This is a genomic window from Brevibacillus halotolerans (assembly GCF_026891775.1).
Lineage (GTDB): Bacteria > Bacillota > Bacilli > Brevibacillales > Brevibacillaceae > Brevibacillus_B > Brevibacillus_B halotolerans.
The window spans coordinates 230,685-287,031 of the sequence record NZ_JAPTNK010000006.1; the positions used below are offsets into that span (position 1 = coordinate 230,685).

The 56,347-nt window shown below is 41.2% G+C and carries 33 protein-coding genes and 1 riboswitch (1 of these 34 running past the window's edge); of the genes, 12 read left to right on the forward strand and 21 right to left on the reverse strand.

Going from position 1 to position 56,347, the window contains the following annotated elements; translation table 11 throughout:
- The 7 genes from O0550_RS10925 to O0550_RS10955 form a co-directional block, all read right to left on the reverse strand.
- Positions 1-6,964, reverse strand: partial view of an SDR family NAD(P)-dependent oxidoreductase gene (locus O0550_RS10925; protein ID WP_258426301.1) — the 5' portion only. Its footprint begins 3,374 nt before the window's first position; only the first 6,964 of its 10,338 coding nucleotides appear in the window; it begins with the start codon at positions 6,962-6,964; its stop codon lies off the left edge, out of view.
- A gap of 66 nt (positions 6,965-7,030) precedes the next feature.
- Positions 7,031-13,030: an SDR family NAD(P)-dependent oxidoreductase gene (locus tag O0550_RS10930; protein ID WP_258426302.1), complete on the reverse strand. Its 6,000-nt coding sequence runs from the start codon at positions 13,028-13,030 to the stop codon at positions 7,031-7,033.
- Positions 13,031-13,073: 43 nt separating this feature from the next.
- Positions 13,074-19,793, reverse strand: a complete 6,720-nt coding sequence (locus tag O0550_RS10935; protein WP_258426303.1) for an SDR family NAD(P)-dependent oxidoreductase — start codon at positions 19,791-19,793, stop codon at positions 13,074-13,076.
- A 39-nt stretch (positions 19,794-19,832) separates the two neighbouring features.
- Positions 19,833-23,126, reverse strand: coding sequence for an ACP S-malonyltransferase (gene fabD / locus O0550_RS10940; RefSeq protein ID WP_258426304.1), 3,294 nt, complete (start codon positions 23,124-23,126; stop codon positions 19,833-19,835).
- Between the two features lie 73 nt (positions 23,127-23,199).
- Positions 23,200-25,074: an asparagine synthase (glutamine-hydrolyzing) gene (asnB, locus tag O0550_RS10945; protein WP_003344905.1), complete on the reverse strand. Its 1,875-nt coding sequence runs from the start codon at positions 25,072-25,074 to the stop codon at positions 23,200-23,202.
- Between the two features lie 15 nt (positions 25,075-25,089).
- Positions 25,090-25,365, reverse strand: a complete 276-nt coding sequence (locus O0550_RS10950) for an acyl carrier protein (RefSeq protein ID WP_096887533.1) — start codon at positions 25,363-25,365, stop codon at positions 25,090-25,092.
- A gap of 25 nt (positions 25,366-25,390) precedes the next feature.
- The gene (locus tag O0550_RS10955) at positions 25,391-26,857 is read right to left on the reverse strand and encodes a class I adenylate-forming enzyme family protein (RefSeq protein ID WP_121474845.1); all 1,467 of its coding nucleotides are present in this window, start codon (positions 26,855-26,857) and stop codon (positions 25,391-25,393) included.
- 874 nt (positions 26,858-27,731) lie between these two features.
- Between O0550_RS10955 and O0550_RS10960 the strand changes: the two genes are divergently transcribed.
- On the forward strand, positions 27,732-27,980 hold the full coding sequence (locus tag O0550_RS10960; RefSeq protein ID WP_003337204.1) for an aspartyl-phosphate phosphatase Spo0E family protein: 249 nt from the start codon (positions 27,732-27,734) through the stop codon (positions 27,978-27,980).
- 259 nt (positions 27,981-28,239) lie between these two features.
- Here O0550_RS10960 and O0550_RS10965 read toward each other — a convergent pair whose 3' ends face one another.
- A complete protein-coding gene (locus O0550_RS10965; protein ID WP_233882744.1) occupies positions 28,240-29,664 on the reverse strand; it encodes a hypothetical protein in 1,425 nt (474 codons plus the stop codon).
- 434 nt (positions 29,665-30,098) lie between these two features.
- On the opposite strand from O0550_RS10965, the gene O0550_RS10970 reads away from it, so the two are divergent.
- On the forward strand, positions 30,099-30,731 hold the full coding sequence (locus tag O0550_RS10970) for a nitroreductase family protein (RefSeq protein ID WP_003344898.1): 633 nt from the start codon (positions 30,099-30,101) through the stop codon (positions 30,729-30,731).
- A 223-nt stretch (positions 30,732-30,954) separates the two neighbouring features.
- Here O0550_RS10970 and tyrS read toward each other — a convergent pair whose 3' ends face one another.
- The 3 genes from tyrS to O0550_RS10985 form a co-directional block, all read right to left on the reverse strand.
- Positions 30,955-32,238, reverse strand: a complete 1,284-nt coding sequence (tyrS, locus tag O0550_RS10975) for a tyrosine--tRNA ligase (protein ID WP_003337201.1) — start codon at positions 32,236-32,238, stop codon at positions 30,955-30,957.
- 156 nt (positions 32,239-32,394) lie between these two features.
- Positions 32,395-33,075, reverse strand: coding sequence for a response regulator (locus O0550_RS10980; protein WP_003344897.1), 681 nt, complete (start codon positions 33,073-33,075; stop codon positions 32,395-32,397).
- Between the two features lie 2 nt (positions 33,076-33,077).
- Entirely contained in the window at positions 33,078-34,676 is a 1,599-nt protein-coding gene (locus O0550_RS10985) for an ATP-binding protein (RefSeq protein ID WP_258426305.1), read from the reverse strand.
- An 80-nt stretch (positions 34,677-34,756) separates the two neighbouring features.
- Here O0550_RS10985 and O0550_RS10990 point away from each other — a divergent pair, with 80 nt between their 5' ends.
- A complete protein-coding gene (locus O0550_RS10990; protein WP_096887535.1) occupies positions 34,757-35,809 on the forward strand; it encodes a DctP family TRAP transporter solute-binding subunit in 1,053 nt (350 codons plus the stop codon).
- A 7-nt stretch (positions 35,810-35,816) separates the two neighbouring features.
- Here the strand turns inward: O0550_RS10990 and O0550_RS10995 are convergent, their stop codons facing one another.
- On the reverse strand, positions 35,817-37,052 hold the full coding sequence (locus O0550_RS10995; protein WP_258426306.1) for a glutathionylspermidine synthase family protein: 1,236 nt from the start codon (positions 37,050-37,052) through the stop codon (positions 35,817-35,819).
- 65 nt (positions 37,053-37,117) lie between these two features.
- On the opposite strand from O0550_RS10995, the gene O0550_RS11000 reads away from it, so the two are divergent.
- Entirely contained in the window at positions 37,118-37,567 is a 450-nt protein-coding gene (locus O0550_RS11000) for a hypothetical protein (RefSeq protein ID WP_022584886.1), read from the forward strand.
- 107 nt (positions 37,568-37,674) lie between these two features.
- On the opposite strand, the gene O0550_RS11005 is transcribed toward O0550_RS11000, so the two are convergent.
- The 3 genes from O0550_RS11005 to O0550_RS11015 form a co-directional block, all read right to left on the reverse strand.
- Positions 37,675-38,073: a DUF350 domain-containing protein gene (locus tag O0550_RS11005; protein ID WP_096887537.1), complete on the reverse strand. Its 399-nt coding sequence runs from the start codon at positions 38,071-38,073 to the stop codon at positions 37,675-37,677.
- 20 nt (positions 38,074-38,093) lie between these two features.
- A complete protein-coding gene (locus O0550_RS11010) occupies positions 38,094-38,354 on the reverse strand; it encodes a hypothetical protein (RefSeq protein ID WP_258426307.1) in 261 nt (86 codons plus the stop codon).
- A gap of 236 nt (positions 38,355-38,590) precedes the next feature.
- Positions 38,591-38,929: a hypothetical protein gene (locus O0550_RS11015; RefSeq protein WP_258426308.1), complete on the reverse strand. Its 339-nt coding sequence runs from the start codon at positions 38,927-38,929 to the stop codon at positions 38,591-38,593.
- A gap of 195 nt (positions 38,930-39,124) precedes the next feature.
- On the opposite strand from O0550_RS11015, the gene O0550_RS11020 reads away from it, so the two are divergent.
- Positions 39,125-40,375: a dicarboxylate/amino acid:cation symporter gene (locus O0550_RS11020; protein WP_003337191.1), complete on the forward strand. Its 1,251-nt coding sequence runs from the start codon at positions 39,125-39,127 to the stop codon at positions 40,373-40,375.
- A gap of 101 nt (positions 40,376-40,476) precedes the next feature.
- Here O0550_RS11020 and O0550_RS11025 read toward each other — a convergent pair whose 3' ends face one another.
- From O0550_RS11025 to O0550_RS11035, 3 genes are all read right to left on the reverse strand, one after another.
- Positions 40,477-41,784, reverse strand: coding sequence for a D-arabinono-1,4-lactone oxidase (locus tag O0550_RS11025; protein ID WP_258426309.1), 1,308 nt, complete (start codon positions 41,782-41,784; stop codon positions 40,477-40,479).
- Positions 41,781-43,094 (reverse strand): amino acid deaminase/aldolase, encoded by a 1,314-nt coding sequence (locus O0550_RS11030; RefSeq protein WP_258426310.1) that lies wholly within the window; start codon positions 43,092-43,094, stop codon positions 41,781-41,783. The genes O0550_RS11025 and O0550_RS11030 overlap by 4 nt, the downstream gene beginning before the upstream one ends.
- A gap of 109 nt (positions 43,095-43,203) precedes the next feature.
- Entirely contained in the window at positions 43,204-44,493 is a 1,290-nt protein-coding gene (locus tag O0550_RS11035) for an NCS2 family permease (protein WP_258426311.1), read from the reverse strand.
- Positions 44,494-44,970: 477 nt separating this feature from the next.
- A riboswitch (SAM riboswitch) is annotated at positions 44,971-45,078 on the forward strand.
- A 138-nt stretch (positions 45,079-45,216) separates the two neighbouring features.
- Here O0550_RS11035 and O0550_RS11040 point away from each other — a divergent pair.
- Positions 45,217-46,515 carry a homocysteine synthase gene (locus O0550_RS11040; RefSeq protein WP_003346091.1) on the forward strand — a complete coding sequence of 433 codons (1,299 nt, stop codon included), beginning with the start codon at positions 45,217-45,219 and terminating at the stop codon, positions 46,513-46,515.
- A gap of 99 nt (positions 46,516-46,614) precedes the next feature.
- On the opposite strand, the gene O0550_RS11045 is transcribed toward O0550_RS11040, so the two are convergent.
- On the reverse strand, positions 46,615-46,956 hold the full coding sequence (locus O0550_RS11045) for a hypothetical protein (protein WP_258426312.1): 342 nt from the start codon (positions 46,954-46,956) through the stop codon (positions 46,615-46,617).
- 338 nt (positions 46,957-47,294) lie between these two features.
- Positions 47,295-47,654, reverse strand: coding sequence for a VOC family protein (locus O0550_RS11050; protein WP_022584896.1), 360 nt, complete (start codon positions 47,652-47,654; stop codon positions 47,295-47,297).
- Positions 47,655-48,278: 624 nt separating this feature from the next.
- Between O0550_RS11050 and O0550_RS11055 the strand changes: the two genes are divergently transcribed.
- The 4 genes from O0550_RS11055 to O0550_RS11070 all read left to right on the forward strand — a co-directional run bounded on the left by O0550_RS11055 (position 48,279) and on the right by O0550_RS11070 (position 52,393).
- Positions 48,279-48,605, forward strand: a complete 327-nt coding sequence (locus O0550_RS11055) for an ArsR/SmtB family transcription factor (RefSeq protein ID WP_003346086.1) — start codon at positions 48,279-48,281, stop codon at positions 48,603-48,605.
- 172 nt (positions 48,606-48,777) lie between these two features.
- Positions 48,778-50,538, forward strand: a complete 1,761-nt coding sequence (locus O0550_RS11060; protein ID WP_258426313.1) for a SulP family inorganic anion transporter — start codon at positions 48,778-48,780, stop codon at positions 50,536-50,538.
- Positions 50,539-50,925: 387 nt separating this feature from the next.
- Positions 50,926-51,360 (forward strand): hypothetical protein, encoded by a 435-nt coding sequence (locus O0550_RS11065; protein WP_003337179.1) that lies wholly within the window; start codon positions 50,926-50,928, stop codon positions 51,358-51,360.
- Positions 51,350-52,393, forward strand: coding sequence for a phosphodiester glycosidase family protein (locus O0550_RS11070; protein ID WP_003346080.1), 1,044 nt, complete (start codon positions 51,350-51,352; stop codon positions 52,391-52,393). Before O0550_RS11065 ends, O0550_RS11070 begins: the two co-directional genes overlap by 11 nt.
- 89 nt (positions 52,394-52,482) lie before the next feature.
- On the opposite strand, the gene O0550_RS11075 is transcribed toward O0550_RS11070, so the two are convergent.
- A complete protein-coding gene (locus tag O0550_RS11075; protein ID WP_003346078.1) occupies positions 52,483-53,565 on the reverse strand; it encodes a hypothetical protein in 1,083 nt (360 codons plus the stop codon).
- A 279-nt stretch (positions 53,566-53,844) separates the two neighbouring features.
- Between O0550_RS11075 and O0550_RS11080 the strand changes: the two genes are divergently transcribed.
- A complete protein-coding gene (locus O0550_RS11080; protein ID WP_181748703.1) occupies positions 53,845-54,291 on the forward strand; it encodes a MarR family winged helix-turn-helix transcriptional regulator in 447 nt (148 codons plus the stop codon).
- A gap of 567 nt (positions 54,292-54,858) precedes the next feature.
- Positions 54,859-56,347: NTTRR-F1 domain (locus tag O0550_RS11085; protein ID WP_258426314.1), on the forward strand; the 1,489-nt coding region annotated here is incomplete at its 3' end.

Below are 56,347 nucleotides of genomic sequence, written 5' to 3' on the forward strand. Positions count from 1 at the left end.
CTTTGGCAAAAGGATAGGTGGGCAAGCTTATTCTCCGGGGCTTATTTTCTCGATATAATTCGTTCCAGTCTATATTCAAGCCCTTTACCCATAAGCGTAGTAATTTTGCATATTTTTTACGCTCTATCCACTTTTGAACTGCCTCTTGTAATTCTTCATCGGCAAGAAAGATAGATACTGTCTCTTTATTTTGTTTCACTTGCCCTTGGTACACATTTTCTATATTCGCTTGATTATTACACAGGCCCCTAAGCTTCTCTTCAAGCTCACCGATAGATTCCACAATCATTCCTAGACGTTCTTCCATTGCCTCTCTTCCTGTTTGTAACGTATACGCTATATGTGGCAAATCGCGATCGGTATAGGCTTGCTCCTGAAGTGCAGCCAATAATTGGTTACCCTGCTCCTTCAAGCGTTCTTCATTCTTGGCAGAAAGAACAATGATGACAGGATGGTTGTCGTGTGAATCGCTAGATTGAGCTTCTTCGTGTGGGATAAATTCCTCCACGATTACATGTGCATTTGCTCCTCCCGCTCCGAAGGATGATATACCCGCAATCCTGGGGCATTCTTGGGCTACCCCATTTATTTCGATGACAGGTCTCTTCCATTCACTGAGCGTTTGTTGAACCGTGAAGGGAGTTTTGGCAAAATTGATATTTGGGTTTAATTCCTGGGCATGCAAACTTGGAACTAGCTGCTGATGCTTCATTTGAAGAATAATTTTTGTTACCCCTGCTATACCTGCTGCGGCCTCTAAATGACCAATATTACTCTTCACAGAGCCAATTGCACAGAAGTTCGTATCTTGCGTATCTTTACTAAAGGCCTGCTGAAGGCCTGTAATCTCTATTGGGTCTCCTAATTCCGTCCCAGTGCCATGAGCTTCGATATAACTGATCGTTCGAGCATCTATACCTGCTTTCTCCATTGCTTCTCGTACAAGCTCACCCTGGGCTACTGGATTTGGTACTGTATACCCATTGGTTTTCCCTCCATGATTAATACTCGTTGCACGGATTAAGGCATGAACCTGATCACCATCTTCAAGAGCTTTTGAAAGAGGCTTTAATAAAACCGCACCTACCCCTTCCCCAGGAACAAAACCATCGGCAGCTTGTCCAAAGCTTTTGCATTTTCCTTTTGCAGAAAGCATTTGTTGGCCACATAATTGAATGTAAGTAGATGGATGTAAATATAGATTAACCCCGCCGGCTATAGCCATGTCACATGCTCCATGACGAATATGCTCACACGCTTCGTGTATAGCTGTTAGAGAGGAGGAACACATCGTATCGATTGGCATGCTTGGGCCTTTTAGGTTAAGTAAATACGATACTCGATTTGCAATAGAACTAAATGAAGTATACGGAAATAACTCCTCCCCCTGCTCCCATAGCGGTGGACCGTATAACTGGAACCCTGTCTTCGTAACGCCAGCAAATACACCCACTCGTCCCTTATGTCGCGATGCTAGTAGCTCCTTGGTATATCCTGCATCCTCTAGAGCTTCCCAGCAAGTCTGAATGAATACACGTTCCTGCGGGTCCATATTCATTGCTTCACGAGGTGAGATAGAAAAGAACAAAGGATCAAAGCTAGCGAAATCTTGGAGAAAGCCACCCCATTTGCAATAGCTTTTTCCCTTAGCAAAAGCGTCTTTTCGATTCGGATCATAGAACGTTTCCGTTGACCAGCGCTCCTCCGGGATTTCTACGATACAATCCTTTCCCTGAGCAAGGTTATGCCAGAATTGTTGCAAAGTGCTTGCCTGCGGATAATGACCACTCATGCCAATGATCGCAATCGGTTCAAGCTGATCTGGCGTGTTTTGCTCCATGGGCACATAGCTAAGTAATTGTTTTATTTGATTACTAGTGATTTGTTGACTCGGTAATTCTTTTATCATACCTTGGTCTGGTGCTGGTATCTGTGTCTCAATCTTCCGTGTCTGAGCTAATCCTGTCCATTCCAGACACTGTTCCAGATATTGTTGAGTAAAATATTGCGTTAATTCTTGTACGGTTTGATATTCATAGAAAATCGTTTTTGAGCATTCCCCAAAAATGCCTTCCAGCTTTTGATTCAGCTCCATAATGACCAGTGAATCAATTCCATATTGATCTAAAGTCTCGAAAGCATTAATTTGGTCAACACTTATCTTCAACTGTTCCCCAAGCAGACTTTTCAATTTCATCTGGGTTCTTTCCTCTAGAACAGCCTTATCGATCTGAGCAACAGCTTGCTTCATTGTAGTCTCCATTTTCATCGCTTGCTTTGTCGTAAAATAAGACCTGAGCTTAGGCACATCTCCCTGTAAAAACACCAATCTATTCCTTTTAGCTGTAAACATTTGATAGATATTTTCAATGCCAGTTTTAGATTCAATCCCAATCATACCGGTACTATTCCGTAACATTTTTTCCGTTTCCAGGTCAACATGCATACCGCCTTCCTTCCAAAGCGGCCAGTTAATGGAGTAGGTCAGACCCTTACGCTGATCTGCATACGCCAGTTGATTCCGATACTCAGCGTAGTTGTCCATAAACGCATTCCCCATCGCATAATCTGCTTGTCCGGGATTGCCTATAGCCCCTGACATGGATGAAAATAAAAGGAAGAAATCCAATGGAATGTCTTGGGTAGCTTCATCCAAGTAAATGGTTCCTGCTACTTTGGGAGAAAGGACGTTTATTACCTCATCCGTATTTTTCTTCAAAATATAATTATCTTGAATGATTCCCGCACTATGAATAATCCCATGTAGACTTCCAATCTGTTCCTTAATTTGTGTAACCAAGTTCTCTACTTGATCTTTCTTCGTCATATCAGCTTGTATATAAATAATTTTGGCACCTAATGATTGCAGTTCCTGTAACTTCGCTGTTTTCTCTTCCTTCCATTCAGACCTGCCAGTGAGAATTAACGTTACATTTTTGCTTTTTTGCACAATTTCTTCTGCAAAAATAAGGCCTATTCCGCCAGCTCCACCCGTTATAAGATAGACGCCCTGATCCTTCCAAGGAATCATAACGGCTTTCGCTACGTCTTCGCGTTCCTTCCAACTAGCGACCCACCGTTTGCCTTTTTCATATCGAATATGCCTGTCTTCAGGATATTGCTTTTCATTGATTATTTTTTCAATCAGTTCGGTGTGGCTGACTCCTTGCTCGATTTCAATCATTTGTCCAAGAATTTTGGGATTTTCCAATCTGGCTGTTTGCAATAATCCTACAAGTCCAGAAAAAACCTGCTGTTCTCCTTGATAAGAGCCAACAATTTGAATCAAAACATTCCCTTTTGGTTTGGACTGAATCATTTGCTGTACGGTTTGAAAAGCTTCTACAGCATAACACTCAAACCTTTGTTCGAGCCTGGTCTTATCTGAATGTAACGGGATAAAAGTAATCCCATTTGATTGTGCTACTAACTGAGCATGTAAATGGGCAAATGGTTCACCAAGCATGACAAGGTGCTGATCGTAATTAGGTACGTGCTTTTTTTGAATGATTTGTTGTTCCTGCCAGACTGGCTCAAGAACTATCTTGTTGATCGGCCCAACATTTTTAGGCTGATTATCCTCTTCTTCTGGTATCCAATAACGCTCCTTTGCAAACGGATAGGTTGGAAGAGGGATTCTCGAATAATGATTTTGTAAAAATAATGGCTCAAATTCTAACTCATAGCCTTGCGTATACAGGGACGCCACGGTAGACAAATGTTTTAGATAAGCATTGGCATCTGTTTCAATCTTTACTTTTTGAATGCATTGATTCCCATATTGCTTCATCGCTATTTGTTCGTGCTGTCCCTTTTTATCGACAACAGAAGCATATACCCCAGTTGCTTCCCCTGTTTCTATCCATTTTTTTAAGACATCCACCAGCTCATTCTGCTCATGCACAACACAAGCTAGACGATGAGTACAGTGTTTTCTTCCCATGAGTAATGTATAACTCATATTGCCATAATCAATCTGATCCGTATGTTCACAATACTGGATGAGTTGTTTCACCTGTTGATGTAGCTGATCTGCTGTACGAGCAGATAAAGTGATTACATAGCCTGGTTTGAGTTCAGAACTCTTCTTTACATATGGCGCTTCTTCAATAACCATGTGTGCATTTGTACCACTAAATCCAAAGGAGCTGATGGCGGCGCAACGCTTCATGCTTGGTTTCACAGACCAATTGCTAAGCTTGGTATTTACATAAAAGGGACTTTCTTGGAAATTAATATTCGAATTACCGTTCTCAAAATGCAGTGTTGGTGGAATTTGTTTTTGCTGTAAGGACAACAAGATTTTAATAAGTCCTGCTACCCCTGCCGCAAAGGTTAAATGTCCTATATTACTTTTTATTGATCCGATTGCACAATAATTTTTCTCATTTGTATAGTTGCTAAAGGCTCGTGTCAACGCCCTATATTCGATGGGGTCACCAAGCTTTGTTCCTGTGCCATGCGCTTCAACCATTTGGATGTGCTGTGGATTAATTTGAAACGTATCATATACTTCTCGCTCTAAACGTTCCTGGGATTTCGCGCTGGGTGCTGTAATTCCATTGGTAGTTCCATCTTGATTAATAGCTGAGCCACGAATAACCCCATAAATATGATCACGATCAGCTATCGCATCTGAAAGTCGTTTAAGTATAACCACCCCTGCTCCTTCACCAAGCACAAAGCCATCAGCACGCTCGTCAAATGTATAGCAGCGGCCTGTAGGAGATAACATTCCAGCACGATTTGTAAATTGATAGATTCCCGGTGTTGATTGGATGAATACGCCACCCGCTATGGCCATCTCCGTTTCGTTTGCCCATAAACCCTGACAGGCTAGATGAATGGCTACTAGAGAGCTTGAGCATGCTGTATCTACAGCGATGGCCGGACCCTGTAAGTCCAAATAGTAAGCAATTCGTGCCGGAATGATGGAATTAGCCGTACCCCAGAAAGCCTGCGGTGGTGGATTATGGCCAAGTAGCTGTTGGTAATCATTCGCACCGCATCCTACGTAGATGCCGCATTTTTTCCCTTGAATACCTGCACCAGCATATCCCGCATCCTCTAGGGCCTTCCACGTTTCTTCTAAAAAGATTCGTTGCTGTGGGTCCATATATTCAGCCTCAGAGCCTGAGATATTGAAAAAAAGTGGATCAAACCGATCGATATGGTCTAAGAAGCTGCCTTGATGACAGTCGCTCATACCCTGCTTATCATATTGAGATAAATCCCAGCGAGATACTTCTCCGACTAAATCGCTGCCACTAGCAAGATGCTTCCATAAATCTTGGACTGTTTCTGATCTTGCGAATCGCCCACTCATACCAATGATAGCTATATCCGTTTGATTTCTTGTATTTGTAACACCACTGTCAGATTCAGCTTTGCCAATTGAAACAAGCTGAGAAGTCATATCTTCTTGATATTTTGTTTCCTTTGCCAGCATCGTGATTGGCGTTGCATCCTGTTCTATATTTTTAGATAACGGCTGCATGATGACCGTTTGATACTCCGCAATAATATGCGAAGCTAATAAAGTGACTGAGCTATAATCAAATAACGTAGTCGTATCCAATGTAATATGCAAGGCTTGATTAATTGCTTGTACCAGCTTTACCCCTGTAATGGAATCTACTCCATAATCAGAAAACGATTCATGCTGATCAATCATGTGAGCATCAATTAGTAGTGACTCTGAAAGCTTTTGAATAATTGTGTTCCTAACAGAATCAAGCATTTTAGCTTCGATTTCCTGATGCTCTGTAGAGGCAACTCTTTGTTGGTTGGATGCCGCAGGCTTTCTCTCATTTCTTTTTTGATCCGTGCTTGCTTGTTTTTGAAAGTCTTGTTTGTATCGTATAAGTCCATCACTTTTGGCAGAAATAATTTGTTGACCCAGCTCCTGTGCATCAATAGCCGGAAATGAGACAAAGGTAAAGCCTTCTACTGTTAATGCCTTTTTCCATCCTTCTGCACTTATCCCTGGGCAGCCTGGGATTCGCAGTTTCGCATCTTCATATAGCCACCAGCCCTCTAGTAGCCCAAATGTAAGATGATGAAATAATGTCTTCTCTGTGATTTCATTTATGACAATGATTCCATTTTTCTTTAACAAGGCTTTGGCATGTCTTAGCGTTTGATGGATGTTGGGAGTTGCATGCAAAACATTGGCAGCGATGACCACATCATAACCACCTATATCTACCTTCTGCTCGGTGACCGATTTATTGATATCTAGCATTTTAAAGGTTAAAAAAGGATGGCTAAGCTCATATTCCTTTGCTCCATGCATGAGAAACGCTTTAGAAATATCCGTATAGCAGTATTCCTGAATGTAGTCGTGATAGGGTGTTAATGTTTGTAAAACGCTAGCGCTTGTACCTCCTGTACCAGCTCCAATTTCTAATATCCGAAGCTTCATATTGGATTTGCGATCTATCTGATCCTGTACATAAGAAATGACGGTATGAGCTAGCACATTATTAAAATAATCTGCCATCTGATTATGTTTATAAATTCCCTCAACCAGTTCCATAGAGGAATGAGGAAACATGATATCGGTAGCTTTTTTTGATCCAGTCAAAATATCGGGCAATGCACGTAGCATTGTTTCAGCTAATAGTACCTTCGCCTTTATGCTACTGTCCTTCATCCACTCACGCTTCTTACTCTCCCACTCGTTCCATAGTAATTCCTGAGCCACTAGAGCTTCGCCACATACGTGAAATGTTTCTTCCGTTTGTTTGATATACTGCTCCTCAGCCAAAAAATCTAAACTTACCTTCAGCCATTTATCATAAAAATCCGGTAATTCGGTTTGCGCTTGAAAACGAGAGTGAGAATTACTTGAGAGTAAACCCATATTTGACAATTGAGCCATCAGTAGCTTCAGCAATAATCCCTGCATTACTTCCATTTGTTGTTTCTCTTCATATATTTCTTTACGTTGGAATGCTTGCATGTTCATCTCTCCACACATCAAGATTCGATAAGCTAGAAACCTATTTTTTTCATTAGAGTAATTTTATTACACCAAAACAAAAGAATGTCCCTTGTTAACGTTTATCCACGTAGAAGATGTAGTCATTTTTGCAAACGCTAATTGGTTCATCGGTCCGACTAAAAGGGCCTCTAATGCTTTCATTGCTTCTGGAGGCTCAATTGAACCAACCCCTCTGCTTTTCATCCGTCTTTGATACTCCTCTGATGCTACCGTACCTACCGTTCCCCAATATCCCCAGTTCATCACCTTTACGGCACATGGCCATTCCAGAGCTAATTGACTGGCAAAAGCATCCTTAAATGTACAGCCTGCTACATAATTGCTTTGTCCAGCGGCTTTGACAAACGAATTCATTGATGAGAAAAATAACACGAAATCAAGCGGCTCATCCAGAAAGACCTCTGCTATATTCACACTCACGTCTACTTTGACACGAAGCCCAGCTCGGAATCTTTCCTCCTCCATATTCGCTATACTTTTATCCAGTAACACGATGGCAGAATGGACGATTCCATGAATGGGGCCGTATTGCTGTTTGATTTCTTCGTAGGCTCGGTACAGCTCTTCTTGGTCTGTTGCATCTGCCGCGATATAGCTAGGTGTAGGACCGATTGATGCTAGTCGGTCTATCTTTGCTTGAATATTGGCATCCTTTTCTCTTCTGCCAATCCAAATCACCTTAGCTTCATACTTTCGAATCACGTATTCACTCCATACCTCACCAATTCCCCCGGTGCCTCCAATCACCACATACACGCCACCGGTTTTATACAGGGTTTCCTCCTGCTGGTTATAACGTACAGGAACCAGCTCCTGCTGATGCCATTGCTGTTCTCGATAAACGTAAGGGTTCCCGTCTGCATCACTTGGCAGGGTAAACAGCTCCTGCATGGGCCAGCTCGCTAGGGATTCTAGGTCAATGACTCGGATTTTCCAATGGCTATATTCCTTGGCCAGCGTTCCCATTAAGCCGTGAATACTAGCATGGGTTGGATTTACCTCATCGTATTTATGAAGAGGTTGAGCTTTTTGGGTAATAACCGTCCAGCCTATTTGTTTACGATCGTACCCTAGGGCTAACAGGCTTTTGATGATTGCAAAGAGATAAATTACCCCTTTTTCCTGTCCCTCGATGATGCTGTCGTCTGTGAGGGATGGCAACTGCTCCTCTGGTGCAATCCATAGCATATGATCGATAGGATCGAGCTGGCTAAATTTCTGGACCATTTCCTCAACTGAATGATCATGATGAATGGATAGCACATGCACATGCGGGTATTGCTTTCGGATTTCATTCCAGATGGTTTCATTGCCTCCGACTATGACGAGATTTTCATGTAGCCCAGGAATCATTTGCTGCTTGTCATAACAAAGTGGTTCCCAAACGGGCGCTACCATAATAGCTTCTTCATCAATCGCGGAAAGCTTATCAGACTGGCTCACTTTTTCTTGTACCTCGGATGTATGTGGTGGCACTAATGAAGGCATTTCATTGGATAATCCCTGACATGCTTTATTCTCATCCCCATTGGCATCCTCTTCTCTTTCAGGCACCCAGTAAAACTCTTTAGCAAACGGATAAGTTGGAAGCGGGATTCTCGCAAAGTGATCTTCTTCAAATAGATGCTCAAAATCTAATTCATACCCTTGGGTATACAAGGACGCGAGAATAGACAGTTGTTCCATATATTCATTGGCAGTCATATCCCCATTTATATTTCGTAAGCATTCATTTCCGTAGCGCTTTAATACGATTTGCTCGCGTTGTTCATTTTTATTTACGATAGAGGTATATACATCTGGTGCTTTTCCTTTTTCTAGCCATCTTTTCAAGACCTGTACGAGTTCATTGCGCTCGTGAACCACAAAAGCTAAGCGGTGATTAAAGTGCTTTCTTCCCAGCAATAAGGTATAACTCATATCTCCATAGTGAATCTGCTCTGCTTTTTCACAATACTGAATGATCTGTTCTACTTGTTGTTTTAACTGGTCTTGTGTACGAGCGGATAATGTTAGTAAATAGCCTGATTTTGGTGAGGATGTTAGCTGTCTTCTCGGCGCTTCTTCAATAACCATATGTGCATTTGTTCCACTAAAGCCAAATGAGCTAATAGCTGCACAGCGCTTCTTGTTTGGTTCAGCCGTCCACTCTGTTAGTGCGGTATTGACATAAAAGGGACTATCTTCAAACTCGATATTTGGATTTCCCTTCTGAAAGTGTAGCGTTGGTGGAATCTGTTTGTGCTGTAAAGACAATAAAATTTTAATGATGCCTGTGACTCCGGCCGCAAAGGCTAAATGTCCAAGGTTACTTTTTATTGATCCGATTGCACAATAATTTTTTTCATCCGTGTATTTCGTAAATGCCCGCGTCAAGGCCTGAAATTCGATGGGATCCCCCAGCTTCGTGCCTGTTCCATGGGCCTCGATCATTTGAATGTGTCGGGGCTGAATGTTAAAGGTATCATATACCTCTTGCTCCAATCGTTCTTGTGATTTGGCGCTAGGTGCGGTAATGCCATTTGTACTGCCATCCTGATTGACTCCCGAACCACGAATCACGCCATAAATATGATCCCGGTCCGCGATGGCATCAGACAAACGTTTCAGTATGATGACCCCCGCTCCCTCACCGGGAACAAAACCATCCGCCCGTTCGTCAAAGGTATGACAGCGACCAGCAGGAGACAGCATCCCTGCTCGATTCGACTCTAAGTAAAAAGCAGGGGTCGATTGAAGGAATACACCGCCGGCCAATGCCATTTCTGTTTCTTTTGTCCAAAGACTTTGACAAGCAAGATGGATCGCTACTAACGAACTAGAACAAGCGGTATCTACAGCTATCGCCGGACCCTGTAAATCGAGATAGTATGCAATGCGTGCCGGAATGATGGAAGCCGCATTTCCCCAAAACGAAGTGGCAGGAGGCTTCGTATCGAATAAATTTTGATAGTCTTTACCGCTACAGCCCACATACACGCCACACTTTTTACCCTGAACTCCCGCTCCTGCATATCCAGCGTCCTCTAATGCTTTCCAGGATTCCTCCAAAAAGATTCGTTGCTGCGGGTCCATATACATGGCTTCAACACCTGAGATATTAAAGAAGAGTGGATCAAATTGGTCGATTCGATCAACAAAACTGCCCTGATTACAATAGGATGCATCTTCTTCGTAATACGGTGAGAGATCCCAACGCGATACTTCTTCTACGAGGTCATGGCCCTTTGCTAGATGCTCCCATAGCTCATGAACCGTTTTAGATTTTGCATATCTTCCACTCATCCCAATAATCGCAATTGGTTCTCTCTGGATAGCAAGGGCTGGTTTATATTGGTATCGCTTAGGTAGCTGTACGACTATTTTTCCGATATTCTCTCGATTTTTCATACACTGGTAAGCTTCTTTTATCTCGTCAAATGAAAATACTTGATAGATAGTCGGCTGAATCACATTGTCCTTTATTAATCGAAGCATCTCGTTTCGATAATCACGTAGTGCATTAGGCTGCTCCAGCATCAATTTTCTCAGATCAAGGCTTATAAAAGATTGATTGTTGTTTAAAATGGACAAATCAATGTCTCGGGCGCTTTTGAGTGCTGTCATCGCAATTTCAATGTATCTACCACCTCTTGCTAGACAGCCTAAGCCTTTTTGAATAGCATCTCCTGCTAACGTATTGACGACGACATCAACACCCTTACCATTCGTCAGTCGAGAGATTTCTTGCTCAAAATCAGACTCCATGTAATTAATCGCATGGGACACACCCATTTGCTTTACATACTCTAGCTTATGCTCAGAGCTTGCAGTCGCATAAATGTCAGCTCCATAATGCTTAGCCAGTTGGACAGCAATAAGTCCAACTCCGCCCGTCGCTGTTTGGATGAGAATTTTTTCGCCTTTCTTTACCTGCGCTCTACGAAAAGCAGCGATCACCGTCATCGATACAACCGGTAAGGAGCATGCTTCCTCAAAGGACAGCGAAGAAGGCTTAGGAAAAACATAGGCTGCCTTACATGTAAGTAAACTGGCCTGTCCAGCCAAATGCTCTCCCCCGCAATACACAACCTCATCTCCAGGACGGATCGTGCTCACTGCACTCCCCACTTCAACTACTACACCACTAGCTTCAAATCCAGGAGTAAACGGATAGGGGGGCATAGTCGGGTATAAGCCTTGTAAACATAATAGGTCCCCAAAATTTAGGGAAAAAGCTCGAACCGAAATTCTCACCTCATCTTCTTTCAATTCTAAAATATCTGATTCTACAATCTGAATATCATCGATTCCCCCTGGGGATTCAATAAGCACCCTATGAAACGTAGACCGTTCCCTATTAAGGGATGAATGTTCATTCGAATGATTCATGGCAGCTTTTATAGAATCACTTTTTTGGATCATTCTTTCACTAGTTGCGGTAACTGTTCGTTGATTGTTTTGCATGTGCTCTTCTTTGTTCCATTTCGTTGAGCTTGAGACATCCATAGGTTTTTGGATATCAAAAAGAGCTACTAATGTCTGTCTATATTCCGTTATCATGTAGTGAACCAATTGATTTACGTTATTATAATCAAAGACAACAGTCGTTTGCAGCCGTGTATGACATTTATTATTAATGCGCTGAATAAGTTGAATGCCTATAATGGAATCTACACCGTACTCCGAAAAACTCTGATCATTGTGAATCATTGCCTCGTTGATCTTCAATTCTTCAGAAATGCTTTCTCGGATTATCTGGATAAGATGCTCCTCGAGCATTTGATCCGTTATATCCATATGCCCCAGCTTGTCTTTCGGACTTTCCCCTTCAGACTGCTTTTGTTGAAGCCCCTTATGAGCAAACGGTGTCTTTCTCTCGTCTTGTTTGTTGTCTGCCATAGCTGTAACAGGGCCGAGGTCTTGAAGCTGTAAGGTGACTCCATCGCTTTTTGCACAGATAATCTGTTGCTTATAATCGTTTTTTTCATCTACGGGGAAGTCAATAGAATGGAAGCCTTCCGATTTTAGTACCTTTTTCCAGCTATCTGGATATAAGCCTGGGCAGCCCGAAATACGTAGAGCTGTATCCTCATACATCCACCAGCCTTGTAAAAAGCCAAAGGTAAGATGTGTAAACACAGAACGATCAGCTATTTCATTTAATAGCAATAAACCATTATTTTTCATTGCCGCTTTTACATTGCGTAGCGTATGACGGATATTTTTCGTGGCATGCACAACATTTGTAGCAATGACCAAATCATATCCGTTCGGATCAATATCCTGAGTCGCAATAGGTTGTTCAATATTAAAAATCTTACATGTGACAAATGGATACTCTGAGCCATATTCCTTCTCTCCATGTCTAAGAAAAGCCAAAGAAAGATCTGTATAGCAATATTCCTCGATATACTCCTGAAACGGCTTTAGTCTAGGAAGAACACTAGCACTGGTTCCCCCCGTCCCGGCTCCAATCTCTAAGATTCGGATTGATTTACTTGTAACATTGCTTTGATTGATACGTTCCTGCATAAACGCGACTATTTTTTCAGCGAGTACATCATTAAAGTAATCTGCGAGTAAATTGTACTTATATACTCCTTCCACCAAAGTCATAGATGACTGGGGAAACATGATATCGGTGGCAGGTTGTTTCCCTGTAAGCATGTCAGGTAATGCACCTAGCATCGTCTCTACCAATACAACCTGAGATTTTAGGTTATCATCCTTTAGCCACTCCTCTCTTCGGTATTCCCACTCTTTCCAAGAGCTGGTATCTTCAATAGATGTATGTTTCGTGACTGTATACGTTTCGCCGTCAAATGACAAATACCCACTCCTCGTAAATATAGCAAGCGTCTCATCTACCCATTTTTTATATAAATCGATGATTCCTATTCTTGTGATGACAGTTGCTGGATCGAAGGAGTTCGATGTAAACATCTGTATCCCTCTACATTTTTCCCACATTAATTTGATGAGAAGCTTATCCATATCGCCCAATTGCTTAGTCACATAAATGAATTGATCATCATTTTTCATGTTTTACCTCTCTATTGGTTGATTTCTGACGAATACGAATTTTTTATTGATAAATCGTTATACACTTTCCTCGATTAACTTCAACCCAGGTTGAAGACGTAGTCATTTTTGCAAACGCTAATTGGTTCATCGGTCCGACCAAAAGGGCCTCTAATGCTTTCATTGCTTCTGGAGGCTCAATCGAACCAACCCCTCTGCTTTTCATCCGTCTTTGATACTCCTCGGATGCTACCGTACCTACCGTTCCCCAATATCCCCAGTTCATCACCTTTACGGCACATGGCCATTCCAGAGCTAATTGACTGGCAAAAGCATCCTTAAATGTACAGCCTGCTACATAATTGCTTTGTCCAGCGGCTTTGACAAACGAATTCATTGACGAGAAAAATAACACGAAATCAAGCGGCTCATCCTGAAAGACCTCTGCTATATTCACACTCACGTCTACTTTGACACGAAGCCCAGCTCGGAATCTTTCCTCCTCCATATTCGCTAGACTTTTATCCAGCAGCACGATGGCAGAATGGACGATTCCATGAATAGGGCCGTATTGCTGTTTGATTTCTTCGTAGGCTCGGTACAGCTCTTCTTGGTCTGTTGCATCTGCCGCGATATAGCTAGGTGTAGGGCCAATTGATGCTAGTCGGTCTATCTTTGCTTGAATATTGGCATCCTTTTCTCTTCTGCCAATCCAAATCACCTTAGCTTCATACATTCGAATCACGTATTCACTCCATACCTCGCCAATTCCCCCGGCGCCTCCAATCACCACATACACGCCACCGGTTTTATACAGGGTTTCCTCCTGCTGGTTATAACGTACCGGAACCAGCTCCTGCTGATGCCATTGCTGTTCTCGATAAACGTAAGGGTTCCCGTCTGCATCACTTGGCAGGGTAAACAGCTCCTGCATGGGCCAGCTCGCTAGGGATTCTAGGTCAATGACTCGGATTTTCCAATGGCTATATTCCTTGGCCAGCGTTCCCATTAAGCCGTGAATACTAGCATGGGTTGGATTTACCTCATCGTATTTATGAAGAGGTTGAGCTTTTTGGGTAATAACCGTCCAGCCTATTTGTTTACGATCGTACCCTAGGGCTAACAGGCTTTTGATGATTGCAAAGAGATAAATTACCCCTTTTTCCTGTCCCTCGATGATGCTGTCGTCTGTGAGGGATGGCAACTGCTCCTCTGGTGCAATCCATAGCATATGATCGATAGGATCGAGCTGGCTAAATTTCTGGACCATTTCCTCAACTGAATCATCATGATGAATGGATAGCACACGCGCATGCGGGTATTGCTTTCGGATTTCATTCCAGATGCTTTCATTGCCTCCGACTATGACTAAGTTGTCAGTGAGAGCAGGAAGCTTTTGTCCTTCTTCATGACGGATTGCTTCCCAAATCGGGGATATCATCACAGGTTCAAATGGCTGTGTCATTATCGTTTCTCTCTGTGTAGAATCAATAGAGCCACCGGTTGCAATATCCCCCTCTAATATCCTTGACGAAAATCCAAACATTCGGACACAAACGTTTCCTCTGTCGTCACAAAGGTCGATATCATACTTCTGTGTCTCATTTCCACTGATATAATCTTCACTGTGTCGTACATGAGCCCACATTTTTGATGTGCACGGACGAACGATTTCGATCATTTCCAAAGCAAAAGGTAACGATGGCTGTACGGATGTGTTGTAGGTATTCTGTACTTGCATCTGAAATACAAGGGATGCCTGTAAAGCAGCATCCAATAGACTAGGATGCAGGACATATTGTTCTTGGGTATGTTTTATACAAGCAGGCAAGACTAGCTCGGCCAACACCTGATCCTCTGCTATATGCACACGCTGTATTCCCTGATGACTTTTGCCGTAAGTAATCCCTACCTGCTGAAAGGCTTGATAACATTCTCTACCTGTCAGCACATGCTGCTTACATGCGGAGAGTATGCCAGAGATATCCAAGACGAATGCTTCCTTTTGCTCTCTGCATACTGCATAGCCTGAACTAAACACAACAGGTTTGCCGCTTCCTGGTATTTCCTCGCTGTAAATCTCATAATTTATCTCATTTTGTACACCTGAAAAAATGCGAATCTGCACTTGCTTTGATTCTTCCTCTAGAAGGATGGGCTTTTTCCAAATCACGTTATGAAGTTCAATCACCTGATCATGCTTATTTTCCAGAGCTTGCTCCATAGCCTTGCGCGCCATTTCCAGATGAGCAACACCAGGTAAAACCTTGCTGCCACTCACTACATGATCCTTTAGAAAAAATTCCTTGCCTGTAAACGTGGAGCAAAAGCGAATCGTTGATAAATTAGATGTATTTTGCTGCAACAGCGGATGAAGCACATTGCGTGTGTCCGCAGATATTTTTTCTGTCTGGCTTATTTCGTAACGGGAACTTATTTCTGATATCCAATAACGTTCTCTTGCAAACGGATATGTTGGAAGTGACATTTTTCGATAATCTGCCTCGGATTTGTACAGCACCTTCCAATCAATGTCTAGTCCCGACACCCATAAATAGGCCAATTGATGCAAATCATTGTTACCAATAAAGTGATTAACCATCTCATGCTTTTCTTCATTGCCAATCGATAAACTAGAAATCGAATGATTCTCATTCACATTCCCCTGATAATTGCTTTTCAGTGTTCCTTTCCTATCAAGGTAATCGAGTAATGATTTTTCTAATTCATCAATATCACATACGACGGTAGCAAATCTCTCTTCCATTGCCTCTCTTGCAACATGAAGGGTATAGGCCATATCTTTGAGATGAACATCAGTCAGGTTTTGGTTTTTAATGGCTTGTAATAATTGCTTCACTTGCTCTTGTAAACGATTTTCATTCCTAGCGGACAGCACAATCATGACAGGATTGCTATTACTGGTAGCCCTTTTCGTATCTACACGATGGTTAGACCGATATTCCTCAATCACAATATGAGCATTTGAACCACCCGAGCCAAAACTGCTAATTCCCGCTCTACGCAAGCCTTCTCTATGAGGTGGCATCCACTTTTGATTGCTCGTTACAAGATAAAATGGGGAGTTTTCAATAGGAATGTGTGGGTTCAATTCCTGAAAATGCAACGATGCCGGTATCATACGATGCCGTAAACTGACTAAAACCTTAACTAAGCCTGCCAACCCGGCGGCAGCTTCCAGGTGTCCGATATTTGTTTTTATAGAGCCTAACCCACAATAGGGTTCATTTCTGTTGTCACTTTGCTGTGAAAGCTCTAAAAATGCGTCCTTCAAGGCTGCAAATTCAATCGGATCACCTAATGAAGTGCCTGTCCCATGTGCTTCAATATAGCCTACAGACTCTGGGGCAATATCGGCCGAGCGGAAGGCCTTCTTGATTAAGGCAGCTTGCTTTGCTGGATTAGGCACAGTTATTCCGTTTGCCTGTCCTCCATGATTCGTAGCTGTTCCTTTTATGACACCAAGGATAGAGTCACCATCGCGCTCTGCCTGTTTCACAGGCTTTAACAGTAGTACAACTCCACCTTCCCCACGAACATAGCCATTTGCAGCTTTATCAAACGTCTTACATTTTCCATCTGTGGACAGCATTCCAGCTTTATAATAAGCAATGCTGTTAGCAGGATGACACATAAGATGGACCCCGCCTACTAAAGCCTGCTCGCACTCTCCGCTTTGTAGAGATGTAACGGCTTGATGAACGGCAACCAAAGAACTGGAGCAAGCTGTATCGATTTGAACACTAGGACCATGAAAATTATAAAAATAAGAGATTCGATTAGAGAGAATCGCCATGGATGTAGCTATGCCATACTTAGCTTGAACCTCATCACTGTAGCGATCTAAAAGCTTGCTATAATCGGAGCCGCTTGCCCCTATAAATACACCTGTATTACTACCTGAAATCGCACTTGCAGAATAATTAGCCCCTTCTATACACTCCCAGCTTAATTCCATTAGTAAACGTTGCTGAGGGTCCAAAATCTCCGCCTCTGAAGGGGAAATTCTAAAAAACAGCGGGTCAAATTCAGCAATATGATCCAAAAATCCACCCTGATCTATTCCCTTATGCTCCGTAGCAGGATGAATTGTATCAGGCCAAGCCCATCTATGCTCAGGCATCCGTCTAATAGCATCACGATTGTTCACTAATAATTCCCATAATTCATCAAGATTGCTCACTCCTCCAGGAAGACGACAGGCCGCGCCTATGATGGCAATGTCATCCTTTTCTACATCAGAATGACTCCATGAGACTGCCTCGTTTTTTGAAACAGATTCTTCTGATGCAGACGCCTGCGCTATTTCATCTGCATTTTCTATAAGATACGAAATGATTTTTCTAGCGGTATTGTATGTAAAAAAGAATGTTGTTTCGAGTTCTATTCGAAACCTCGTACCCAGCTGATCGTTTAATTCCAGCAAATCTCCTGAATCCAAGCCAAGCTCCATAAGAGGACGATCTACATAAGCTAGAACATCCTTTCTCTCTTCATTTAAAAGAGAACCGATACAATCTAATACAAAAGCTGTAATAGTCTTAGAACGATCCGTGCTCCCCGTTTGAAAAGAATGGCTATTCTTCTCATGACATTCTTGATTTCGTTCGATAGCAGGAGGCTCATCATTTCCCCGATTTAACATGTCGTATTCAACAAGTACACCATAGCCAAGATTGGCATCATCTAATGGCCGATAGTTCGGAATTAATTCTTTAATCGTTGCTCCATGCATTTCGTGAAATCGCAATGTTTTATCGACTAATTTATTATGTTTATTACGAAGAGTGATATATTTGTCCGTAGCGATCGTAGAATATCGCTGATAATCCTTGCACCTTGTTATCCCAATAACACTCCTGACTCCGCTTATCAAACTGCAGCGCTGAAGCATAAATTCTAAAAGCTGATCTCCCAGCTTGCGATCCTGCATCTCTGGCAGAATATTGATAGCTAACAATTGTATAATTGTCCCTTCAGGATGGTGAAGCTGTTCAACAGTATTGCTTTGAAGTCCCTTTATCTCGTTCATATCTCTAATTTTTTGAGAATAAATCACACCAACTACTCGATTCTCTACTTCAAGAACTAACTGCCCTTCTGGATATTTCCTTATTCTTTGTAAAATCCTTTCAGTAGGAGCAGCTAGTTCCTCCCCCCAGCATTGCAGCTCAAGCTGCCTTAATACCGAAATGTCATTCTCATGTGCCATCCTAATCCGGTATTCTCTCTGCTCAAGCAAATGTAACGTAATGCGTGAAAAAGGCATGTTTTTTGGATATTTATGGAAATATTGTTTATGAGGAAACAATCCTACCTCTGCGGCAGTCAACATATAAGTATCTGCTTCTACTAGCAGCTTTTGCGAGAATCTATGAATCGCATCTACATGTAAGCCCTCACATTTATCCATATATGGACGAATCGTTTTCGGTTCCAAACAATGCGCTTCTAAAAGGATTAAGCCATGCTTATTTACTAGATGTGACCAATGTTGTAGGTGTTCGTGCAGTTTTTTCATCCCTAATGTAGAAGAGCATTCACGTCCATTTTGATCTACAAAAATTGACTTGGTGAAGCTTGGAGCCTGAACACTTGCTTCAACGGTTTCTGCTGATATGATACAAGGTCGATCGTGATTAAAAAATGACTGAACATGTAGGATATGTTCTGTGTCATGAATTCCTTCGTTTCGTAAATCAATCATAAGCTCATTTAGATTATCAAGCATCCCTTTGAGCAAAACATGGTTGATATCCTTTAGAGTGATAGCCGTTTTTGCTAGAGATTCTTCCTTGTGGTCAATTCCAATCAACGTCAAGGGATATTCATCGAACCTCTTGCCTCTTCGTGATTTCATTTTGATCGTCTCGTATATCTTTTTTAGAAGCAACCCATTGCCACAACCCATATTAGCTATATATTTCGGCTGCTCCTCTACTGGTTCTCTATTAAAAACAGAAATAATGATCTGCTCTAAATCACAAAAATACTCCTCTTGCTGAAAGCCACACTCTAGCATCTCTAGCATACGTTCCATATATGTCTCATACGCTTGATTCGTGCTAGCAACAATAGCTTGGCAATCACCAAATAGTAGCTGATCCATATTTTTTATTATGGAACGATAGGAATGAATGGATGCCGTATTCAAAATCGCGTCTAGCATATACTTGCCGGTTTCCGTTAAAACCCCGTTCTTTCTTGTTTGATCCATCCAATTCTTTTGCTGAAATAACTGTGTAATTTCTTGCTTCGCGATACCAGATACGTTTTGGAACACTAATTCATTTTGCTGAGGAGAATCGCGCAAAATGAATCTTTGTTCATTTAACGCGAATAACAAAGGAATCATTACGATCCCATCTAAAAAATGTGAATACATCGCATTGTCGACATTCCATTGTTTACCGGACAGCTCAATCCATTTTTGCAAACGATACTTTCTCTGAGATTTTTTGAAGTATTCCTTCATCGGAAAATCGAATAGCTCCATGACATCTTCCGGAATTGTTTCTACCACATTCCATCCGGGCAGTAACGCATACGTATCCTTACTATCTCGACACAGGATTTGTAGAGACTCTAATAACTGAAGAGCACTGCGTAAGTGACCACTATTGGCATGTAGCTCATCTACAAGCTGACTAAACGGAGTAGACCGACTTTTTTGCAAAAGATCAAATAAACCTCGTTTTTTGCACGATAAAAGCACTGGAATTGCCAAATACCCATGAGAATAATGATGTAAGGTAGATAACATGAAATATACCTCGTTTCAGTAATGAATTTTCCAATCAGACTAGCCCATCACAAGATTTTGAAATTTCCCATTCAAAACTTTAACAGTTTCTTCCATTATTTTTACACCAATCTCATCTACATGGCGATTTTTCCAGCTCTCCAAGCTTGTTCCCCTTACCCAGTCATTAAACGCCCCTAACGCTGGCCCGCAATAAATCTGGTAATCTGCTTGTTGTTCCAAAATACCATCGATTGCTACATGAACAGAATGAGCTAGGTACCACTTAAAAATCATAGCCATTTTATACTTCTGATTTTTTTCTGCCTTATCTATTTCAACTGGGGAGGCGTTCTGCTTGCATTCCTCATAAACCTCCTCAAAACTACGTTTCAGGTATTTAACCTGAATGAGTTTTTTATCTTTTTCGCTCATTTCGTCAAGTGATTGGTATCGAGAATATAATTCAAACAGCCTGCTCGCTCTAGCAGGGAAAAACACTCCCTTTTTTACAACCTGAGCCTTCGCTCCTATTTCAAACCGTTCTTTTGCCGGTGCATATGCGGTATCTTGAATGTGTACCTGCTGTAGCAAGTCTTTAACAGCCTCGCTTGTGCCCGCTTCTACGGTACATTGATTAATAGAACCCGTTAAGATAAAATCCGCACCTAGAATAAAAGCTGCCGCCGCTGCCTCAGGAGTACCAATTCCTCCTGCTGCACCGATTCGGATTTTCTTAGGGTACTTATATTTTTTCATCATCTCATCACGTAACTGTATCATAGCTGGCAATAAAACATAGGCTACTGCTCCATCTGTAGGCCCCCCTGAGTCTGCTACGATACACAAGTCATCTGCCATGGGGATTTTACTGAGCAATTGAGCTTGTTCTCTAGTAATTTGATTTTCCCGAACCATTTTCTCGACGAGGTACTCTGGGGCAGGACGTAGAAATAGTTCAGCCACTTCTGCTCTTGATACCTTGCCGATGATTCGATTCGTGCTCATTACAGCTCCATCCGGGAGCATTTTGACTCCATGTGCACGATACTTTAGTAATGCTGGAGTAATGCTCATGTAAGCAGATGCTTCTATGACGTTGATACCATATCGAATATATAATTCAACCAGTTGATCTTCTCTTTCTTGTTGATCTGGAGTGTGAAGAAGGTTCATTCCATACGCTTGTCCGCTCGTTAGTTCCTTTTGAATGTATTGAATCGATTCCTCGATTTGAGCCAGTTGTAAGCCTCCCGTACCGAAAAAGCCCATCATCCCAGCCTTCCCCAGTTTCACTACTACATCTTTAGAGGCGATTCCTTTATACATTCCACCAGCTACATAGGGGTACTTCAAATGATAATCCTGCATAAATTGCTTGCATCCAATAGCGGTAATCACATTAGCGTTTGGTTGTTGAACGAAGTGCTTTTCATCGCTATCGCTATTGGATTGCTGAAGAATAGTTGAATTTGTAGGCTGCTGATGCTCTGTTTCAAGAGGTAAGTAAATGGGAGTTGCTTCTGCTGTTATTTTTCGCATCAGTCCTGTTAACACGTTTCCTGGTCCAATTTCTTTGATTTCCATTCCTTCAAATCCCATTAACACTTGCACCGTCTCACACCAGCGGACTGACTCCGTTATTTGTCTGACCAAATTTATTTTCATATCGTTTTTTTGATAGTATCTTGCGTTGACGTTTGACAATACAGGAATGGTACATTCAGAAAGCGCGAATGAATCCATATAATTTTTAAACTGCTCTCTTGCCTCTCCCATATATCTTGAATGAAAGGCTCCACTTACTCGTAACAGAATATACGTGATGCCTTCCGTTTCAAACACGAGCTTGGCCCGAGCAATATCTGATTGTAGTCCGGAAATGACAAACTGGCGAGGAGAATTAAAATTCGCAATATCAATGCTATCTAATTGATTTTGAAGCAAGATATGCTTTATCTGTTTCTCATCTATTCCTATAACCGCTGCCATCCCCCCTCCAACGGCTTGGCTCATTACTTCCCCTCTTTTTTTCACCAGCTTTAATCCCGTTATAAAATCAAAAGCTCCTGCTGCAAACAACGCATTATATTCACCTAAGCTGTGCCCCGCTAGGATATCTGGTTTTCTTCCCGTCTCGTTAACGGTATTCAAATACATCAGTGCGTTTACCGTATACAGCGCAGGCTGTGTGTACTCGGTCTGTTGTAATCTTCCTAATGGGTCTTCTAGACACAATTCTTTAATGGAGTATCCTAAAATCGAATCTGCCTGGCTCGTGATTTCAGGGTATTGATCAAATAAATCTCCCCCCATTCCTTTTTTTTGCGATCCTTGTCCAGGAAATACAAAAGCAAGCATACTTTTTTTCTCCTTTTTTACTGTAGTCCTACTTTTGCTAGCGTAGTTCGTTAGGATATAATCCAAATTTTGTAGCTCCGTTTTATATGGAGTGATAATGGGTAGCATCATTTGATTCTTTTTTAGATTGGACATCGATTTACACAGAGTAGATAGCGATCCTGAAGGACCTACATCTATATAAATTCGATCATCATCGTCCTTTTGTAAGAAGGTGATCCCCTCTGTAAATTGAATGGGCTTTCGAATTACCTGCCAAAAATAATCCGTATTCCATTCGCTGAGCAAGCTGCCGGACACACTCGATATATAAGGGATTTTAGGATCAAGAAAAAGTTGCTTTTGTAAAAAAGCAACGTATTCATCTGATGCAGGATCAATGCTAGAAGAATGAAATCCATGAGTAACCGGTAATTTGCTACACATGATTCCATTTTTCTTCGCATGCTGTTCAATCATCGCCATATGTTCTTTTCTACCTGATACAATAAAATGATTCTCGTTATGAATAGAAACCAATTCGCTATTCTCATATACCACCGGATCAGACAAGAAAAGGGACGGACGGTCCAAAATAGCTAACATAGCCCCTTCATCACAATGTTTTTCTAGTAATTGTGCCTGCTTCACAACGGATTGGAGTGCCGTATCCACACTACATACACCTGCTGCTACCGATGCTGCAAATTCCCCCATACTAACACCAATAACAGCATCTGGGACCATTCCATTTTCTAATAAAACCATCGTAGTGGCATATTCCACCATAAAAATACACACATGCGTATGCAGCGTACGAGTAAAAGGCTCTGTCATGTTCCTATTGGTCCTATACAACTCACTCTGTACCGATATGCCAATAAGCTCGCGTGCTTTCGCATCTAATTCATTCATGTACGATCTAAAAATACGATTGTGCTCAAATAAGGCTTTTCCCATTTGATAATACTGCGAGCCTTGACCCGAATACATAAATACAAGCGATGGACTCATCTGGAAACACCTCAAGGTAGAATTGAATAAAGATTAGTCTTACCTACTCAATATTGTGCTGGTATCTCAATGTTTACATTGAGCCGTGTAGATTACGGTTAGCGGATTGTAGCACAATTTTATATTCGCTTAGCCACATATTTACTTGAATAAAGTACTCCATTAGCTTGAGTAACAATCCTTGACTAGAGTGCATTTTTCCCTGCAAGAGTGAGGAGTTCCCACCTACTACATGCATCACTTTCTTTTTATCCAATAAATCATGAAGAGGTGCATTCGGATTTGACATGATCTCTTGAAAGATAGACTGAACACCTGCGAAATAGACTGGGTCTTGGGTAGATGGATAAGCGCTCTTTCTACGAAGTCGTACTTCTTCTGGTATCGAACCTAGGAAGGCTTGACGAAGTATACCTTTCTCGATGTTCCCCACGGTCTTCAGCTCAAATGGAATATTAAATGCATACTCCACTAAACGGTAATCGCAAAAGGGAACACGTACCTCAAAGCCCGCATACATACTTGCCCGATCCTTGCGCTCCAATAAACCGACTAAAAATCGAGTGATGAATAAGTATGACATTCTGCGTTGATGCATCTGTGTTATTGTTTCATTTTCAAGCAGTGGTACTTCCTTCGTCGCTTCAGCGTATCTCATCGTTGCATAATGATTTGGTTGAATGCCCTCTATCACATCCTGCTGTAATAAAGAGGCAAATTTATCCCATGTGTTTAACAGCCATGGATACATACGAGAATCCAAATATTCTTCTTGGTGGAACCATGGATACCCGCTAAATATTTCGTCTGCCGACTCACCTGAAATAGCTACCGTAGCATCCTTCTTCATCTGCTTACATAATAAGTGTAAGGATGTTTCCATATCGCCATAGCCGGGTAAATCGCGCATACGCATGGGAATAAGTAAATTTTCTAGTAATTCTTCAGAGGTAAGCGTTATAAAATGGTGCTTCGTTCCCACGTACTCAGACAGCATTTTTGCATACGGTGCATCTAAACTAGGACGAGCTTTATCCGCTACAAAATCCTGATCACTTCCTACAAAGTCAACTGAGTATGTAGATAGCTGCTGACCTTTATCAAAAAATTGACGTCCCGCAATCGAAACTAAGCCGCTTGAATCCAATCCACCTGAAAGCATAGATACAACCGGAACATCAGCAATTAATTGGCGCTTAACTGTATCTTCTAGCAAATATCTGATATGATCAGCAGTTTCTGCTGCCGTTTCAGTATGCAACTTACTCTGGAGCTGCCAATATCGGGTCTCTCTTGTTCTTTCCTTTGTAAAAGTTATGGAATGGGCGGGCTTTACTTCGAAAATATTTGAAAAAATCCCATTGCCAGGCGTACGTATGCCACCAAGAGCAATTAATTCAGCTAATCCTTGAACATCAACTTCGCGTTTCACTTCTGGGTGAGCCAGAATTGCCTTTATTTCAGATCCAAATAAAATGGAGCTTCCTTGTTGATAATAAAATAAGGGCTTGACACCTAAATGATCTCGTGCTAAAAACAGACTCTGCTTCACCTGATCCCAAATCGCAAAGGCAAAAATACCATTCAAATGTTTGACACAATCTTCTGACCATTCCATGTAAGCATGTAGCAATACTTCCGTGTCAGAATTGGTTTTAAATCGATGTCCTCGTTCAATTAATTCACGACGTAGTTCTAGATAATTATAAATCTCCCCATTATAAGTCATAGCATATAAAGGCTCAGACTCGTGATAGATAAAGGGTTGAACCCCACCCTCAGGGTCAATCACTATTAAACGCCGATGTGCTAATGCTGCATGTTCCGTGATCCAACATCCTTCAGCATCCGGTCCCCGATGACGAATAGAATCAGACATCTGCTGTAAAATATGCTTTTGATGCAACAAGTTATGTTCCCAATCGATCCAGCCTGTTATCCCGCACATATCAAGGACTCCTCTTTATCTTTTTTTCGACTGAATATAAGTCAATACCGTATGAATTGTCCGTACTAATTCTGAACTAAGCTCATCATCTTCTATTTGAATATCAAATCGCTTTTCGATCGTTACTAGCAATTCCATAATAACAATGGAATCTAAATTATATTGTTTGATAATATCTAGGTCGTTTGAAATACTAGCGGGATCAACTTCCTGACCATAATGTGATTTTATAATCTCCGCCAGATCATTTTTAATGACTAGACCGTAGTCTGCTGAATTTGTAGTTCCCACGTTGGTTCGCCCCTTTTTTCTTAAGCTATCTCACTTCTTTTCGACGTACCTTGCCTGCCGCCGTTTTAGGTAAATCATCTCGAAATTCAATTCGTCTTGGTACTTTGAAATCAGATAGTTTTGCACGACAATATTCTAGTAACTCTGCTTCCGTAATGTGATTTTTAACTACTACATAGGCTACCGCCATTTCCCCACGGATAGGGTCATGTTCGCCAACCACTACTGAATCATCTATTGCTGGATGCTGACTTAGTACCTCCTCAATTTCATACGGATTCACTTTTTTACCATTCACATTTATTGTAATATTCAGACGCCCGACCAGATGAAGCTCATTCTCTTTACTTACATAGGCCAAATCCCCAGTTCTCCACCATCCATCCTCTACTACATAACCACTATCATCCACCTCTTCCTTACGCAAGTATCCCTTAGCAAGCGAATCGCTTTTGATGAGTACTTCATAAACCGTCTTTCCATCAAATTCAAATGGACTCGTCTCATCAAGCATTACATCTACGCCATCAACAGGAACGCCTACGTTAGTAGCTTCGCCGATAGATTGAGGATTGCGTTGAATGGAAACAACCCCTGCTTCTGAAGACCCATATATGTTTTGGATTGATAGGTTCAATTTTTCCTTACAGGTCAACATCAGGTCATCTTGCAATGGAGAAGTTGCTGATAACGCAATCCTAATCTGATCTAGCGGCTTATGAACATGCTCTACCAGCATTTTATAATGGGCAGGTACAGCCATTAGTATATTACATGCCTGCTTGTCTATTTTCTTTTCCAAGCTAGATGGTAAAACATACGCGCCAGTAAACGATACCGATGCTCCACATAAGAAAGGAACAAAGCATCCACAAATTGTGCCATAAATATGATAGGTAGGTGCTGCACATAAGATACGATCTTCAGGGACAATTCCAAGAGCCTCACCTATTCGTTTTCCATCAAGCATAAAGCTTTCCATTTTTTTAACCACTGCTGACGGTATCTTGGTTGAGCCGGACGTTAGAAACACCAGATGGCTCTGATTTACCTCTGGCTTTAAGTATTCGTTCCAACACGCTGCATGCTCGCCTATATTCCCAATTAAAAAAACATGTTCAAAACAGGAAAGCTCGTACCATTCATTGTATCCAAGTGAATCTATTGCCTTACTATTTATTTCACGGAGTACATAATCTGTTTGATACATTGTCATGATCTTCTGCATTTCCTCTTCTTTTAAATGAGGATCAACTAACATGACCGAAATTTCCAGATGACTAGCGGCTATGATCGCTGCCCAGATAACTTCACTTTTTTGGAGAACAATGGCTAGAGGCGTCTCTTTATCCAAGCCAAATTTTTGAAAATTTCGAATCAGATGATCTACTTCACTTACCATAGCCTGATTAGGTATCTCTTCTGTCTCTTTGATAATGGCTATTGCATGAGGGTTATGCTCGTTTCGTTGCTTCAAATGTTGATAAATCATGAAATCACCAGCTTTCGCTTCTAAATACCTGTTCATCTAATGCAACTGAGTGTTAACAGCCCTCAGCCTTAATTTTTTTCAGCCTTGTTCATATCTGTTTTATTCCGTTGATAAAATGTTAATTTTTACTTCATTTGCTAGTCGCAAACTAAAGTTACCACAAAATGTCATGTTAGTAAATATAAATAAAATCATGTCACGAAAGCTTAATATTTCACTATATGTCAGTAACAAATCCACCTGATTTCTGATGAATGTATATCACTATACCATCGAATATGAACCCTCATTCGAAACCCGTCTCTCATGTGACTTCCCCACTGCTAGCCACTGCTGAACCTCTCCTAAAATCCATCCATTCGAAGTAATTCGAAAAACTTTGACAGGATAACAAGGTATTATCCCGACATCCCACTTTATATGTGGAAAACGAAGTAGAAAAAAGCAGAATTACCAATTCACTCGACATTTTCTTATTTTGGCGGTTTTGTCTGCTGATGACATTGTAAAAAGAAGGCTCTGTTTGTTTATTTACTTTTTTAGAATCATAATAAGAATTAACGCAAACCACATTAGAAACCGCGAATCTCCATCAGCAATATGCTTATGTAACGGTGTAATCATCGAATGAAATCGAGTGTTTTCAGGATGCAGACGACATCGTATCATGTTTTTATTTTTTAACTTTTTTATCTTAGATGAATGTTATACAAAATAACAATATTACTAGTGAGCATCTGTAGAATTATGTCTGAAAGAAACCGGACGACGACTGTCGAAGGCTGTAAAACGTTTCTAATTAACGAATAAGTCCTTTTCCTTTGATACGCTAGATATAGTAAGGATAAGAAAAAGATGAGAGGAGAAAAATTCGATGGAACCAAAACAGCTAAAAATACGGACAAATGTCCCTGAGCCCTTAGAGGATGAAATCGAGCTACAAAACGTAATTAATCAATTAAAAAATGAGTTGGTTCAATTAGTATCAGAAAAGGGTAGCTTTTTAGATCACTCGGTTATTCACCTAAGTCAGACTTTGGATACCTACATCTTGCAGATGCAAAAAAGAAAAATTCACTCAACCTCATTTTTCTCACCCAGCCTCCTTTGGCAATACGCCTAACAGCCAAAACTCAATTCATTAGAAACTCAATCTCGCTGCCCATGATAAATGGAGGAAAAACATGAACAAACAGACAAAACCCTGACGAAGTGCTCCCCATTTGGCGTTTATCTCCAAATAAGCATTTCGTCTTTTATTTGTTGGATCAAAAAAATGCAAAAAAAAAAGCAAGAGCCTACGCCCTTGCCTCGTACCTTTTTTAGTTTTATTCTCGTTCTCACAGCGCTTCTTCTTGCTTATGCAACTTGCAGACGCTTACCTATTTTCTATAACCTGTCACGTTATTTGCATCCATCCATTGCTTTTTCATTTGCATTAAATAAGCTAAGTCGGGATCTTCCCAGCCTTGTATAAGCATTAGAACACTTTGAACGGCATGCAGATCATTATACGTCAGGAATGGATAATCTTTAAGTCCCATCGTACCATCAGGCATATATGCATAATGTAAGTTAGAATTTGGCATCACCCAAGCATCCCGCGTTAATTTAATTCCCCACAGCATTTTATCTGCAAGCTCTTTGAATCGCTCGTCTTTTGTTTGCATGTATAACTCATACAGATAATTCATCTCCTGTAATTGATGGTTCAAGGAGCTATGAGTTAATTTATGTGGCTTTTCATGGGAATAATCACTTACCAATATCCCTACTTGACCATTTCTTTCAATTAGAAAATGATTTTGCTGGCTATGCTGTAAGAGAAACTCCGCATACCGCATACTTGCTTGTAATAATCGTTCATCATGATAAGATTGATACGCTTTCAATAACAAATAGGCAATATCCGTATTAAATCGTGTATCATAAAACCCAGCATCTACTTGGTAATCATTCCATAACCATGTTGATTTAGGAGCTGATGGCCAAAATCCTTGTGCATTTTGATTTGGCAAAATAGTGTGAAGCATCATCCAGCCAAGATCATGCGCTGCCCTACTTCCTCGCGTAATCACAAAAGAAGTAGCAAAATAGTTATCGGGATTGCGCCAGAAATAATTGGGACCTGTTGGAACATATGTAGTGGGTGTTCGATCGTAAAAACCATCCCAGCTCCAGCGTAACCGATCTTCAAAATCAATACTTTTCCAGATAAGCTCCATATTTAGTGCATCCCAGTCAATTAATGGTTGAAACGATTCTAATGCCCACACTTCTCCAAACATATGAGATTCCACTGGCATTTCAATACTCACGTTAAAACCACCATATGTCTTTTTCGCAATCATTTTAATTTGATTCATATTTTTAGGTACAATCTCAATTGAATTATGTGTCCGTGGTATATAAATATGTGGTTTACTTAAAATGATCGAATACTGATCTGTCTTGATATACCCGGTATGTACAGGTAAGTTTCCCTGTAAAGATGCTTTCGTCCATTTCGTTTTGGCCCCATTACTTGTAAGATAGCGGAATTCCCCTTGCGTTCCGGGAATAAACAGGGAAATTTTTTGCTTGATTTGCTTTACGCCTGGTTTAGATTGTATCCGTTCGATCCAATAACGATCCTGATTGGAGAACATTATTTGTTTTTTCTGTAAATTATATTGAGTTGTACGCTGTTCTGAGTAAGTTTCTTGTAAGCCTTGGTGTGTGTCTCCCCCTTGTACATTAGGGTAAGGAGTAAGACATGTAAGTAGTAGCATACCCGAAAGCGCCTGTATCCATTTTTTCTTTGTCAACAAACGTTCACCTCAATTTCCCCTTGAATTAGAACCATGTGTCTGTTTCTTTTGAGTTAAATTAAGCGTTATCCATCCTACTTGATCCAAGCAATCCCTCATTTATAGTGATATGTTCTGTTCTCCTATATACTAGACGCTACAAATTAGACTTTGTTATTCTACTTTTCAAAAATATAACTTTATTCTTACTGATTTTATATATACCTATATGATAAATAGGGCTTTTTTCCTAAATATTCTCGTAAAAACAAAATATCCCTGAATGACTCAGTTCTAATCGCACCATTTACTTTATACACATTTTGGTTAGAATATAACCAGCAGCTTCAATAAACATGAATAAATCATGCATAGCACACTATATTATTGTAAGTAACTTCGATTTATGTTACAGTTATGCTACTTCATTTAATGATTGGAGAGATTTCCCTATGAATACTGCTACATTCGAAACACTTGTTGAGGTTATGAAAGCACGTCATAGTGTACGCAAATACGAGACTGGAGTAGAAATTCCTCGTTCCGAGCTTGATGAAATTTTGGAACTAGCTGCATCTGCTCCTTCCTCTTGGAACCTGCAACATTGGCGTTTCCTAGTAGTTACAAATCAAGAGAAAAAAGAGAAGCTGCTCCCACTTGCTTACAATCAGCAACAAGTCGTAGATGCATCTGCGGTAATTATCGTTCTAGGTGATGTTAAAGCAAATCTAGCTGTACGCGATATCTACGGAAAAGCTTTAGAAGAAGGTCTAATTAACCAGCAAGTGTTTGATATCATGGTAAATCAAGTAGAAGGTGCTTATGCAAGCAACTCTGAAATTGGCATGAAGGAAGCTATTTTAAATGCCTCTCTTGCTTCCATGCAATTAATGCTTGCAGCAAAAGCAAAAGGCTATGATACGTGCCCAATGGGGGGAATTGACCGTGATGGTATTGTGAAGGAATGCAATATTCCGGATCGTTATTACCCGGTCATGATGCTAACATTGGGAAAAGCAAGTACTCCTGCACATGCTACTGGTCGCTTGCCTCTTAGTGATCTCGTCATCAATGAGAGCTTCTAAGCTATAGAAATAAAACAAAGGCTTGGTGAGAGCAACTCCTCTTACCAAGCTTTTTTATTGTGTAAAAACTAGCACGAGTTTTACTCGCATTTTACTAGGTAAACACTATTTGACATAAGAAAATTGATCTTAGCCAATCTCTTCCTTTATGTAAGAAAAAGGGCTGTCGTCATGATAACAACAACCCTTTTCTATTCCCAGTAAGGATATTTTAAAAAAATACTTATCCTTTGTACTCAACAAGGTAGTAGTTTTTCTTCCCGCGGCGAATTACCAGGTACTGACCGCCTAGAAGCTCAATATCGGCCAGCTTGGTTTCTAAATCAGTGAAACGAACATCATTTACCGTGATAGCATTGTTGTTCAGATATTCGCGGGATTCACGTTTTGATTTAGCTGCACCTACTTGAACTAGTACATCTACCATTGTTAGCTCTCCATCCTCTAGAGTAGTAGATGGCACATCGCTGAAGCTATCAGCAATTTCAGATGGCGTTAGTTCTTTTAGTCCCCCATTAAACAGAGCAACAGAAATTTCTTCTGCACGTTTCATTGCTGCTTCCCCATGAACCAGACTTGTTACTTCACGAGCTAGAGTACGTTGCGCTTCCCGTTTTTCCGGTTCAGTTGCTACTGCATTTTCTAACGCATTCAACTCTTCCATGCTTAAGAACGTAAAGTATTTTAAGAACTTCACAACATCACGATCATCCGTGTTTAACCAGAACTGATAGAATTTATATGGAGAGGTTTTGCTAGCATCTAACCATACTGCTCCACCCGCTGTTTTACCAAACTTTGTACCATCACTTTTAAGAACCAATGGCAGCGTCAAGCCAAATACTTTTTTCGCTTCCGTCTGATTTTCATTATCTTGGTTCGCACGTCGAATGAATTCTGTACCAGCAGTGATATTTCCCCACTGATCACTACCACCCATTTGCAATTCACAGTTATGGGTTTGGTTTAATTTCCAGAAATCGTATGCCTGCATAATCATATAGCTAAACTCAGTGAAAGAGATTCCGTTTTCCAAACGAGCACTTACAGAATCCTTAGCGAGCATATAGTTAATCGAAAAATGTTTTCCAATATCACGAAGGAATTCAATTAGGGTTAGCTGCCCTAGCCAATCATAGTTATTAGCCATGATCGCTGGATTACCCTCACGATCAAAATCTAAAAAACGCTCCAATTGGTTTTTTAGCTTGTCGGAATAGCCTTTTACAACATCTGCTGTGTTTAATGAACGCTCTGTAGAACGACCGCTTGGATCGCCAATCATACCTGTCCCCCCACCTACTAGGGCGATTGGCTGATGACCTGCCTGCTGAAAGCGGCGTAAGGTTAGAATGGGAAGAAGGTGCCCAATATGTAAGCTATCAGCAGTTGGGTCAAAGCCCGTATACAGTGTGAGCTTACCTTGTTGAAGACGCTTTGTTAGTTCTTCTTTATCTGTTGTTTGGTAGATCAGCCCTCTGCTTTCTAGCTCTTGAATAATATCCATTGCTACCTAATTCTCCTTTGCAATAATTTGTGTAATTTGTATATCATAGCATAAGTTCGCACATAATTTTATATTGTACCAAAAAAAATATTTACAAGCGATAAAGACGAAAATAAATATGTTTCATTATAGCTCATGCAAGATACAAGCTTTTACCTATTTTTTGATTAAATAGCGATTAACAGGCCTGCCAACTCCACCATATTGAACATCACGCTCCACTATCTGTGTACGTTCCAAGTATTCGAGATAACGCCTAGCTGTAACTCGGGCAAGCCCCACATGCTCAGCTACCTCCTCAGCCGACATGGACTGCTTTTGTTCAACCATGAATTGTTTAATTTGATGCATGGTGATCGAATGTAAGCCTTTTGGTAATTCCTGCTGCTGATGCTCTTGTTTAGCGGGTTGCCCAAATAAGAGAGAATCTAGTTCGGATTGTGACATTGTGGCGTGTTCGCCTGTCTGCTTCGCATATTTACTGAAATTATCAAGTGCTTGCTTTATTCGTTCAAATTTAAACGGTTTCATAATATAATCAAAAGCTCCGTGACGCATCATGGTTTGGATAGTCTCCATGTCTTTAGCGGCAGTAATTACGATTATCTCTACTGGATTATCGCCACTACGCAATTGTTTTAATGTCTCAATACCATTTTGGGAGGGCATGAAAATATCCATGATGGCCAAATCCGGCTGTAGCTCTTGAATCATAGAAAGTCCTTCCAATCCATTAGAAGCCACTCCTATTACCGTAAATCCTTCCACCTGTTGGATAAACAAGCGATGCAATTCCTGGACCATCGGATCGTCCTCGATAATAACGACACGAAACATACTCATTTCTCTCCTTTCATGGGAAGCTGAATGAAAAAGGTAGTTCCATATCCCGGTTCAGAGTCAACCGAAATTTCCCCACGCCCTTTTGTAACTAGCGTTTTTACCAAATATAGTCCTAATCCCTGATTATGCTCGTATTTGGTTGTAAAACCTCGCTCAAACACGCGTGCTTCGGTACTGGCATCCATTCCAGTTCCATTGTCTTCTACCATAAATGATAAGCTTTCCTCGTCTTGGTGTATGCTGATAAATAAGTGCTTGTCTTCCCTCTTTGACATGGTTAAAGCGTCAAAAGCATTTTCAACTAGATTACCAATGATCAGCACAAAATCATGGTGATCCATCCTGTTTGGAAATGCATAGAATCTACTTTTCCGGTCGATTTCCACCTGTATGCCCAGTTCTTTGCCTCGACCCACTTTACTGAGTAATAAACCTGAAAGATTATCGTCATAAATATTTTCAGTCAGGAAGCTGCTTAGCTCCTCATGTTTTTCGGAAACATCAAAAACGTACTGCAAGGCTTTCTCTGCTTGATTTAATTGGAGTAAGCCTGCGATGGTATGCATTTTATTGCGATGCTCATGGTTTTGTACCCGCAGTGCTTCTACAAACGCTTTCACTCCCGTTAATTCCTCAGCAATTTTGGCAAATTCTGTGCGATCCTGAAAGATTGCAAGTGCCCCTACTGTTTTATTATTTACCTTAATCGGGACACGATTGGACCAAATGACGGCATGCTGCATTTGCAATTCCTGATTATAGATTGGCTGATCTAAACGTAAAATTTCCGGCAGTCTGGAATCGGGGATTACATCATTAATTTTTTTACCGATCACATCACCTGAAACACGAAAGATTCGCTTGGCGTGCTCATTAAAAATCGTAATCGTTAAAGCGTTATCAATCGCAATCACACCTTCATGCATCGCTTGAAAGGTTGCAGTGCGTTCAATTAGTAACCGGGCAATTTCCTGGGGTTCTAGATTTAACAGTTGCTTTTTCATATGCCGAGCTAACTGCCATGAGCCTATTACGCCAAACAAGAGAGATAGAAACAACGTGATGGTGATGCTCTCTTTTTGATTCGCCAGCATTTCATATAAAGTAGGCAGCATATGTCCTGTCATCACTACCCCAATCTGACGGTGCTCCGCATTCATAACAGGTACGTAAGCCCGTAAAGCCACCCCAAGTTCCCCTTTTACCTTATGCACAAAGGTGTGTTCCGCAAAGGCTGGCCCGGCTTCTTTCCCGGTAAAGGCTGTGCCAATTCGCTCTTCCATTACATCCGATAAACGAATTCGGTTCATCGACAATACAACAATATAGCTCACATCATTTACAATCTGGATGCGTTTCGTTGTTGATTGAATCGACTTCCAGCCATCTGGTTTTACGATATTTTCTGCTATCGCAGGTATTTCAGCAACGGTACGCGCAGTAACCAACAACCGCTGTCCTAACTCTGACTCTATCTCCATTGACATTTTTCCGATAATAATAATTCCCCCAATCAAGAGAGAAAATAGTACAATACCAAAGGAGAGAATCGTAATTTTCCAATGAAGTTGTAGGTTTTTGAGCAGAATCTTCACAATCCTTCCGCTATCATCTTTATTGTTTCTATTTTGAAATAGATTGACGGATTCTTCAACTAAGAAAGCAGGTGAATTGTTTGAAATCAGTTGTCGGTATTTTTTCCTTTATCCTGATCGGGCTTTTAACGGCTTTGTTCATTGGTTTTCGTACAGAATTAATTCCTGGAATAAAACCTCTTGACGAGGAACAAAGCGGACTAAAGCATCGAGTTATCATAAAATTTAGTCATGTAGTAGCAGAAAATACTCCGAAGGGCTTAGCCGCTGAGAAATTTGCTCAATTAGTCAAAGAGAAAACAAACGATCAGGTTGAGGTCCAAGTATTCCCAAATGGTATTCTCTACTCAGACAAGGATGAATTTGAAGCTTTAGCCAAGGGTGACATTCAGATGATCGCCCCGGCTTTTTCTAATCTGTCTAATGTGATACCGCAGTGGCTTGCACTAGATTTGCCGTTTGCTTATCCCGATCAGGATTCCATTCATCAAGTCTTTGATGGTGAGATTGGTCGTCTCCTGTTTCAAACACTAGAGCAAAAAAACATGCATGGCTTGGCCTTTTGGAGTAATGGCTTTAAACAGGTAAGCAGCAATCAGCATCCCTTGCTTCGCCCTGCTGATTTTACTGGACATACCTTTCGCATTTTACCCAGTAAAGTCCTTGAAAGCCAATTTAAGCTGTTAGGGGCTAATACCGTAGTCATGCCCTTCACAGAGGTCTATCGTAATATTGAGTCGGGTTATGTCAATGGACAAGAAAATACGATTTCGAACATTTTTACGAAGCATCTGGACCAAGTACAGCCTTATATCACTATCAGTAACCATGGATATTTGGGTTATGCGGTCATTGTAAATAAAGACTTTTGGGAAGAGCTTGAACCACAAACCCGAGATCTGTTAACAGAAGCTTTAGCAGAAACAACAGCGTGGAACCGGCAGCGAGCAATTGAGATGAACAGACAGCAATTAGCTTTATTACGCCGAAAAAAGGACGTTTATATTCAAACGCTGACACCTGCACAAAAAGAAGCTTGGATCGCTACACTCCAGCCCATATACAAGCAATTTGAACCATTCATCGGTAAGGAACTCATGCAAAAGATAGTTGACTTGAAGGCAAAAAAATAAGAGCTTATTACTTATAGCCGCAAGGGAGAAAATACGCCATATTATCTGTGATAGGCCCGCCTAAACGATAGCCAAAGGCAGAGGCCTGACCATTGATAAGAAAGCTTCCAACCATGAGGTGTCCCTTGACGATTTTTTCAACGGTCTGGACATAAGTAGTTGGAAGCGGTACATATTTCTGATAAACAGATAAAAAGTCGGCATATGATTTGTTACTATCTTCATGGAGAATGGCATCATCCTTCATAATCTGCACGGTATCCCCCTCTCTTCCAAAGGCAGGCTTTTGTACATAAGCTACTCCTTGTTCTCGGAAAAGATCAGGCTCTAAATAAGTGGGTAAAAAGTGCTCGGCAATCCATGCGTGTTCCTCAGTTGAATAAAAAGGATGCTGCTCCTCATGCAAGCCCCAAATAACAACCTGAATCGCTTTGCTTTGCAACAAAAATGCTGAGATTGGGTTAAGTATAGCCAGCTTACGAAGAGCTACTAATTCAAGGAGCATCTCACCCACGGGTTCTTTGGTAATCGGATCATAATCAGCTAGCATTTGCTCAATGGGGTATGTTTGACGGTATAAAAGATCAATGCGTTGGCCTTCAGCATCATATAACCCCTTTCCCTCGACGATTTGTAGTTCATGAAGAGGTATATAACGGCTAGGTAACGGTGTCATTTCACGTAAATACTCTGCTGTATACCGATCTTCCGGGTTATCAGCATGCGAGGTAAATACGATATGCGGCGTCTCTACATAGCTTGGCACCATGCCCTCAAGGCTCATAAAAATCGCAGCTTGAACAGCCTGCTTGAGCCTGTTTTCCTCCCCTTCATTCGGGTTTTTATAGCCAAATTCCTTACAAATCCGCTCATTTACAAAGAATAATTCCTTCAAAAATGTGGGCGTGTCACTATTGATTTCGAGGACTACATATCGTTTATCGACCTGCACGAGATCTAACCTTGCAATAACACTCTCTATATTGATGTGGTGAATACGCAAAAAACGCAAGGAGCTAGCAGGAAAGCCTAACGAAAGCAGTAGATCATCATCTAGCTGACGCATTAACTCTGCTGTTTTAAAGAATAAATGTCCTACCCGATTAGTCGTTTTTCGAATGGTAGAGGCTTCTTGCTCTGTCACCAGATGCATGTCGTATAAGCTATACTCCTGACCATATAAATCTGCCCAATATTGTGGGATCTGCTGATAAAATTGCTTTCTTTTCTCTTTATGATTCATGAAGGAGAGTCGCATCCTTTTCTATCGTAAGAGCGTATGTCATAATCAATCTATCAGATGAAAGGGTGATTTATATCCATACGTGTACGTGTTATATCAAACAAAAGGAAGATGAATTCACTGCCTTTGCCGAATACCATTCTACAGAAATTGGAGAGGATGGTATTTTAGCTCGTCACTTATGCCATTATCTCGTTAAAGATGGGAAGCAATATCAGCTTCTTTCGAATGAGATGGAGGAAAATAGAGAAATCCTCATTTATGAATACCAAGGAAGTGCAGAATACTTTCACGACGAGCTGTTTAACAAGAATAAAGGGGTTCTCATTGAGTTTCGGAGACTGCTAGCCGCTGGCGATACAGAGCTTCTAAGCCACATAACCGTCCGTCATCATATGGATGTGGTCCGTTATTTGTTGAAGGATTATATCCATATCCCAGAGCTAGGACATTTCGAGGTGGATTCTACCGAACTTGATGAAGATCGCGGTGTCTACGTCATTTATGTGGTGTAGCATTTCGAGCATTTTACGCTTTCCCGTATGAATTTTTTATTCTGGGAAATTCATCACCCGGGAAAGCGCAAAAGCTGATTCGCTTCGACAACTTTTTTCGTATCAGCCTAATAGGTCAAGCATTGCCCTACTATCCAGCCAATTGATAACGATAGCATCATTAAAAGGATTCCGACAGCCGTATTATTCTTTTCTATTGCTTCCCGAATGCTAAATCGAATCGTAATGAGTTCAGCTAGATAAGAGAAAATGATTTGAGCTACGATTCCAACTCCGCTCCAAATCACCATATCCACCAAGGAGACGGAATTGGCCACAGCGGAACCGAGTACATACGCAAGACCAAGCATTTTTCCACCAAGGGTCAATGCGGCTGCCTGATTATTATTTGCAATTAATTGAAACTCTTTTACTCTTGTAGTACTGACAACAAATAAAATGAATCCAATTAGCATCATGGCAAAAGCTGTGCCAGCATAGCTTAAAAAATTTATGACTAAAGACATGAATGCATCACTCCTGTATGTTATATCCTTATTGCTTGCTCTAAGGAACACTCTTTTGGACTAGCTTCAGCCACCCGAAGAATGAGACCCACTACCAAATCCGCTTCGAGATGAGCTTTTAAAGCTGGAGCTATTCCTGTAGCTTTTATATGAGCTGCTCTCATAGAGCTGGTTTTTATTACTGTAATAGGAGCCTGCATGATAGTAGCTACCATGATAAGACGAGCTCCTATCTGAACACTTGTATACATCGTCATCCCCGTCATAATCCCACGAGCCACAATTACGATCCTCTGGTAACGATGGCCCAGACTCTGAGGAGGAACATCCTGCTATGCCCATCGACACGAGCGCGATGGCTGCTACCTTAGAAACCACTTTTTTTGTTTGATTCATGGTGATCCTCCTAATCCTTCCTTTTCCAGCTTTATTGGTGTCCTATCTATCGCCCTTTTCGATAAAAACTTCCTCCAAACCTCTTTTGGTACTACTAGCTGAGCTTTTGTTTCCAAATCCGTTACTTTCTGCGAAGGAAGAAGAATGGTTCGACAGCTCGAACCTTTTCTATACATATGATCATTTGATGGTTACATGCTGCCACTTTATTGCTTACCTGAACATCGCCTCTATACAACAGTTGATTATAATGGGAGGAGTTGCTGTCTGTACAGCCATAAACTTCCATATTATATATAAATTTATAATGTTTAAAATCTAACTCTCCTGAATAACACATTTCCCCTTCCATTGGCTCTGTGCCGATTGTTCCTTTTAAAGTGGCTCGTTTTACGGTAACAGCAGCATTTTCTAAGAGAATCACTTTTTGGTCTAACATTTTAATATCGGTAAAATTCAATAATCCAGAGCGATGAGCCTCAAGGTCAGCTTACTAACCCATTATGGTTTACTTATCGTCGAAACAACTTGATTTGTTCATGACCAAAAAAACCAAAAAGAACAATAAGACCATATTCTTTTATAACTTCCCAAAAGCTTTTACAATAAATTCAGATAAATAAAAGCGCTTACAAACAAAGGAAGTGAACTATCCATGAAAATATTGAAAAATTTAACGTTCCAGGTTATTACGGGTGTAATTTTAGGTATTATAGTTGGTTTTATCTTCCCCGAATTTGGAGCGAAACTAAAAGTCCTAGCAGACGTCTTTATTAAAATGATCAAGATGGTTATTCCCCCCATTGTATTTTTCACAATCGTTCATGGTATTGCTGGTATGGGAGACATGAAAAAGGTAGGCAGAATAGGCGGAAAGGCCTTGCTCTACTTTGAAATTGTAACAACACTAGCACTTACGATCGGAATTTTTGTCGTTAACATCATAAAGCCAGGCGTGGGCATTGATACATCAAAAGCTGCTAGCACAGATATTTCAAAATACACCTCGTCTGCAACGGAAAGTGGTAGCTTTTTAGACTTCCTTATTAATATCGTTCCAGACAATGTAGTAGGTGCTATGGCAAAAGGCGAATTACTTCCTATTTTATTCTTTGCGGTTCTGTTCGGCATTTCATTAACGGCAATGGGGTCGCAGGCGAAGCCCGTTCTACAGTTATTCGAGAAGCTGGCACAAGGATTCTTCGGCGTTGTTAACATGATCATGCGCCTCTCTCCAATCGCAGCATTTGGAGCAATGGCCTACACAATCGGTAATTTTGGTATCAAATCTTTGATTAACCTAGGCCTTCTGATGAGCTCTGTTTACCTAACCATGTGCTGTTTTATCATCGTAGTATTAGGTCTTATCGCAAAAGCCTACAAATTTAATATCTTCTCCTTTATCCGTTATATTAAGGAAGAAATTTTATTGGTTGTTGGTACCTCTTCTTCAGAATCTGCCCTACCCGGCATGATGCGCAAGCTTGAAGCGTATGGTTGCTCCAAATCCGTAGTAGGTCTAGTGGTCCCAACCGGGTATTCCTTTAACCTTGACGGAACCTCCATATACCTGTCAATGGGAGCCATCTTCATTGCGCAAGCTTATGGTATCGACCTTACAATCTGGCAGGAAATTACTCTATTGGCTGTGCTGATGCTCACTTCAAAAGGTGCTGCCGGTGTTACAGGCTCTGGTTTAATTACACTTGCTGCCACTCTAGCTGCTTTTCCTATGATTCCAGTTGAAGGAATCGCATTATTAATAGGTGTAGACCGGTTCATGTCTGAAGCGCGGGCTGTCACTAATTTAATTGGTAACGGTGTTGCTACTGTAGTGGTTTCCAAATCGGAGAAAGAATTCCATCCTACGATGGCTTCTCATTCAGATTCTACTATCGCCTCGTAATTCAATTGTTAAAAGCCCAAGAGTACAACCTATCTCTTCTATCGAAAAAGCGTTCTCTCCTCCTCTACAGGATCACGAACGCTTTTTTCGATGGATAACTATTATACTCCAAACAGCCGTGACAAGTAGGGATTTAGAAATAATCCATTCGGGTCCAGCTCTTTGCGGATTGCGATAAACTGACTCCACATGGGTAATCTCTCTTGTAAATCAGTAGCAGTTAATTCATGCAACTTCCCCCAATGCGGCCTCCCATCATATTTGAGAAAAATACGCTCCATTTCCTGAAAATACGCCTTATAGGGCATTCCTTTATACATATGCACCGCAATATACGCAGAATCTCGCTTGTAAGCCGGGCTAAGCCAGATTTCATCTCCTTTTACATACCTACATTCAATCGGAAAGTGGACAGTAAAACGATGCTTTTGTATGCATTCTCTGATCTCTTGAACTACCTCTTGCATTTTATCAGCAGGCACACTATACTCCATCTCACTAAATCGAACCCAGCGTGGAGTAGCAAACAATTTATGACTAGCCCCCACCTCCTCCATATCAGGAACAGCTCTTGCGGAAAGTTTACTTACGGGTGCACACAACTGAGGAAATAAACGACATCCCTCTGATAAAAGCCAGAATAGACCATTTTCAATGCCTATTTTTTTAAACTGATTCCAAGCACTATTTTTAGTAGCCGGCTCTTGAGTAATTTGCATGAATTTTGCTTGTACCATATCTGTATACACAAACCAGTAAAATTCGAAATGACGATGACGATCAGTAAAGCTGGTCAAATTTTTTAAACAGTCGTTTAAATTCATCCGTCTGCTCTTATAATAAATGTTGTACGCAGGAAGCACACGTATCTTCACTTTGACAATGATCCCGAGTGCGCCAAGAGAGATTTGTAATGCACGAAAAAGTTCAGGATGAGAGCTTTCGGAGCATTCCAACAAATCACCCTGAGCGGTTACTACAGTTAAACCAACTACTTGCGTGGAAACACTTCCGAACCGAATCCCCGTACCATGTGTTCCTGTACTAATCGCTCCGCCAATGGACTGGGCATTAATATCTCCTAAATTCTCTTGCGAATAGCCTCGCTCATATAGCAATTCTCCCAAAAGCCTGAGCTTTGTCCCTGCCCACACAGTTGCTGTTTGTTCCTTTTCATCAATTGATAGTACACCTTGTAAATCATCTAATGATAGAAGAATTTGATCTGTTTCAACAAGTGCAGGAAAGGAATGTCCTGAGCCGACTACACGAATCGTTTTTCCCTGTTGAATAGCTTTTTTTACAACTTCTACCACTTCCTCCAAGCAGGATGGATAAATCGCTTGCTGTGGTGTGCTAGTAACTAATCCTGCCCAATTCTTCCATGGTTGCATTGCTACTATTCTCATAGAAAACACCTGCCCTCTCCCCGATACGTTATGGCCTCTCCTATCCTTTTCCCTTTCCGTAGCAAATGTAGTGTTGGAAAGCGTTCACATAATTCTCCTGCCTTACTATGCCGAAAAAAGATGGGATCTCCAATTGCAAGCTTTTGATCACCTTCATAACGTACAGGCGTTTGGACCTCTCCTGCTCCTTCCAAGCGCAATAACGCAGCCTGTGGTGGTAAATATGGGAGGGGCAGTTTTTCTTTCCCTATCGCTCCAGAGGCCACATACCCGCCCCCCAAACAAGTATAGATATTGAATCTAGGCTGTCGCACTATCTCAACAGCAAACCCCGCGGCTGGCTGGAAATGAAATTCTTTGTAGTAATCAAATAAGGCAGGAGCGTAAAAACCAGAGCCTACCGTTACTTCTGTCACTGCATTCTCGTAGCAAGTAGAGCTCATACTTCCGGTACCGCCACCATTAAAAAAGCGGAGCGAAATATGCTGTCGTTGTAATTCGTCATCTACACGTTTCCGCTTTTCCCTCACTACGCGTATAGAACGTTTTTTTAGATAAGAGATAACACCATTTTTGAAACCGTGCCCTGGCATATTATCACCGACACCAGCAATTTGCGCCTCATAGCTCATGATTCCATCCAACACAAGCCAAGGACTCGATCCAATTCTTTCAACCATCTGCATCACTTGCTCGAATGTACGTAAAGATGAGCGGTATACACCAATATGCAAGCCCCAAAATGAGTCAGAGGCATCCATCTCCACACAAAGCAACAAGGGCGTACTTACTTGTTTGGCCACCTCCTCCGCCAAGTTAATATGCTCCAATGAATCGACCATTAATGTAATTTGTGCGCCCTGCTGTACAGCTCGTGCTATCGTAAGTAGCGAAGATCTGTCCACCACAGGGTAACCAAGTAGCAGATTATGAAATCCGTTCTCCCACAAAAACAATGCTTCTGATGCTGTAAAACACATGATGCCCTGGATCAAAGGATCATAATCTAAAATATATCGGAGCATAGGAATAGAACGAATTGACTTACTGGCAATTCGTATACGTTTACCATTGCTCCTAGCTACAATTTCAGCCATATTCTGATCTAACAAATCAAGGTCAATATAGGCAAACGGCATAGATAGGTTCGCCAAAGCTTCTCTGTAATAGCGATATCTGCTCGTCGTCTCGTACAGAAATCTCACCTTCTTTACTGTTTCATAGATTGGAATGTATTTCTCTTCAGTATATTCAGTCACGCAAGCGTCTAAAACTAGTAAAAAAAGAAAAATGCTTGCTCCATCTAGCAACAGTGACTAGCCGTTCCATATCCATTCTGCATTCCTTCATTCATACTTTTCATGCCCGTATGCAAAAAAGCAGCCATCCTCTCAAAAGAGAAAATGGCTGCCTTTTACCTTAATGAAGCTTCAATGCTAGCAACACAAAATATAGGAAAAACATAAACGAAATGATTAAAAGCGGCAAGGGAATTTCTTTACGTCTGCCCATTGCCAGTTTAACAATTGGATACGCCATAAATCCGAAAGCAATTCCATCTGCAATACTCGCTGTAAAGGGAATCAGCACAATGATCAAGAACGCTGGCAAGCCTTCTGACATGTCGGAGAACTTGATCTGATTGACACTTTGCATCATTAGGCTACCAACTAGAATTAAGATAGGAGCAATCGCTGTATCCGGCACGTAACGAATGACAGGAATGCAAAAGATTGAGATCAAGAACAGAATTCCTACCGTAATTGCTGTAATCCCTGTTTTCCCGCCAGCGGCAATTCCTGCAGAACTTTCCGCTGAAGACACAGTTGGACTCGTACCAAACAATCCAGAAAGCATAGCTGAAATGGAGTTTGCTTGAAAAGTACGAGCAAATTTACTTTCTGGAACCATGCTGTGCAAAAGCCCCATATTTTCAAAAACAATCACCATGGTTAGCGGAAACACAGCCAGCCAAAATCCAGTAGTAACTATGCCGTCAAACGAAAATGCTCCAAAGACAGTGAGGTATGTCGAGAACGAGAAATCACTTCCCTGACTTGTACCACCTACCGTACCAAGGGCAATAGCAATCAGCGTATTTACAATAATACTGATTAAAAAGCTACCTTTTACATTGCGTAAAAATAGCACGACGGCAATTACCAAGCTGACCAATCCCAATACTACCTTCGTATCGCCCAGATCGCCTAAAGCAATAAATGTAGATGGGTTAGGTACGATTAAGCCGCCTTTTTGCAAACCAATAAAGGTAAGAAACAATCCAATTCCAACCGTCATTCCTTCTTTTAGAGACAGTGGAATGCTTTTCGCTAAGATTTTGGCAACCGGTGTAAAAGCAATCACGATAAATAAAACACCTGACATGAATACAACTGCCAAAGCGCTCTCCCATGACAATCCCATAGATTTAACAATCGTATAGGAGAAAAACGCATTAATGCCCATACCAGGAACAAGTGCTACAGGAGCATTCGCCCAAAAACCCATGATCAAGCATCCTATGAAGGAGATAACGATCGTGGCAACAATACCTGCTTCCAATGGTATACCTGCATCCGATAAGATCATTGAATTCACGGCAATGATGTAGACAGCGGTGAAAAACGTGGTTAAACCAGCCAAAATTTCGTTGCGAACCGTTGTTTGATGACCTTTTACATCAAATCTTTTACGAAAAAATGAGTACAATATCGGTTCCCTTCTTTAAGCAAAACAACCCCTCGGCCCACCCGTGCCAATTCACCCCAAAAATTGGGGCAAGACACCTTTCCCTATAGTAGCAAAAAGAACGAAAAAGAGTAAATAGGAAAATGTAAAAATGTGCACATAAAAAAGGCAGTGATGCTTGTATGTAGGTTTTCATGTTTCCAGCTACTTCTATTTTACCCTCCAGAAAGCAAGCTTCTATACAAGTTATGCAGCTTATTATGTATAATTATACTTATTTGTATTTTTATTCACGATTATTCACTTCATGTATCCTGTAAATAAATCCGTTTTGCTGTCGATATGTAGCTAAATTTTTAGAAGTTTAATCAAGTTAAAACAAGATGATTTCAATAGTTATTATAAACGGAAACTGAATTTGATTCCGCTGTTTTTTCAGAATGCACAAAATATTATTGACTTATCATTCCAAGCTCCTTACAATAAAACAAACTTTTATTTTCATCAAGAGTGGTGGAGGGACTGGCCCGACGAAGCCCGGCAACCGGAACATAGTGTTCTTGGTGCTAAATCCTGCAGAATCCGCAAGGTTCTGAGAGATGAATGTATGCGAAATTAGTAACGCAGCCTTCCTCTACTCAGAGGAGGGCTTTTTGCTATGAGAAGCCGGTCTTCCCTCTCTACTGCGCCACCATTGAAACCAAGAGAATCACCTTACTTTACATGGAAAAGGAGTGGTTTTTTATGTCAAACCTCAATTGGAAAAGAGAAACACTAGCTCTTCACGGAGGTCAGGAGGCAGACCCAACTACCGGCGCTCTTGCCGTCCCTATCTATCAAACATCCTCCTATGAGTTTCGTGACACCAGCCATGCAGCCAATCTATTCGCGTTACAGGAGCCTGGGAACATTTATACCCGCATCATGAATCCAACCCAGGATGTATTTGAGAAGCGTGTCGCCCTACTAGAAGGCGGTATTGGGGCACTTGCAACTGCATCTGGTCAAGCCGCCATTACATTTGCCTTATTAAATATTGCACAAGCCGGTGATGAAATCATCTCCTCTAGCAGTTTATATGGGGGAACCTACAATTTATTTGCCCATACCTTTGCAAAGCTTGGAATTACCGTTCATTTTGTTGACCAATCCAACCCAGACAATTTCCGTTCAAAGATTACAGACAAAACCAAGGCGATTTTCTGCGAAACGATCGGAAATCCCCAAATGCAGGTTGCCGATCTAAACGCTATTGCTACCATAGCTCATGAATATGGATTACCGCTCCTTGTGGATAATACCTTTGCCTCCCCTATTTTGTGCCGACCGATTGAACACGGGGCAGATATCGTTATCCATTCTGCTACTAAATTTATTGGCGGTCACGGCACATCTATCGGGGGAATTATTGTAGACTCCGGTCATTTCGATTGGAGTAACGGCAAGTTTCCTGGGCTCTCCACTCCAGACCCTACCTACAATGGAATTGTATATACAGAGGCGGTTGGCAATGCTGCTTATATCGTAAAAGCTCGTGTGCAGCTACAGCGAGATGTAGGAGCTACCTTATCTCCTTTTAACTCCTTTTTATTCTTACAAGGCCTAGAGACTCTCCACCTGCGGATGGAACGGCATAGTCAAAATGCACTTGCTGTCGCTCAATATTTAGAACAACACAACGATGTAGAGTGGGTGAGCTACCCAGGGCTTGCTAGCTCACCTACCTACGAACTTAGTCAACGCTATTTACCAGATGGTCAGGGGGCTTTGTTGACTTTTGGAATCAAAGGTGGAGTAGAAGCTGGCAAAAAAGTAATTGAATCTGTTCAATTGTTCTCGCATTTGGCTAATGTAGGAGACTCCAAATCATTGATCATTCATCCAGCTAGTACTACTCATCTCCAACTTACCCCAGAAGAACAAGCTAAGGCCGGGGTGACCCCTGGGATGATTCGTCTTTCCGTAGGTACAGAGGCAATTGAAGATATTTTGCAGGATGTAGAGCAGGCTATTCAAAAAGCTGTGGAAGCTGTACAAGTGTAAGCTGATAATCGTGTAGGATGTAAAAAGGCGTGCTTCACTGTTGCCAGTCGCACGCCTTTTTCTATATGTAAGATGTAAATTTGACTTTTGGCTCATCGCTTACTTTTTCGATACTTGAACATATGAGGTCTGTTTCACTGTGTACGTATCTGCGAGTGTTTCTTCTTTTATGACACCTAGCTTAAGTAGGCTGTTTATTTTTGCCACATCCACCTTGGACATCAGCCTCCATATTTGCGGATCTTCTACGGCTTTAAGTAGGTGTTCATTATTAAACTCTTTCTTCTCTTGTTGACTAATTTTCAAACGGTAGTCTCCTATCTCAATTTCACACGGTTCTGGATAAACAGCCAACAGAATCCGGCGTAGCTCTGCCAGCTCCTCTTCTAACTCTTTTTGCTGTTGTTTGATCGCAAAATACCGAGCAATTGTAGCTTCCATGTGCCCCTCTCCTTTCGTTCTGACAACAATGTATGTAGAAAGGTCACACATAAGAACCGAGAAAGAAGGGATTTATACATCTTTCTCGTTATTCTGAATTCTCCTTTTGATATCTTCTTCCACAAATAACGACAAGCAACACTAGAAGGAAACTAACGACACTAATGATATTTTTTGCAGTGCCTTCCTTAATAAATAGATTCAGGAAAAATGTAGGCCCGACAATCAGTAGCAATAGATTTAGCGAGTGTTTTCCAATAAAGTTCAATCACTCTCTCCCCCCATGTTTTTATGATCAATAAAAGTTACATTCCACCCATTGTATCATATTTATCAGCCTACTTCCCGATTAATACAAATACATTGCCATCCGGCGCCTCCATAATAGCTACATGACCACCTAATGAATTGGAAAATGGCGGACGAATCCACTGAATGGAAGGATCGTCTTTCCACTGTTCATAGAATGCAGTGACATCTTCTACAAAAATCTCTGGCTCTATGAAATGTAATTCAGGATTATTTTTCAAAACTAACTCTGCATGGCCTTCTCCAAACCCCATACCTACTAGTTTCCATGGTTTACCCGGAATTTGTTCAGCCTCCCACTTTTTTACTAACCCCATTTTCTCATAGAAAAGAATAGCTGATTCCAAGTCTTTCGTATAAATGGCAAGGCAATGTAATTGTTTAAACATCATTCTCCCCCTTTTCTCCCTCCATTCTAGCCTCTAATAGTGACATTTCCTGACACTGTTTAAAAAACAATTGAGTTGATAACAGAGCCACTACCAAATTAGTCTACTAGTTCAAAAATGCCAAAAGGCCAGCTACCTATGAGCTGGCCTTTTGGAAAAAATGTTAAAAATAAGGACATTAAAACAATTTGAAAATGATTAGCCCTAAGCGATCGCCTTTAGAAGATCAATTACTAAAGGGATTACTGCGCCAAGGAATTGTAATACAGCGATTGCGATGCTCATAATATCTCCCCCTTGGGTAAAAATAGAAAGTCACTTTCTATTAAGATCATAACCCATATTTTGAAAAAAATCTAGCAAAATTTGCCTATACGGAAAAAATGTGTACACAAATTGAACAGTTTGCAAAATTTTATATATATGATCATAATATGAATAAAATAAAATGGTAAGAAAATCACCCTCCTGTTACTATTAAAATCGGTATCTACAGCATAGATGATTAGAATGAATCAAAAAATATTACTAGTAGCAATGTACTCTTTTACAACTTACTGACTATCTGTGTTATCTTATTCTTATATTCCTATCATTAAAATTGTTTGTAAGGAGTTTAGATATATGAACCGAGAAATTCAACAATTTAAAGCAGAATTTTTTAAAGCCCTGGCCCATCCCTTGCGTATTCGAATCCTAGAGGTTTTATGTGAAGGTGATAAAAACGTTAATGAACTACAGGCTATTTTAGGAACGGAAGGTTCTGCTGTGTCCCAACAATTAGCTGTCCTTAGAAATAAAAATGTGGTAAGTGGAACTAAAGAAGGCACCTCTGTGATCTACTCACTGCGAGATCCCCTTATTAAAGATTTACTTAAGGTTTCCAAGCAGATTTTTGACAATCATTTAGTAGATGCCATTTCTTTACTTCAAAACATGCGGGATGAATAGACATAAAAAAGCAAGAGAATCTCACTGGAACAGGATTTTCTTGTTTTTTTGTTTGTAACCCAAATTTTTACCATATGTATCAGCTCTTTCCTACATTGACAAAAACGGATCAGCGGGTGTATATTCCCCTTATATTCAAATAATCAAATATATAAAAAAAGAAGGGTTAAAAATGAAATTGTCGGGAAGATTCGAGCACTACAACAGTACTTATTTTCGACATGATCTCATATCAGGGTTAATTGTAGGTGTCATTGCCATTCCTTTAGGAATGGCTTTTGCTATTGCTGCTGGCGTTAGCCCTCAATATGGAATTTACACAACGATTATTGCTGGTTTTCTTATTTCTTTCTTTGGTGGGTCCAAATTTCAAATTGGGGGACCTACTGGGGCTTTTATTCCCATCTTATTTGCGATTGTCATGCAGTACGGGTATGAGAATCTACTAATTGCAGGCTTATTAGCTGGAGTAATGCTCGTTCTGATGGGAATCTTGAGGCTAGGTGCACTTATTGCATTCATTCCGCGTCCAGTTACCATTGGATTTACGTCTGGCATAGCTGTCATTATTTTTACTGGTCAAATTGCAAACTTTTTGGGGTTAACAGGAGTCCAAAGGCATCAAGACTTTCTTTCGAATATGCGGGAGCTTGGAATCCATCTGTCCACGATCAATCCATACAGCATTGTAACCGCACTTATTTGTTTCGCTATTCTTTTGATTACACCCAAGCTGTTTCCCAAAATACCTGGGTCTCTCATCGGACTTATCTTGTCCAGTTTGCTGGCAGCATGGTTTTTTGAAGGAAAAGTAGCAACTATAGGTTCGACATATGGGGAAATTCCCAGCACTCTTCCCCACTTTCATATACCTGATATCACCTTGGATCGAATTGTTCAGTTGCTTAAGCCTGCCTTTGTGATTGCCTTACTCGGAGGAATTGAATCTCTGTTATCTGCGGTAGTGGCTGATGGTATGACTGGAACCCGTCATAAAAGCAATCGTGAGCTAATTGGGCAAGGAATTGCAAATATGATTACCCCCTTGTTTGGTGGAATCCCTGCGACTGGAGCCATTGCTCGTACAGCTACCAACATAAAAAGTGGTGCCAAGAGTCCGATTTCAGGAATGATTCATAGTCTGGTTGTGTTAATCGTATTAATACTGTTTGCTCCGTGGGCCTCTTCCATTCCTTTAGCCAGTATGGCCCCTATCTTAATGGTTGTGGCCTGGAATATGAGTGAACGCAAGGCATTTGTTCATATCGTAAAAACCAAAACAAGTGATTCGCTTGTCTTAGTAATCACTTTCTTCCTAACTGTATTAACCGATTTAGTAACGGCGGTCGAAGCAGGTTTAATCTTGGCAATTATCCTGTTTGTGAAGCGAATGAGGGACATTTTAACCGTTGCAAAGGTACTGCCTGATCCGACAGTAAAACACGAAAAAATGTCTCCTCATATGGTAAAGGAAGGACACGATTGTCCTCAAATAGCTATTTTTACCATTGAAGGAGCGTTATTCTTTGGTGCGGCTGCTATGTTTGAATCATCAATTATGCAAACCATTCATTATCGCCCTAAAATACTACTCCTGAAGATGGCGAAGGTTCCTTTTATGGACACCACTGGTGAGTCTAACCTTGCAAATGTAGTGAACGATTTTACAAGAAACGGTGGAAAAGTTCTCATATCAGGCATTCAGACTCAGCCTAAAGAAGTGATAACAAAAACAGGTCTGGCAGATAAAATTGGGGAGGAGCACTTTTTTGCGCATACAGGTGAAGCTATTGAGTACGCTTTAACTCAATTAGATTATCAAAAATGCTTAGGATGTAAGCATTTTAGCTTCCGTGAATGCACGGTCTTATCCGATCCGAATGCAGCGAAACAGCAATCCGTTCTGCCAATCAAACAATTATCAGAACAATAAATAGGAATGTAACGAACGGACAGTTTTCGATTACGAAACCGTCCGTTTCCATTTTTTACATAAACGGCTAAATCCAGCTTTCGTACTGCAAGCAAGTAGTCTACCCTTGCTATACAGGTCGAAAAACAGAGAAATTCCACGGATTTAGCAGATAACTGCTGAAAATAAGCTCTTTTCTTCGTTCTTCCATTTTGTTGGTAAAATACACGTAATTCATTCCATGCTATAATAGAGTGTCGTGTAAAAAATGTCGTACTAACGCTACATTACACGAATGGTGTCTTGTTTGATGCCTTTGTTTGGACAAGCTTTTTCGAAAAAGAGAACAAGTAAAAAGCTCCCTAACTACAAGGGACTGTCCTGACTTCTTGAATGGGAGGGAATGGAATGAATCAAAGCTATATGGAGCAAACAAAATCAGCTTCAGCAGCCGTGCGACCATCAAAACAAAAACGACTAAGCACTCCCAAACGCAAGGGAATATTAGTCGCTGGTATTGTGCTCCTCTGGGGTGGATTGTGCTTTGGCGGTTTTTTGCTTGCCCAAAGTTATATCTCTGCTTCACAGAGTTATCTGGATCAGCGCATAAGCATGGTGGAAGCCAAAAATGATGAGTTGATGAAGATGATTGAAACACAAATGGGAGATGTACAGTCCGAGATGAATGGAATTAAAGAGGAATTAGCATTAACTGGTGAGACTATCTCTGGAACAGACAAGACGAAGCAAGCTCTGTCACAACGAATTACAACATTAGATAAACAATTGGCGGAACTGAAGGGCTCTCTGAAAAAACTGGAGGATGCTGCTCGTGCTTTCTAGGCTGAATCTGTTTTTTGTTTTATTGCTGGCTCCCCTTTGTGGGATTCTGCTTGCTTTTGCCAAGCCCTCACCCTTGGAAGCCAATATGGACAAGCTATCGTTAAAAAGTGCTCAACTCGCTGCCCAAATGTCGGAGCTGGAAAAAGCCTCTAATGAAACGAAAGACATTTTGGCAAGTCTACGTAAAACGGCTGATCAGGATAAAAAAGAAGCAGAGCATTATCAGAAGCAGCTTGATAATCTGGTCGCAGCTAGCAAAAACCAGACGAAGCAATCTACTGGATTACTAGATGAAATCCTAGCAAACCTGCTAGGAGATCCAATTGGACAAAACTTCGGTAAAAATTCGCGAATTAAAGTGTACTCGCTTAAAGAAGCTGGATATAGCGGCTACATGGCAAAAGTCCATCTGTTTAACCCCAATGCGCTGAAAATGGTCTTGGCCAACGATAGCGTTTATAGTAGAGGGGAAACAACAAGTCATGCAGCAAAACGAAAAGGTGCCGTCTTAGCAGTGAATGCAGGTGGTTTTGATAAGCGCAATGGTAAACTTGCCCCACTCGGCATTACAGTGGTAGATGGACAGGTCAAGACATTTTCCAATAATCCGAATCTAAGCTTTGTCGGCTTTAATAAAAATGGTCGCTTGCACAGTGGACGTCTTACCTCACAGGAGCAAGTGAAAAAGAACGGCATCATGCAGGGAGCGAGCTTCTTGCCAATCCTTTTGGAAAATGGTCAGAAAAAAGCAATTCCAAAAGCATGGGCAAACCGGCGTGAACCACGTACACTGATTGGAAATTTTGAAAATGGTGATCTGTTATTTATCGTAATTGACGGACGCAACAAAGGTGGCAGTAAAGGGGTTACCCTAGAGGAGGCCCAACGTAAATTGCTTGAGTTTAAAGTACGTGACGCATACAACCTAGATGGTGGAAGTTCCAGTGTCTTTTATTATAATGGTAAAGTTTTAAACCATCCTTCTAGCGGGCGTGAATTATCTTTGACTACTCATTTAGTAGTTCTTCCTTAACTTTTCGTACTACACGATTCATTACAAAACGCGTTCCTGAGGTCGACATAAACAGGGACGCGTTTTGTTTTTCCTTATAGACTATCAAATTATGCTTCCTTCAACTGCTTTAGTAACCGATCTGTAATTACATCTAACTTTTCAAAATATACTGCTTGCTCATTTTGATTAACGATCTGATCTCGGAACCATTTAGCTTGAATCAAATGCTCCTTCGCCCTTTTGATTGTCTGATTATATTTTTTCAATATGGTACGCAATTGAAAAGCATACTTCTGGTCCGTAAATGGAGTAATTGCTCGTTCATACATATCAATAACGCGATCAGAGCTTCGGCTGGGAAGATATTCATGCGGGGCTGTACTATCAAAAATCGCTACATTAGCTTCCGGTACAATAACCATGTCTAAGCTATTTGGATCTAAGGCACAATGATAAATTTCCATGTCAAAACCACGCTGTTTGGCTTCCTGAACTACCTTTTTTAACAATGTAGACTTCCCTGAACCAGGACGTCCTTTAATAAAATACCGCACGATCTCTTCCGTTAGGCTCATAATATAATCCACATTACCATTTGGCGTAGCTGCCCCAAAATAACATTCTTGCACACGTGATTCCTTCTGTAAAAAAACATCCCCAAAGATTGTTTGGCAGACTTCCTCTGCTGCCTTGTTGGCTTTCTCAAAATCTAGATTACTTATATAAATTCTCTCCCAATCATCATGAACAAACAACGCATCACGATAAGAAGCATACGCTTCTTCTAATTCGGCCTCCATTTGTTCTTCGTATTCCCTATTTTGATACTCTGATTGGGTAAGCCTTGTTACATCACAAGCTTCTTTTATATCAATAACAGTTCGTTTAAATCTTGATTTGTCGGCAACTGCCTTCTCATAAATGTTCCCATCTAAAATGGCAATTCGTTGGGTTGGTAATAGCAGAGCATCTATATCTTTTTGCTCCCAAGGAGAATGAACCACTTGTATGGTATCCCCTTGTTCAGCCAACCTTTGTTGGATCGATGCAAGAACAGTCGACTTCCCGGTACCGATCGGGCCATCTATCAGGTACAGGTAATTTATATCTTGTAAAATGGAATCATAAAAGCTGTAATACCCTTTGGAGGTATAGACTGCTGCGAAAATATGGCGTACATGGTTTGGCATATGAAATCCCCCCTCTTCATTGTCATAGACGAACAACACCCCTACGTAACACACGGTTAGATGTCAGATGAATACACCCAGTCAACCTCTCGGACACTTTGCTGGTCATATCCGCTTCCTATACTATATGCAAGCTCACTAAGTCTGTTGAAAGCATCCTTTACAATTTATAAAGCATCAGCTAAACTTATGCATGCAATCGTTCGATATTCAATAATTCAAACTTAAACTATTTGTCAGAAATCAAAGGTGTTAAAAGTGAATAATAGGAGGGTAGAAATGAAACAATCCCTTGCGTTTCTGCAATCATTTTGGGCTATCAATAGGATCACATCTAAATTGACCCAGCTAGATGCTGCCCATGCTGGCCTTACCTTGCAACAGTTAGCTATTTTACATGTCATTCGCTTCCATCCAGAGTTAAAAACATTGAAACAATTAACAGATCGCTTGTTAACAGCTAAAAGCACTCTGAGTATTTCTATAGATGGACTAGTAACGCTTGGATATCTTACCAGAGAACCTTCTCAAGATAGACGCGAAACTATTTTGTCGTTGACACCTGAAGGACACAAGTTATCTCAAACGATCAATAATCACTCTTCTGCTCATCATGTTATGGAAACGGCTTTACAAAGCATGGACCCTGAAGATGTGGATACCTTACTTAGATTGTTAAAATCCTTACATACGCAGCTAAACAGCCTTAAAACGGGAGTACATTAATTTAGATAATACCAGCGTAGTATCAGCTACGCCGGTATTATCTCATTTTCATATGGAAGTTATAAATTAAAATCATTTTATTATCGATAAAATCCTCTATTATTTTTACCAGGCTTCTTTTTTAGTCGCTCAAATTAGGAGTCAAAAGTGCATTCTTTGAAAGAATGAATTCTTCCCCCTGCTACTTTTATCAAGCCCGATTTAGTTTAATCCCTCCCATTCATCTATTATTTTTTGCTTCCTTAATTATATGGATTGTTTTTATTCATCTCTCCTCTGCTTTTCCATGGAACTCAATATTCAGGAAAGAAACGTTTTTTGTAAGAACTAGTTATAAAATTATTTTGCTAATATACGGTCTTTTATTATCTCTGCTTTTTTACATCTGTACACTTTTATGTGAGTAAGCTTTTTAATCTTCTTTATGTGATTTTTATATAATCTATTACTCTAGGCAATTCTTTCAAAATTGGGGTTCGATCTAATGATACTTACCGTTCCCTTAATAGAATGGGCAACATACGATGTACTAGCACCAAAACCTTTTTCATGAAAGTGGTGGTTTAGTTGCCCTTTAGTAACAAAATTGTAAATGGTGATTTTGAAACGGGAACCCTGATCCCGTGGAGCTTTACAAATGTAGCAATTACTAATCTGCAAAGTCATTCCGGTTTTTTTAGTGCACGATTATTTGGAACTACAGCAAATAGTCTATTGTTTCAATCAGTACCTGTAACACCCGGAGATAGTTTCGAATTTTTTCTATCCATTGCAAAATTAGGTACTTTATTGAGTCCTCAAGTAAATATTGCCCTTCTCTATTTAGATGTAACAGCTACCCCTGTTGGTATTGGACTTAATATTACAATACCTATAGGCCATCTTCCGGATAACACCGCTAATATTTGGACTACAATTTATGAAACCACTACTGTTGTTCCAGCAACGGCTACTCAAGCTTTGCTTATTATTAATAAAATTCCTACCCTAACTACTGCGGATATAGTTGTTGATGACATCGAATTATTACAGGTTAGTGGAGGAGCTACTGGGGCTACTGGACCGACTGGACCGACTGGCGCTACCGGACCGACTGGAGATACTGGGGCTACTGGGGCTACTGGGGGCAAAGGGCCGACTGGTCCTGCTGGAGACACCGGGCCAACTGGGCCGACTGGGGAAACTGGCGCTACCGGGGCTACTGGCGACACCGGACCAACTGGACCTACCGGCGACACCGGGCCGACTGGACCTACCGGGGACACCGGGCCGACTGGACCAACTGGCGACACTGGACCTACCGGGGACACCGGACCAACTGGACCAACTGGACCTACCGGAGACATTGGACCGACTGGCGACACCGGACCGACTGGACCGACTGGCGACACTGGACCAACTGGACCTACCGGAGATACCGGACCAACTGGTCCAACTGGCGACATCGGACCAACTGGTCCAACTGGCGACATTGGACCGACTGGACCTACCGGAGACACTGGACCGACTGGACCTACCGGAGACATCGGACCGACTGGTCCGACTGGCGACATCGGACCGACTGGACCGACTGGCGACATCGGACCAACTGGACCTACCGGCGACATCGGACCGACTGGACCTACCGGAGACACTGGCGCTACTGGACCTACCGGAGACATCGGACCGACTGGACCGACTGGCGACATCGGACCAACTGGACCTACCGGCGACATCGGACCAACTGGACCGACTGGCGACACTGGACCAACTGGTGACACTGGCGCTACTGGACCTACCGGCGACACTGGCGCTACTGGTCCGACTGGCGAAACCGGACCGACTGGACCGACCGGAGACACTGGCGCTACTGGACCTACCGGAGACATCGGACCAACTGGACCGACTGGCGACATCGGACCAACTGGACCGACTGGCGACACTGGACCAACTGGACCTACCGGAGACACCGGACCAACTGGACCGACTGGCGACATCGGACCGACTGGACCTACCGGAGACACTGGCGCTACTGGACCTACCGGAGACACTGGCGCTACTGGTCCGACTGGCGACA

Coding starts and splice junctions, on each gene's coding strand:
- O0550_RS10930 (WP_258426302.1), bottom strand. CDS start 13,030: ATGAAAAATGATGATCAATTCATTTATGTGACTAAGCAATTGGGCGAT.
- O0550_RS10935 (WP_258426303.1), bottom strand. CDS start 19,793: ATGTTATCTACCTTACATCATTATTCTCATGGGTATTTGGCAATTCCA.
- fabD (WP_258426304.1), bottom strand. CDS start 23,126: ATGAGTCCATCGCTTGTATTTATGTATTCGGGTCAAGGCTCGCAGTAT.
- asnB (WP_003344905.1), bottom strand. CDS start 25,074: ATGTGCGGGATAACAGGCTGGATCGATTGGGAACATAACTTGTTGCAT.
- O0550_RS10955 (WP_121474845.1), bottom strand. CDS start 26,857: ATGATTTATCAACATTTGAAGCAACGAAACGAGCATAACCCTCATGCA.
- O0550_RS10960 (WP_003337204.1), top strand. CDS start 27,732: ATGGAACCAAAACAGCTAAAAATACGGACAAATGTCCCTGAGCCCTTA.
- O0550_RS10970 (WP_003344898.1), top strand. CDS start 30,099: ATGAATACTGCTACATTCGAAACACTTGTTGAGGTTATGAAAGCACGT.
- tyrS (WP_003337201.1), bottom strand. CDS start 32,238: ATGGATATTATTCAAGAGCTAGAAAGCAGAGGGCTGATCTACCAAACA.
- O0550_RS10980 (WP_003344897.1), bottom strand. CDS start 33,075: ATGTTTCGTGTCGTTATTATCGAGGACGATCCGATGGTCCAGGAATTG.
- O0550_RS10995 (WP_258426306.1), bottom strand. CDS start 37,052: ATGAATCATAAAGAGAAAAGAAAGCAATTTTATCAGCAGATCCCACAA.
- O0550_RS11005 (WP_096887537.1), bottom strand. CDS start 38,073: ATGTCTTTAGTCATAAATTTTTTAAGCTATGCTGGCACAGCTTTTGCC.
- O0550_RS11020 (WP_003337191.1), top strand. CDS start 39,125: ATGAAAATATTGAAAAATTTAACGTTCCAGGTTATTACGGGTGTAATT.
- O0550_RS11025 (WP_258426309.1), bottom strand. CDS start 41,784: ATGAGAATAGTAGCAATGCAACCATGGAAGAATTGGGCAGGATTAGTT.
- O0550_RS11040 (WP_003346091.1), top strand. CDS start 45,217: ATGTCAAACCTCAATTGGAAAAGAGAAACACTAGCTCTTCACGGAGGT.
- O0550_RS11045 (WP_258426312.1), bottom strand. CDS start 46,956: ATGGAAGCTACAATTGCTCGGTATTTTGCGATCAAACAACAGCAAAAA.
- O0550_RS11050 (WP_022584896.1), bottom strand. CDS start 47,654: ATGTTTAAACAATTACATTGCCTTGCCATTTATACGAAAGACTTGGAA.
- O0550_RS11055 (WP_003346086.1), top strand. CDS start 48,279: ATGAACCGAGAAATTCAACAATTTAAAGCAGAATTTTTTAAAGCCCTG.
- O0550_RS11060 (WP_258426313.1), top strand. CDS start 48,778: ATGAAATTGTCGGGAAGATTCGAGCACTACAACAGTACTTATTTTCGA.
- O0550_RS11065 (WP_003337179.1), top strand. CDS start 50,926: ATGAATCAAAGCTATATGGAGCAAACAAAATCAGCTTCAGCAGCCGTG.
- O0550_RS11075 (WP_003346078.1), bottom strand. CDS start 53,565: ATGCCAAACCATGTACGCCATATTTTCGCAGCAGTCTATACCTCCAAA.
- O0550_RS11080 (WP_181748703.1), top strand. CDS start 53,845: ATGAAACAATCCCTTGCGTTTCTGCAATCATTTTGGGCTATCAATAGG.